At 60.6% G+C, this 56948-nt stretch carries 59 protein-coding genes and 2 riboswitches; of the genes, 9 read left to right on the forward strand and 50 right to left on the reverse strand.

All coding sequences use genetic code 11. The features are described from left to right. The 28 genes from F560_RS26625 to upp all read right to left on the reverse strand — a co-directional run. Positions 1-175 (reverse strand): transposase (locus tag F560_RS26625; RefSeq protein WP_019006818.1); only part of this gene is annotated, 175 nt, incomplete at its 3' end. A 340-nt stretch (positions 176-515) separates the two neighbouring features. Beyond that, the gene (murA, locus tag F560_RS0116270; protein WP_019006819.1) at positions 516-1892 is read right to left on the reverse strand and encodes a UDP-N-acetylglucosamine 1-carboxyvinyltransferase; all 1377 of its coding nucleotides are present in this window, start codon (positions 1890-1892) and stop codon (positions 516-518) included. A gap of 229 nt (positions 1893-2121) precedes the next feature. Beyond that, complete coding sequence (locus tag F560_RS0116275; RefSeq protein WP_019006820.1) at positions 2122-2376, reverse strand: DUF1146 domain-containing protein; 255 nt, start codon at positions 2374-2376, stop codon at positions 2122-2124. An 18-nt stretch (positions 2377-2394) separates the two neighbouring features. Then, a complete protein-coding gene (locus tag F560_RS23500; RefSeq protein ID WP_019006821.1) occupies positions 2395-5091 on the reverse strand; it encodes a S8 family serine peptidase in 2697 nt (898 codons plus the stop codon). A gap of 300 nt (positions 5092-5391) precedes the next feature. Further along, on the reverse strand, positions 5392-6933 hold the full coding sequence (locus F560_RS0116285) for an NADH-quinone oxidoreductase subunit N (RefSeq protein WP_019006822.1): 1542 nt from the start codon (positions 6931-6933) through the stop codon (positions 5392-5394). Positions 6934-6936: 3 nt separating this feature from the next. After that, on the reverse strand, positions 6937-8547 hold the full coding sequence (locus F560_RS0116290; RefSeq protein WP_019006823.1) for a complex I subunit 4 family protein: 1611 nt from the start codon (positions 8545-8547) through the stop codon (positions 6937-6939). 2 nt (positions 8548-8549) lie between these two features. Then, complete coding sequence (nuoL, locus tag F560_RS0116295; protein ID WP_019006824.1) at positions 8550-10436, reverse strand: NADH-quinone oxidoreductase subunit L; 1887 nt, start codon at positions 10434-10436, stop codon at positions 8550-8552. Between the two features lie 4 nt (positions 10437-10440). Then, a complete protein-coding gene (nuoK, locus tag F560_RS0116300; RefSeq protein WP_019006825.1) occupies positions 10441-10749 on the reverse strand; it encodes an NADH-quinone oxidoreductase subunit NuoK in 309 nt (102 codons plus the stop codon). Further along, on the reverse strand, positions 10746-11270 hold the full coding sequence (locus F560_RS0116305) for an NADH-quinone oxidoreductase subunit J (RefSeq protein ID WP_019006826.1): 525 nt from the start codon (positions 11268-11270) through the stop codon (positions 10746-10748). The genes nuoK and F560_RS0116305 overlap by 4 nt, the downstream gene beginning before the upstream one ends. Further along, entirely contained in the window at positions 11271-11726 is a 456-nt protein-coding gene (gene nuoI, locus F560_RS0116310; protein ID WP_019006827.1) for an NADH-quinone oxidoreductase subunit NuoI, read from the reverse strand. Positions 11727-11739: 13 nt separating this feature from the next. Continuing rightward, a complete protein-coding gene (gene nuoH, locus F560_RS0116315; RefSeq protein ID WP_019006828.1) occupies positions 11740-12747 on the reverse strand; it encodes an NADH-quinone oxidoreductase subunit NuoH in 1008 nt (335 codons plus the stop codon). Then, positions 12747-13847 carry an NADH-quinone oxidoreductase subunit D gene (locus F560_RS0116320; protein WP_026298338.1) on the reverse strand — a complete coding sequence of 367 codons (1101 nt, stop codon included), beginning with the start codon at positions 13845-13847 and terminating at the stop codon, positions 12747-12749. Before F560_RS0116320 ends, nuoH begins: the two co-directional genes overlap by 1 nt. Positions 13848-13852: 5 nt before the next feature. After that, positions 13853-14845 carry an NADH-quinone oxidoreductase subunit C gene (locus F560_RS0116325; protein ID WP_019006830.1) on the reverse strand — a complete coding sequence of 331 codons (993 nt, stop codon included), beginning with the start codon at positions 14843-14845 and terminating at the stop codon, positions 13853-13855. Further along, positions 14842-15360, reverse strand: coding sequence for a NuoB/complex I 20 kDa subunit family protein (locus tag F560_RS0116330; RefSeq protein ID WP_019006831.1), 519 nt, complete (start codon positions 15358-15360; stop codon positions 14842-14844). The genes F560_RS0116325 and F560_RS0116330 overlap by 4 nt, the downstream gene beginning before the upstream one ends. After that, positions 15345-15716, reverse strand: coding sequence for an NADH-quinone oxidoreductase subunit A (locus F560_RS0116335; protein ID WP_019006832.1), 372 nt, complete (start codon positions 15714-15716; stop codon positions 15345-15347). The genes F560_RS0116330 and F560_RS0116335 overlap by 16 nt, the downstream gene beginning before the upstream one ends. A gap of 987 nt (positions 15717-16703) precedes the next feature. After that, positions 16704-17705, reverse strand: coding sequence for a YpdA family putative bacillithiol disulfide reductase (locus F560_RS0116340; RefSeq protein ID WP_019006833.1), 1002 nt, complete (start codon positions 17703-17705; stop codon positions 16704-16706). A 99-nt stretch (positions 17706-17804) separates the two neighbouring features. Continuing rightward, positions 17805-18206, reverse strand: a complete 402-nt coding sequence (locus tag F560_RS0116345; protein WP_019006834.1) for a F0F1 ATP synthase subunit epsilon — start codon at positions 18204-18206, stop codon at positions 17805-17807. A 23-nt stretch (positions 18207-18229) separates the two neighbouring features. Then, complete coding sequence (gene atpD, locus F560_RS0116350) at positions 18230-19636, reverse strand: F0F1 ATP synthase subunit beta (RefSeq protein WP_019006835.1); 1407 nt, start codon at positions 19634-19636, stop codon at positions 18230-18232. Between the two features lie 38 nt (positions 19637-19674). Beyond that, positions 19675-20544 carry an ATP synthase F1 subunit gamma gene (gene atpG, locus F560_RS0116355; RefSeq protein WP_019006836.1) on the reverse strand — a complete coding sequence of 290 codons (870 nt, stop codon included), beginning with the start codon at positions 20542-20544 and terminating at the stop codon, positions 19675-19677. A 74-nt stretch (positions 20545-20618) separates the two neighbouring features. Beyond that, complete coding sequence (atpA, locus tag F560_RS0116360) at positions 20619-22133, reverse strand: F0F1 ATP synthase subunit alpha (RefSeq protein ID WP_019006837.1); 1515 nt, start codon at positions 22131-22133, stop codon at positions 20619-20621. Between the two features lie 15 nt (positions 22134-22148). After that, the gene (locus F560_RS0116365; protein WP_019006838.1) at positions 22149-22694 is read right to left on the reverse strand and encodes a F0F1 ATP synthase subunit delta; all 546 of its coding nucleotides are present in this window, start codon (positions 22692-22694) and stop codon (positions 22149-22151) included. After that, entirely contained in the window at positions 22691-23176 is a 486-nt protein-coding gene (gene atpF / locus F560_RS0116370) for a F0F1 ATP synthase subunit B (protein WP_019006839.1), read from the reverse strand. The genes F560_RS0116365 and atpF overlap by 4 nt, the downstream gene beginning before the upstream one ends. A 94-nt stretch (positions 23177-23270) precedes the next feature. Beyond that, the gene (atpE, locus tag F560_RS0116375) at positions 23271-23489 is read right to left on the reverse strand and encodes a F0F1 ATP synthase subunit C (protein ID WP_019006840.1); all 219 of its coding nucleotides are present in this window, start codon (positions 23487-23489) and stop codon (positions 23271-23273) included. A 67-nt stretch (positions 23490-23556) separates the two neighbouring features. Continuing rightward, a complete protein-coding gene (atpB, locus tag F560_RS0116380) occupies positions 23557-24324 on the reverse strand; it encodes a F0F1 ATP synthase subunit A (RefSeq protein ID WP_019006841.1) in 768 nt (255 codons plus the stop codon). A gap of 24 nt (positions 24325-24348) precedes the next feature. Continuing rightward, the gene (locus F560_RS0116385; RefSeq protein WP_019006842.1) at positions 24349-24723 is read right to left on the reverse strand and encodes an ATP synthase subunit I; all 375 of its coding nucleotides are present in this window, start codon (positions 24721-24723) and stop codon (positions 24349-24351) included. Then, a complete protein-coding gene (locus F560_RS0116390; protein WP_245554866.1) occupies positions 24716-24943 on the reverse strand; it encodes an AtpZ/AtpI family protein in 228 nt (75 codons plus the stop codon). Before F560_RS0116390 ends, F560_RS0116385 begins: the two co-directional genes overlap by 8 nt. A gap of 423 nt (positions 24944-25366) precedes the next feature. Further along, positions 25367-26512, reverse strand: coding sequence for a non-hydrolyzing UDP-N-acetylglucosamine 2-epimerase (wecB, locus tag F560_RS0116395; protein WP_026298339.1), 1146 nt, complete (start codon positions 26510-26512; stop codon positions 25367-25369). A 54-nt stretch (positions 26513-26566) separates the two neighbouring features. After that, positions 26567-27196 carry a uracil phosphoribosyltransferase gene (upp, locus tag F560_RS0116400; protein WP_019006845.1) on the reverse strand — a complete coding sequence of 210 codons (630 nt, stop codon included), beginning with the start codon at positions 27194-27196 and terminating at the stop codon, positions 26567-26569. Between the two features lie 187 nt (positions 27197-27383). On the opposite strand from upp, the gene F560_RS0116405 reads away from it, so the two are divergent. The 3 genes from F560_RS0116405 to F560_RS0116420 all read left to right on the forward strand — a co-directional run bounded on the left by F560_RS0116405 (position 27384) and on the right by F560_RS0116420 (position 30915). After that, positions 27384-27692 carry a hypothetical protein gene (locus F560_RS0116405; RefSeq protein ID WP_019006846.1) on the forward strand — a complete coding sequence of 103 codons (309 nt, stop codon included), beginning with the start codon at positions 27384-27386 and terminating at the stop codon, positions 27690-27692. 227 nt (positions 27693-27919) lie between these two features. Then, positions 27920-29212 carry an MFS transporter gene (locus F560_RS0116410; protein ID WP_019006847.1) on the forward strand — a complete coding sequence of 431 codons (1293 nt, stop codon included), beginning with the start codon at positions 27920-27922 and terminating at the stop codon, positions 29210-29212. A gap of 680 nt (positions 29213-29892) precedes the next feature. Beyond that, positions 29893-30915 (forward strand): NADH:flavin oxidoreductase/NADH oxidase, encoded by a 1023-nt coding sequence (locus F560_RS0116420; RefSeq protein WP_019006849.1) that lies wholly within the window; start codon positions 29893-29895, stop codon positions 30913-30915. Positions 30916-31099: 184 nt separating this feature from the next. Here the strand turns inward: F560_RS0116420 and F560_RS0116425 are convergent, their stop codons facing one another. From F560_RS0116425 to ychF, 16 genes are all read right to left on the reverse strand, one after another. Continuing rightward, positions 31100-31885, reverse strand: a complete 786-nt coding sequence (locus tag F560_RS0116425; RefSeq protein ID WP_019006850.1) for a DUF4247 domain-containing protein — start codon at positions 31883-31885, stop codon at positions 31100-31102. Beyond that, entirely contained in the window at positions 31885-32397 is a 513-nt protein-coding gene (locus F560_RS0116430) for a DUF4178 domain-containing protein (RefSeq protein WP_019006851.1), read from the reverse strand. Before F560_RS0116430 ends, F560_RS0116425 begins: the two co-directional genes overlap by 1 nt. A 25-nt stretch (positions 32398-32422) precedes the next feature. After that, positions 32423-32827 (reverse strand): DUF350 domain-containing protein, encoded by a 405-nt coding sequence (locus tag F560_RS0116435; RefSeq protein ID WP_019006852.1) that lies wholly within the window; start codon positions 32825-32827, stop codon positions 32423-32425. A 118-nt stretch (positions 32828-32945) separates the two neighbouring features. Continuing rightward, entirely contained in the window at positions 32946-33611 is a 666-nt protein-coding gene (locus tag F560_RS0116440; RefSeq protein ID WP_019006853.1) for a PspA/IM30 family protein, read from the reverse strand. Positions 33612-33719: 108 nt separating this feature from the next. Beyond that, complete coding sequence (locus F560_RS0116445) at positions 33720-34874, reverse strand: hypothetical protein (protein ID WP_019006854.1); 1155 nt, start codon at positions 34872-34874, stop codon at positions 33720-33722. A gap of 155 nt (positions 34875-35029) precedes the next feature. Continuing rightward, a riboswitch (cyclic di-AMP (ydaO/yuaA leader) is annotated at positions 35030-35173 on the reverse strand. Between the two features lie 128 nt (positions 35174-35301). After that, positions 35302-36549 (reverse strand): serine hydroxymethyltransferase, encoded by a 1248-nt coding sequence (locus F560_RS0116450; RefSeq protein WP_019006855.1) that lies wholly within the window; start codon positions 36547-36549, stop codon positions 35302-35304. 111 nt (positions 36550-36660) lie between these two features. Next, the gene (locus tag F560_RS0116455) at positions 36661-37263 is read right to left on the reverse strand and encodes a TIGR01440 family protein (RefSeq protein WP_019006856.1); all 603 of its coding nucleotides are present in this window, start codon (positions 37261-37263) and stop codon (positions 36661-36663) included. 37 nt (positions 37264-37300) lie between these two features. Further along, positions 37301-37759, reverse strand: a complete 459-nt coding sequence (gene rpiB / locus F560_RS0116460) for a ribose 5-phosphate isomerase B (protein WP_019006857.1) — start codon at positions 37757-37759, stop codon at positions 37301-37303. An 87-nt stretch (positions 37760-37846) separates the two neighbouring features. Continuing rightward, a riboswitch (ZMP/ZTP riboswitch) is annotated at positions 37847-37927 on the reverse strand. Positions 37928-37967: 40 nt separating this feature from the next. After that, complete coding sequence (locus tag F560_RS0116465; RefSeq protein ID WP_026298342.1) at positions 37968-38549, reverse strand: low molecular weight protein arginine phosphatase; 582 nt, start codon at positions 38547-38549, stop codon at positions 37968-37970. A 57-nt stretch (positions 38550-38606) separates the two neighbouring features. Then, the gene (locus tag F560_RS0116470) at positions 38607-39167 is read right to left on the reverse strand and encodes a manganese efflux pump MntP (protein ID WP_019006859.1); all 561 of its coding nucleotides are present in this window, start codon (positions 39165-39167) and stop codon (positions 38607-38609) included. A 129-nt stretch (positions 39168-39296) separates the two neighbouring features. After that, complete coding sequence (locus tag F560_RS0116475; RefSeq protein ID WP_019006860.1) at positions 39297-40379, reverse strand: L-threonylcarbamoyladenylate synthase; 1083 nt, start codon at positions 40377-40379, stop codon at positions 39297-39299. A gap of 49 nt (positions 40380-40428) precedes the next feature. After that, positions 40429-41097 carry a stage II sporulation protein R gene (spoIIR, locus tag F560_RS0116480; RefSeq protein WP_019006861.1) on the reverse strand — a complete coding sequence of 223 codons (669 nt, stop codon included), beginning with the start codon at positions 41095-41097 and terminating at the stop codon, positions 40429-40431. 145 nt (positions 41098-41242) lie between these two features. Next, positions 41243-42124: a peptide chain release factor N(5)-glutamine methyltransferase gene (prmC, locus tag F560_RS0116485; RefSeq protein WP_019006862.1), complete on the reverse strand. Its 882-nt coding sequence runs from the start codon at positions 42122-42124 to the stop codon at positions 41243-41245. A 47-nt stretch (positions 42125-42171) separates the two neighbouring features. Next, positions 42172-43245 (reverse strand): peptide chain release factor 1, encoded by a 1074-nt coding sequence (prfA, locus tag F560_RS0116490; RefSeq protein ID WP_019006863.1) that lies wholly within the window; start codon positions 43243-43245, stop codon positions 42172-42174. 299 nt (positions 43246-43544) lie between these two features. Continuing rightward, positions 43545-43781: a hypothetical protein gene (locus F560_RS0116495; RefSeq protein WP_019006864.1), complete on the reverse strand. Its 237-nt coding sequence runs from the start codon at positions 43779-43781 to the stop codon at positions 43545-43547. Between the two features lie 199 nt (positions 43782-43980). Next, positions 43981-45081: a redox-regulated ATPase YchF gene (gene ychF, locus F560_RS0116500; RefSeq protein WP_019006865.1), complete on the reverse strand. Its 1101-nt coding sequence runs from the start codon at positions 45079-45081 to the stop codon at positions 43981-43983. A 246-nt stretch (positions 45082-45327) separates the two neighbouring features. On the opposite strand from ychF, the gene F560_RS25980 reads away from it, so the two are divergent. After that, complete coding sequence (locus F560_RS25980) at positions 45328-45474, forward strand: hypothetical protein (RefSeq protein WP_019006866.1); 147 nt, start codon at positions 45328-45330, stop codon at positions 45472-45474. Positions 45475-45705: 231 nt separating this feature from the next. Here the strand turns inward: F560_RS25980 and F560_RS23505 are convergent, their stop codons facing one another. From F560_RS23505 to F560_RS0116530, 5 genes are read right to left on the reverse strand one after another with little or no spacing between them, the layout of a single operon-like run. Then, the gene (locus F560_RS23505; RefSeq protein WP_019006867.1) at positions 45706-47241 is read right to left on the reverse strand and encodes a sensor histidine kinase; all 1536 of its coding nucleotides are present in this window, start codon (positions 47239-47241) and stop codon (positions 45706-45708) included. Next, positions 47223-47918: a response regulator transcription factor gene (locus F560_RS0116515; protein WP_019006868.1), complete on the reverse strand. Its 696-nt coding sequence runs from the start codon at positions 47916-47918 to the stop codon at positions 47223-47225. The genes F560_RS23505 and F560_RS0116515 overlap by 19 nt, the downstream gene beginning before the upstream one ends. A gap of 19 nt (positions 47919-47937) precedes the next feature. Continuing rightward, positions 47938-48726, reverse strand: coding sequence for a lantibiotic immunity ABC transporter MutG family permease subunit (locus F560_RS0116520; RefSeq protein ID WP_019006869.1), 789 nt, complete (start codon positions 48724-48726; stop codon positions 47938-47940). A 1-nt stretch (position 48727) separates the two neighbouring features. Beyond that, on the reverse strand, positions 48728-49486 hold the full coding sequence (locus F560_RS0116525) for a lantibiotic immunity ABC transporter MutE/EpiE family permease subunit (RefSeq protein ID WP_019006870.1): 759 nt from the start codon (positions 49484-49486) through the stop codon (positions 48728-48730). 4 nt (positions 49487-49490) lie between these two features. Then, on the reverse strand, positions 49491-50207 hold the full coding sequence (locus tag F560_RS0116530; RefSeq protein WP_019006871.1) for a lantibiotic protection ABC transporter ATP-binding protein: 717 nt from the start codon (positions 50205-50207) through the stop codon (positions 49491-49493). Positions 50208-50394: 187 nt separating this feature from the next. On the opposite strand from F560_RS0116530, the gene F560_RS0116535 reads away from it, so the two are divergent. Continuing rightward, the gene (locus F560_RS0116535) at positions 50395-50898 is read left to right on the forward strand and encodes a hypothetical protein (protein ID WP_019006872.1); all 504 of its coding nucleotides are present in this window, start codon (positions 50395-50397) and stop codon (positions 50896-50898) included. Positions 50899-51150: 252 nt separating this feature from the next. Here F560_RS0116535 and F560_RS0116540 read toward each other — a convergent pair whose 3' ends face one another. After that, complete coding sequence (locus F560_RS0116540; protein WP_019006873.1) at positions 51151-52755, reverse strand: response regulator; 1605 nt, start codon at positions 52753-52755, stop codon at positions 51151-51153. Between the two features lie 121 nt (positions 52756-52876). Between F560_RS0116540 and F560_RS0116545 the strand changes: the two genes are divergently transcribed. From F560_RS0116545 to F560_RS23510, 4 genes are all read left to right on the forward strand, one after another. Further along, complete coding sequence (locus F560_RS0116545) at positions 52877-53569, forward strand: GntR family transcriptional regulator (protein WP_019006874.1); 693 nt, start codon at positions 52877-52879, stop codon at positions 53567-53569. Between the two features lie 49 nt (positions 53570-53618). After that, on the forward strand, positions 53619-54707 hold the full coding sequence (gene uxuA / locus F560_RS0116550; RefSeq protein WP_019006875.1) for a mannonate dehydratase: 1089 nt from the start codon (positions 53619-53621) through the stop codon (positions 54705-54707). Further along, positions 54704-55558 carry an SDR family oxidoreductase gene (locus F560_RS0116555; protein ID WP_019006876.1) on the forward strand — a complete coding sequence of 285 codons (855 nt, stop codon included), beginning with the start codon at positions 54704-54706 and terminating at the stop codon, positions 55556-55558. The genes uxuA and F560_RS0116555 overlap by 4 nt, the downstream gene beginning before the upstream one ends. Positions 55559-56010: 452 nt before the next feature. Beyond that, positions 56011-56706, forward strand: coding sequence for a hypothetical protein (locus tag F560_RS23510; protein WP_019006877.1), 696 nt, complete (start codon positions 56011-56013; stop codon positions 56704-56706). Positions 56707-56948 lie beyond the last annotated feature (242 nt).

Consider the following 56948-nt stretch of genomic DNA (forward strand, 5'->3'; position numbering starts at 1 on the left):
CAAACAATTGGGATTTCTCACCGGTGGGAGCAAACTGCCTTCTCCAAGCCCGAATACTTCTTACCGGGATGTCCAGCTCCTTGGATACTTCAGCCGGGGTTTTGCCGCTTTCTTGCATGTGCTTAACGGTTTGACGTTTAAACTCGTCGTCAAAATGTTGACGGATATCCCCCATGACACACCTCGACCTTTTGGTTGGTTATATTGTACGGGCCGCTACTACGGCGTGTCCACTTTTTAGTCTACATGCAATTTTGCTTGAATAACGGAATCAGTGTCCGGATTTCCTGGATTTCAGCCGTTTTTTGACCCTATAACGGAACTGGGGTCGGTCGGTCCCGGACGAACGCGCTTGCGTCCGAACCGGAAAACCAAAATGGCTCCTGCCGATACCGGCTCCCGTTCGGAGAGTCAAGGCATCGGCAAGAGCCGCAAAGATCGTTATCGAATGAATAAGGACGTTGCCGGACGCGAAGCAAGCGGTCAGACGGCAGGCCGACGCCATCCGACGCCGTTTAAGCCAACGTCGGCTGTACGTGAATCAACGGCACTTCCGCCGCGCGCTCTTCCTTGGCGTACACCGCAGCCGGGCGGCGCGACACTTGCTCCGCCGCTTGCTCCGCCACTTCTTTCGAGGATGGGGCCCGGTAAATATCCGCGCCCAGGGAAGCCAGCTTGCCGACGATGTCCATATAACCGCGATCGATATGATGGACGCCGCTCACTTCCGTGACGCCTTCCGCCGCAAGCCCCGCACAGATCAGCGCCGCGCCGGCGCGCAGGTCGGTTGCGCACACCTTTGCCCCTACGAGCTTCGCGCCGCCCTTCACGATCGCGGTGCGGCCTTCCACTTTGATATCGGCGCCCATTTTGACCAGTTCTTCGACATGCATGAAGCGGTTCTCGAACACCGTTTCGGTCACGATGCTCGTGCCTTCGGCCACCAACAGCAGCGCCATCATCTGCGCCTGCATGTCGGTGGGGAAGCCCGGGTAAGGCAGCGTTTTGACGTCAACCGCCCGCAGCGGATGCCTCGCCGCGACGCGAATGCCGTTCTCGTCGCTTTCGACGGTTGCGCCCATCTCTTCAAGCTTGGCGACGATCGGACCGAGGTGATCGCGAATCGCGCCCTCCACATAAACGTCTCCTCCCGTGATGGCCGCCGCAATCATGTACGTGCCGGCTTCCACCCGATCGGGAATGACGGAATATTCGACTCCAGTCAGCTTTTCAACGCCTTCGATGCGGATGACGCCGGTCCCGGCTCCGCGAACCTTGGCGCCCATCGCGTTCAGGAAATTCGCCAAGTCGACGATTTCCGGCTCCTTGGCGGCATTCTCGATGACCGTCGTGCCCGATGCGGTGGCCGCGGCCATCATGATGTTTTCCGTAGCGCCGACGCTTGGGATATCCAGATAAATTTTCGCGCCTTTCAGCTTGCCGTCCACCTTGGCCTCGATCGAGCCTTGACCGAAACCGATCTCGGCGCCCATCGCCTCGAATCCCTTCAGATGCTGGTCGATCGGCCGCGTGCCGATGGCGCAGCCGCCGGGCAACGAAATCCGGACGCGTCCGAGGCGGGCAAGCAGCGGGCCCATCACCAGGAAAGAGGCTCTCATTTTCCGAACCAGATCGTAAGGCGCATCGTAAGAGGACAGCCGTTCGGCGCGCAACTGCACGCTGCCGTTGTTTTGCTTCGCGTGAACCCCCAGAGCTCCGAGCACTTGCAGGATGTTGGCAACATCGTCCAAAACGGGCACGTCATGAATGACGCAAGAACCCTGTTCCGCAAGCAAGGAAGCGGCCAGGATCGGCAGGACAGAATTTTTAGCGCCGTGCACGCGAACCGTTCCCTTAAGGGGACGGCCGCCGCGGACGATGATTTTACTCATGGGTGGTCCCTCCGCGGGTTATAGAATCGTTCAGAATGGTTCATGTTGGTAGAAGTCCAAAAAACCCAATCTCCATAATACCATTGCCGATGCAAGCGGCACAAGCGGCAAATGATGCCAGGAAGTCCGCGGATTCGCCAGGGTTCTGCCCCGTTCGAATCCTATTTCGACGTATTATTCAGTGTGGTCATTCCAGATGGCCGTTATGCGGGCCAAAGGGTCGTTCGCTTCAAGACCGGAACAGCCACTTCAGCGATTCCGTCCAGCTCCAGTAATCCAAAACAAAACGGGCCAGCAGATGTCCGACGATGACGGCAACGATTAACTGCAGCACGCGCGCGCGAGGGCTTTGCGGATGCCGGAACCACTGCTCCCACCGCACCTCCCGCAGCAAAAACCACGATACCGCAATCAAGCCGAGCGTCACGAAAATCGAAAACAACCCGTTCCAGCCAATCGAATAAAATGCGTTGGTCGCGTCCATAACGGGTTAGCCTCCCTGTCACAGAAGTCTTGCCATCAAGGCTGCCCACTCCGCCCGGCTGACGGGCCGGTCGGGCCGGAACGTGCCGTCCGGGAACCCGGACAGCCAGCCTTTTTGCACAAGCGCTTCCGCGGCCGCAGCCGCAAAATGGTTCGGCGGCAAATCGGCGAACGGCCGTTTCGGGGACGAGGGTTCGGCAAGCCCTGCCGCCCGGGCGAACAGAACGACCGCTTCCGCGCGCGTAATGTACCGGTCGGGCTCGAACTTCCGGCCTGCGGCCCAGCCAAGCCAGCCCGCCGAATCCGCCTGCACGATGGCGCCATACGCCCAGTTGCCTTTGTTCAAATCGGCAAACCTGGAGGCCGCCTTCCGGCTTTCCTCAGGCTTGAACGCGCGAACCGCGATCGCCGTCGCTTCGGCACGGGTCAACTGGCGATTCGGCCGGAACGTGCCGTCGACGTAACCGGACATCCAGCCCGCTTTCGAGACCGCCGCGATCTGTTGCTCCGCCCAATGCCCCGCGGTATCCAGGTAAATCGAACTTGCGGGTTCGCTCTGCACAGCCAGCCGATAGAACGAATCGCGGTATGCGCCGTCGGCGGCAAGCGCCACGTAATACGTGCCGGGCTCCGTAACCCTTTCGGCGCGAATGGAGGAGGTCCCGTCGCGATTGCTCCACGTGCCGATCGGCGAAAGCTTTTTGTCCGTCAGCTTCATCGTCACCGATGCGGCATCGGGAAGTTGGTCAAGCTGCAGGCGCACGACGGAACGCTCGCGGACCTCGAATTTGTACCAGTCCACATCTCCCTTGGTTCCGAACAATCCTTTGCGCGCCTCCTTCGCATTCAGGACGAGCGGCGTTGCGGTAAGCGCGCTGTCGTTCGGTTCGTTGGGATCTTCGTTAGGGATAATATATTCCAGATCGACCGTATACGTCCCGATGACAGGTTCGGGCTTGCCTGAAATGGCGTTACGGATGTTTATGTAATATTTCCCTTCCGCATTCGGTATCGTTAGCTCTTCGCCGTCGCCGTTGCCGTTGACGTCCCTCTCTTGGGGCGATTTGCCGGCCTTTTGCACCGTGACGGCGAGATCGATCCGGGTTGTGTCCGTGCTCGCTTTAATCTTTAGAGTGCCCGGTTTGGGCAAATCCACTACGGTCCAATCTTCGTCGCCCTTCTCGTGAAACGTTCCCGTCCACCGCTGGCTGCGGGGCGGAAGCGTATAAGCCGTCAGCATCGAGCCGTTCGGCTCCATCGCATCCGGCGCCATGCGGAATCCCGACACCATGCGGTACCGCCGGAGGCTGTCCGCCGGATCGGACGGCGAAGCGAGCAGATAATACGTTCCTTTGGCGACGGGCCACTGCATGGCGGAAACGCCGGAAACGCCGGGAGCTACCGCCTTGGCCGAATCGGCCGGATACAGCCGCAGGCTGGAAGAAGCACGGGCCGCTTCGCTTTCGAACGCAATCTCGAGCGTTCCGCTGTAAGGAACGTCCACCGCGTACCAATCGTTGTCCGCACGGCCGGACCAGGCCGCCGAAATTTCCGAACCGACCGGAAAGACGGACGCCGTCCCTTTCGCGTCGTTCGGCTCGCGCCAGTCCTCCGCGTCGTCCGCGGCAAGCGCCGCATCCGCCCGCACAAGCCCGTATCCGGTTTCCCGGTCCCATCCTTTCGCCCCGATGTCCTGCGCCGTCCGCCGGAGCGTCTCCCGAATCCGGGCCGGCGTCCAGTCCGGATGGGCCGCGCGCAGCATGGCCGCGACACCCGCCACCTGGGGCGCCGCCATCGAGGTGCCCTCCATGACCGTCACGCCGCCGCCCGGCTGCAGCGCCTCCACGCGCCACACCGCCGACAGGTCGACCTCCGGCCCCGCGGTTGAAGCCGACTCGTGCCTTTTGCCGTCGGTTCCGGCTACGGCCAGCACGGTCGGATAAGCCGCCGGATAGGATACCGCCGCTTTCTCTCCGTATTGTTCGGCGTCGTTGCCGCTGGCGGCCACCAGAAGCACGCCCTTGGACTCGGCGTAGGCGGCCGCCTCTCTCATTTCGGGAATATCCCGCTGCAAGCCCAAAGAAAGCACGACAATGTCGGCCCCATGATCGACCGCATAGCGGATGCCGCGGATCAGCTTCGTCTCGTCGCCCGACCCGTTCCGGTCGAGCGCCTTGACGGGCATGATTTTCATATTCCAGGAGGCTTTGGCGGACTCGTTTCGGCCTGCTTCCGCAAACCTGGCAATAATGCCCGCCACCGCGGTCCCGTGCCCGTTGTCGTCCTGCGGCGGCTTGCGCTCGTTGACGAGGTTGACGCCCTCGGTCAAATACGGAGCCAGCTCGGGATTCTTCAGGTCCACGCCCGTATCGACAATCGCGATCGTGCCTTCGGCGTCGCGCTGAAGCAGTCGCCAGGCTTTCGGAACGCCGATCGTCTCCGCAAAATCGGACCCGGCGGCTTGAGCCGCTCCGGATTGAACCACTCTAAAAGATTCGGATCGAACATCCGCATTCGGTACGTCGGCGACCCCTTTTGCGGCAATGCCCGCTTGTTCGGTTCCGGGCGAGCCTGCCGAGGCCTCCGGGAACCCCGCTGCCGCGCCAAACAGCGCTCCGCCCGCCACCAGCGCGCAGCCAACCCATCCCGCAACCGTGCGCGTTGCGCTCCGTTCTTTTCGTTTATCTCTTGTCATTCGGAACATTCGAAAGATCATGGCCGTCCGCACCTTTGTCTTTAGATCTGGTTGTGCGCGGTTGTGCGCGGAATATCAAATTTCCGCATAGTCGCCGACAAGGCCGATCGGCCTCGCAACGCAAATCCTGCCAAATTACTATGTTCGATACCGCCCAACGTTTCCCTGCACGCATCGAAAAATCGGGACTTTTGTCGTGATTTGCGATCATCGGGCGTCCCCAAAACAAAAAAACCGGGCTAGCCGCAAGCCGCCCGATTCCTTGTCCGCACTTCCAAAACAGGTTCAATCCACGCACCGAAAAAACTTTACCCCGCCGCATCAGCCCGTCAGCATATCCGCCCCGATCGAGAATAGGCCGTCGATCCAATCCAGCACCGGCCTCGGCAGCACGCCGAGCGCAAGCGTCGCCGCCGCGCACAGCCAGATGACGATGCCCGCCGGCACCGGCACGCGCACGGCAGGCTCCTCTGCGCCCGCGCGCATGTACATCTGGCGGATGATTTTAAAGTAGACGTAGTAGGATACGGCGGTCGCGGCCAGCATGAAAGCGCCCAGCCAGTACGCTTTGGTCTGCACCGTCCCGAACAGGATGAACAGCTTGCCGAAAAATCCGCCCGTAACCGGCAGACCCGCCAGCGAGCACAGCAGCACCGTCATCGCCCCCGCCGTCCAGGGAGCGCGATGGTACAGCCCCGCGAAGGCGGACAGCTCTTCCTTCCCCGAAGCGCGGGAGACGACGGTCAGCACCGCGAACGCCCCGACGTTCATAAACGCGTAGGCCAGCAGGTAATACAGAAACTCCGGAAAAAAGGACGCGTGCAAAATCGTCGTGTCCAGCGCCAGCGGCACAAGCAGAATACCCGCGTTGGCGACGCCGGACAAGGCTAGCAGCCGCTTGGCGTTCCGCTGGCGCAGCGCCCCGGCCGTGCCGACCGCGATCGCCGCGGCCGCCAGCGCGGCCAGCGCCAGCGAGACGTCTTCGCGCAATGCGGCCGCTTCCGCATCCGCAAGAAAGACCGTTCTGACGAAAATCCGGTACAGCATGGCAAACGCCGCCCCTTTCGCCACGACGGCCAGAAATGACGTCACCGGCGTCGGGGCGCCCTCGTAAACGTCCGGAGCCCAGGCATGGAACGGCGCCAAAGCGAGCTTGAGCGCGAACCCGACGATCATCAGAAAGAAGGCGACGTAAACCAGCGCCCGGTAGTCCGCAACCGCTTGTTCCAATCCGCGGGAGATGCCGGCCAATCCCGTCGAGCCGGTCACGCCGTACAAGAACGACATGCCGTACAGGATAAAAGCCGAGGCGGTTCCGCCCGTCACGACGTATTTGAAGGCGGCTTCGCCCGCAAGCCCGCTCCTTTTGCGCGCGCCCACGAGCGCGTAGGAGGAGACGCCGAGCAGCTCCAAACCGACAAACAGCGTGATCAAATCGCCCGAGGAGGCCATCATCATTGCGCCGGTTACAGCCGGGAGCACAAGATAATAGAACTCCCCTTTGATCGGAATTTCGTCTTTGCGGATGGTGCCCAGCGAAGCCAGCACGATCAGAGCCGTCGCGCCGAGAAACGCAAGCTTCAGCAGATTGCCGAAGTCGTCGATCAGGTAACTGCCGTACAGCAAGTCGCGCACGGCAGGCTCCCCGGCCAGCTCCGACCGGCGAAGATCGCAAATGTGCCAGCTGACGAACAAAGCCGCGACCGCAAGCCCGAGCAGCGTCCCCCAACCGATCCAGTCCCGGTTCACCCGGTCGGGCAGCATGAGATCCAATACGGCCAGCGCCAGGGCAAAGCCGACAAGCGCAAGCTCAGGGGCAAGGTACCAGGCGTCGCTCCAGGTCAACGTGTGAAAAACGATCATCGGTCAGCCCCCCGCCCTCGTCTGAAGTTCCCTGAGCAGCCCGGCAAACCCATGCTCCATCAGATCGGTCAAAAGCGACGGATACACGCCGAGCAGGACGATCAGTCCGGTGAGCGCCACCATCGGCAGCGCCTCGGTAAACCGGGCTTCCTTCAAGCCGGCAAACCGCGCCGGCAGCGGACCATACGCGATCGCCAGCACGCTGCGCAGAACGTAGACGGCGGCAAGCAGCACGCCAAGCACGCCGAGAACGGTCGGCCAGCGCATCGTGGCGAACAGGCCGAGAAAAGCCAGAAGCTCGCCGACAAAGCCGGACAAGCCCGGCAATCCCAAAGCCGCCAGCCCCGCCGTCAGCAAAATGCCGGACGTGAACGGCAGGCTGCGCGCAAGCCCGCCAAGCTCCGTAAGCCGCGTCGTGCCCGTCCGCTCCTGCAGGCTGCCTACGACAAGGAACAGGAGCGCCGAGATCAGCCCGTGCGAAACCGATTGGAACAGCGCCCCGGCGAAGCCGATCTCGCTTAGCGAGGCGAGGCCGAGCAGGACGATGCCCATGTGGCTGATGCTGGAATAGGCCAGCACCAGCTTGAACTCCTTCTGCACGCAGGCGAGGATCGCTCCGTACAAGACGTTGATCACGCCGAGCGCGGCGATCGCGGGCGCCGCGGCTTCCAACTGCGCCGGCAGGAGAAAGCCCGCAAAGCGGATCAGCCCGTATACGCCCATTTTCAGCAGCACCCCGGCATGAATCATCACGACCGGCGGCGGGGCTTCCGCATGAACCCGCAGCATCCACGCATGAAGCGGAAAGATCGGCACTTTGATGCCGAACGCGACAAGCAGCAGCACAAAGACGCTCCACTTCAGGCCGCCGGTAAAAGACAGCGCGCCGCCGGCGTTTGCCGCCGCGTTCGGATCGGACAGATTGGCGAGCATGACGTCATAATTGCCGCTGTACGTCAGGATCGTGCCGTCCGCCGTCTCGTCGGCGCGAAAGCCCAGCGTGGCGACCAGCAGCAGAAAGGCCAGCAGCATAACCGCCGAGCCCAGCCCGTTGTAGACGAGGAAGCGGTTCGCCGCTTTTTCCCGGCCGTAATCCCCCCAAATGCCGATCAGAAAAAACATCGGAATCAGCGTCAGCTCGAAAAAAATAAAAAACAGTCCCGCATCGCGCGCGAGAAACACGCCGTACATGCCCGTTTGCAGCAGAAGAAGCAGCGCATAATACGCTTTGCGGCGCTTGCGGATGTGCACCGAGCCGAGCGCGGCCATAAGCGACACGGCGCCCGTCAGCAGCACGAGCGGCAGCGAGATGCCGTCGACGCCCAGATGGTAATCGAAGGCCAGCCGGTATGAGACGACGCCCTGATCCCTCAGGCCCGCTTCCAGGTTCAGCGGGATCGACAGCCAAGCGGCGCGCTCCTCGTATTTGGCCCCGCCGAACGCCGGCTGGTAGTCCGCGTACAGCCAAACGGCGAAGAGCAAGGACAGCCCCGTGAACACAATCGCCGAAATCCGGGCCAGCCGCCCCCTGTCTTTCGGCAGCAGAAGAAGCATCAGCGCGCCGGCGAGCGGGATCAGCACGATGAACGACAAAATCGGCACGTTGTCCGGCATCACTAGAACCTCCTTCCCGCGATCGCCAGCATCAGGACGACGGCGGCGATGACGGCGGCGAGACCGTAGGTTTGCAGCTGGCCGCTCAGCAGCCGGGAGTTAAGCCGGCCGAGCGCCTGAACGGCGCCGGCGGCGAGCCGGCCGGCTCCGCCGACGACGGCGCCGTCGAACAGCCGAAGCGCGCGGCCCAAGCCCTGCAGCGGCTTCACGAACAAATACCCGTACGCCTCGTTGAGGTAATATTCGCGCTCGATCAGGCGCACGAGCCAGGGCCAGGGCCTCGTCTGCCCGGCTCCGCCGCCTTTCGGCGCGCCTTTGCCGTACAGGAGCCAGCCCAAATAAAGCCCCAGCAAGCCGGCCGCCGCCGATGCGGCCATGACCGGAACGCTCTCCGCCTGCTCCGGAATCGCCTCGCCGCTCAGCCAGGCGCCGAGCCAGGAGCCGAAGGGCGTCTGCACGAATCCCGCGGCGACGGACAACGCGGCCAGTACGAGCAGCGGCGCCGTCATGACGGCCGGAGCTTCCTTCGCGCGCGCGGCCAAGGCGGCGTCGCCCCGCGGCCGGCCCCAGAACGCGAGGATAAACAATCGCGCCATATACAGCGCGGTGAAGCAGGCGGTGACGATCCCGGCCGCAAACAGCAAGGGATGGCGCTCGAACGCCGCCGCCAGCACGGCGTCTTTGGACCAGAAGCCCGCGAGCGGAGGGACGCCCGACAGCGCCAGAACGCCCGCCCCGAACGTCCAGGCGGTCGTTTTCATCCGCCGGCCCAGGCCCCCCATCTGCCGCAGGTCCTGCGTATGCAGCGCATGGATGACGTTGCCCGCCCCGAGAAACAGCAGCGCCTTGAAGAACGCGTGCGTAAACAGGTGGAACACCGCCGCCGTCCAGGAGCCGGAGCCGAGCGCGAGCATCATGTAGCCGAGCTGGCTGACCGTCGAGTAGGCGAGCACCCGTTTGATGTCGTTTTGCTTTAGCGCGGCGGTTGCCGCCAACAGGGCCGTAAACGCGCCGATATAGGCGACCGTGTCCAGGGCGACCGCCGACGCTTCGAAAATGTCGTACGTCCGCGCAACGAGAAAAACCCCCGCAGCCACCATCGTAGCCGCATGGATCAGGGCGCTGACCGGCGTCGGTCCTTCCATCGCGTCCGGGAGCCATACGTGCAGCGGAAACTGGCCGGATTTGCCGACCGCCCCGAGAAACAGGAGCAGCGCGATCGCCGTCGTGATGCTGGTGGAAATGACGCCGGCCTGGGAATCGAACACGTTGTGCAGGCTGACGAAATCGAGCGCATGGCCCGGCATGTACCGAAACAGCAGCAGAATCGCGATCAACAGGCCGAGGTCGCCGACGCGGGTGACGATGAACGCTTTTTTCGCCGCCGCTCTCGCTTCCGGCTTATGGAACCAGAAGCCGATCAGAAGAAACGAGCAGACGCCGACGAGCTCCCAGCCTATGTAAAGCAGCAGCAGATTGTCGGCCAGAACAAGCCCGAGCATGGAGCAGGCGAACAGCGACAGGTAGGCGTAAAACACCGATTTCCGCTCGTCGTCCCGCATGTAGCCGAGCGAGTAAAGATTCACGAGAAAAGCGACCAGCGACACGATCACGAGCATCAGCGCGGTCAGGTTCGTCACTTCGAAGCCTGCGGACAGCGTCACGGACCCGATCGTCAGCCAGGCGAACCCGCCGCTGTAATCCTCGGCGCCGGTTCCGATCCGCTCGAAGGCGATGAGAAGCGACAGCGCCAGCGAGGCGAGCGAGGCAACGATCGCGATGAAGGCTCCCGTCCGCTTCAGGCTACGGTTTAGCTCCGTCAACACGACGAACGCCGCCAGCGGGAACAACGGCGCCAGCCAGGCGTATTGCGAGAAAACCGTCCGCATCCCCTCACCTCCCCAGCCTGTCGTATTCGTCCACGTTCACCGTCGCCCGGCTCCGGTACAGCACGATCAGCACCGCGATGCCGACGGCGGCCTCCGCGGCGGCGACCGTGATGGCGAACAGGGAGAAAATCTGCCCGGCCAGCGAAGGAACGACGCCGTATTTGGCAAAGGCGATCAGGTTGAGGTTGACCGCGCCCAGCATCAGCTCGATGCACAGCAGGACGACGACGGCGTTGCGCTTGGTCAGCACGCCGTACAGTCCGATGCAGAACAGGACGGCGGCCAGCGTTAGATAGGACGCGAGCATGCTCATGCCGGTTCCTCCTCCCTTTTGGCCAGCGCCACGGCGCCGATGAAGGCGGCGGTCAGCAGCACCGAGACCAGTTCGAACGGAACGGCGTATTTCGTGAACAGCAGCGTACCGATCTCCGTCGTATTGTCCGCCGGCAGCGCCGTCTCGGGGACGGGAAAGCCCGCGCTGCGTATCGCAAAGAACAGAATGCCGAACAGGCACAGGCAGAAGACGGCCGCCAGCGTCTCAAGCAGCGGCCTTCCACGCTCCCGCTCCTCGTCCCGGTGCTTGGTCATCATGATTCCGAAAATCATCAAAATCGTCACCGCGCCGACGTAGATCAGCACCTGCACGAAGGCGACGAATTCCGCCCCCAGAAGAATGAACAGCCCTGCAAGCGAGACGAACGTGAAGGCCAGCGAAAGCGCCGTATGCACCACTTTGGCCAAGCTCAGCGCCATCACCGCGCCGGTGATCGCGCAGACGGCAAGCGCGAAAAACGCGAAAAACTCGCCGGTCGGGTTCAGGTTGAACGGGAACACCTACTTGCCGCCCCCTCTCTGCGGAGCGCCGATGTTGTTGTTGTCCTTGCGGATATTGCGGTTGTTTGCGTAAAGCCAGTCGCGGTCCTTGAACAGCTCGTCGCGGCTATACGCCGCCAGCTCGAAATTGTTCGTCATGACGATCGCTTCCGTCGGGCATACCTCGGTACAGAGATCGCACAGAATGCAGATTTCGAAATTGATGTCGAACGTGTCGATGACCTTGCCTTTTTTCTCCGGGTCCGGATTCGGCTTGCCCGTCAGCGTAATGCAGTCCGTCGGGCAAATCCGGGCGCACTGGTTGCACACGATGCACAGGTCCGGCTCGAAGTACTGGATGCCGCGGAACCGGTCCGGCATTTCGATCGGAACGTCCGGATAGGGGTATGTCACTTTGGGGGTTCCGAGCGTCTTCAGCGTCACGCCGAGCCCTTTGACGATGCCTTTGCCTTTCATGTCGCCAGCCTCCTCAGCCCAACCATTCGATTCCAAGCGCCGTCAGCAAAATGTTCGCAAGCGCCAGCGGGAGCAGCGCCTTCCAGGCGAGGCCCATCAGCTGGTCGACCCTGAGCCGCGGCAGCGTGGCGCGGATCCAGAACAGGGAAAACACAATCAACGCAAACTTGAACGCAAACCAGACCAGTCCGGGGATAAAATCAAGCTGCGGAAAAGGCGCATTCCAGCCGCCGAGAAACAAAATCGTGGTCAGGCAGGCAATGGCATAGATGTAAACGTACTCCGCCAGCATGAAGAAGGCGAACCGGAAGCCGCTGTACTCGACATGATAGCCGGCGACCAGCTCCGATTCCGCCTCCGGCAGATCGAAGGGCGTTCGGTTCAGCTCGGACACGGCCGCCACGACGAACACGGCGAAGCCGATGATTTGCGGAAACACGTTCCAGTGCCAGAAGTACCCTTCCTGGCGCAGGACGATATCCCGCAGATTCAGGCTCTCCGTCAGCATGGCCACGCCGACGACCGAGAGGACGAGCGGCACCTCGTAGCTGATCATTTGGGCGGCCGAGCGCATGCCGCCAAGCAGCGCGTATTTGTTGTTGGAGGCCCAGCCTGCGATGACGATGGCGATCGTCGTCACGCCGGACAGCGCGACGTAGTACAGGAAGCCGACGTTCAGGTCGGCGAATGGAAGGTTCAGTCCGTAGGGAATGACCGCCAGCACCGTAAACGAAGGAATGAAGGCGAGCGCGGGCGCGAGCACGAACAGCGCTTTGTCGGCTTTGGCGGGGATGGTGTCTTCCTTGACGAGCAGCTTCGCAACGTCCGCGACCGTTTGCAGCAGGCCCAGCGGGCCGGTGCGGTTCGGCCCTTGCCTGAATTGCATCCAGCCGATGACCTTGCGTTCGAAATAGATGGCGTACGTGACGAACACGATGACGACGGCCAAAAGCGCCAGCGCCACTAGCGCATACCTTCCCGCCGCTTCCCAGGAGACCGGATCGTCCCAAAAGCGCTGCATCAGCAGTCCACCTCCCCGAGCACGATGTCGATGCCCCCCAGTATCGTCACCAGATTCGTCATGCTCTCGCCGACGAGCAGTTTGGGCAAAATTTGCAGATTGACGAAAGAGGGCCGGCGGAACTTGAGCCGGTACGGCTCCGCCTTGCCGGTCGAGACGATATAGCAGCCGATTTCGCCGCGCGGCGATTCGATCCGGACGTAGATTTCGCCCGCCGGCGGCCGAATGACCCGCGGCACCTTGCCCATCGTCTCCCCTTCGGGCGGAAACTGCTCCAGCGCCTGCTCCAGAATGCGCAGGCTTTGCCGAATTTCCTCCATCCGGACAACGTAACGGTCGTAGCAGTCCCCGTTGCGGCCGACCGGCACGTCGAATTCGAACCGATCGTACAGGCTGTACGGCTCATTTTTGCGCAAATCCCATTTGACGCCGGTCGATCTTAAATTCGCCCCCGACAAGCCGTAAGCGATGGCCGTCTCCGCATCGTAAGCGCCGACCCCCTTGATCCGGGACAGAAAAATCTCGTTGCCGCTGACCAGCGCGTGGTAGTCGTCCAACTTGCCGTACATGGATTTGACAAAATCCTTGACCTTGTCAATCCAGCCTTCCGGCGCATCCCATTTCACGCCGCCCACCCGCATGTAGTTGTACGTCAGCCTTGCGCCGCACAGCTCGTTGAACAATTGGAGGATTCGTTCCCGGTCGTTGAAGGCGTACAAAAACGGGCTCAGCGCCCCGATGTCGAGCAGATAGGTTCCCCACCAGACGAGGTGGCTGGCGATCCGCTGCAGCTCCATGACGATGAGGCGGAGAAATTCCGCCCGCTCCGGCACCGTCAGGCCCATCATTTTTTCGACGGCATGCACGAGCACGTAATTGTTGGTCATCGCGGACACATAGTCCATCCGGTCGGTGTAAGGGATGATTTGCGTATAATTCAGGCTTTCGGCCAGCTTCTCCGTCCCTCGGTGCAGATAGCCCATGACCGGCGTCGCTTCCGTAATGATCTCCCCGTCGAGCTTCACGATAATCCGAAACACGCCGTGCGTGCTGGGATGCTGGGGACCGACGTTGAGCAGCAGTTCTTCGGTACGAATCACGCCCATCACACCTCCGGATCGAGCGGAACGTAGTCTTTGCGAAGCGGATGGCCTTCCCAGTCGTCGGGCATCATGATGCGGCGAAGGTCCGGATGGCCGGGAAAATCGATGCCGAGCAGATCGTAAATCTCGCGTTCGTTCCAATTGGCCGTTTCCCAGACCGGCGTCACCGACGGAACGGACGGCCGGTCGCGATCGGTGCGCACCTTGATCGCGTAGTTGTGGCCGCTGTCCAGGCTGAGCAGGTGGTAGACGACCTCCATATGCGTCTCGTAATCGACGCCCGTCACGTTGCGAAGATAGTTGGCGTTCAGCTCCTCGTGGCTGCGGAACAGCCTAGCCGCCTGCAGCCACCGCTCCTTCCGGACGACGATGGTCGGCAGGTGGTCGTTCGCCTCGTTGATCGAGGCGGATTCGACCGCGTCGTCCGCCACCAGCTCGCGCAAAAGCTGCACGGCCCGGTCCAGGCGGGGCTGGTTCGGCGACGGCGGCTTCGGCGGCGGCTCATTCGTTTCGGCCGCCGCGCCTGCCGGACCAGCGGATGCGGCCCCAGGCGAGGCCGCTTGCGGACCGGCTTGCGCCGCTCCGGGCGAGCCGGCTTGAGCGGCCGCGTCTTGCGCTGCGGCGGCGGCTTTCGCGGCTTTGGCGGCTTCCCTCGCCTCCAGCGCCGCTTTGCGGCGGGCCGCCTTCTCCTCCTCCGTTTCCTTGCGGCGGGCGGGAGCGGCCGGTTCCGTACGTGCGCCGTCAGCCGCCGTCTCCGCCGCTTTCGGGCGCGGCGTCCCGGCGCCGGTTGCAGCCGCGCCTGCTTCCGGCGCTTCCGTTCGCTTTTCCCCGGCGCTCACCGCAGAACCCCCGTCTTCCGGCGCTCCTGATCGCCTTTCTCCGATGTTCGCCGCGGAAACGCCGTCTTCTAGCGTCCCCGTTCGCTGCTCCCCGGCGCTAGCCGCGGAAACATCATCTTCCGGCTCGCCCGGGCGTTTCCGCTCCTCTTCGCTCATCCGCTTGTCACCCGCTTTCCGGTCCGGGCTTCGTAGCGGATTTTTTCCTGGAGCTTGTTAATGCCGTAGATGAGCGCCGCCGGATTCGGCGGACAGCCCGGAATGTAGACGTCGACGGGAACGATCTGATCCACGCCCTTGATGACGGAGTAAGACTTCACATAAGGGCCGCCCGCCGTCGCGCACGAGCCCATCGCGATGACCCACTTCGGTTCCGGCATCTGGTCGTACAGACGCCGCAGCAGCGGACCCATCTTTTTCGTCACCGTGCCCGAGACGATCATGACGTCGGCCTGCCGCGGCGACGTGCGGAACATCACGCCGAACCGGTCCAAATCGTAGTGGGGCGCCCCGGCCGCCATCATCTCGATGGCGCAGCAGGCCAGGCCGAAGGTCAGCGGCCAAAGCGAGTTGCTGCGCACCCAGCCTTTAAGCGTTTCCAGGCTGCCGATGAAGACGTTCCGTTCCAGCTCCCGAATATCCTCCGGGGATACGCTCGCTAAATCGAATTCCACTGCAGCACCTTCTTCCTCCAGGCATAAATCAGGCCGATCAGCAGCATCCCGATGAAGATCATCATTTCCGCCAACGCAAAAAGACCGAGCTTCTTATACGCTACGGCCCAAGGGTACAGGAAGACGGTCTCCACATCGAATACGACAAACATCAAGGCATACAGATAATAGCGGACGTTGAAGCGGATCTGGCCGTCGCCCTGCGGATCGTTGCCGCTTTCGTAAGCGATTTCCTTCTCCGGCGTCGGGCTTCTGGGCCGAAGCCGCTTGCCCACCCACAGCACGACGACCGGGAACGCGATGCCCACAAGCAGGAAAACGGTAACCATGACGTACTGATTGGCGTAATGCTCCACATCATCGCCTCCGTACGGGCGGAGCGGACCTGGCGTCCGTCTTCCGGCCTATTCGTATCCTTTAGCAATTATAACAAAGGCTTCCAAATGCGTCCATGGTAAAAGCGTTTTCATATTTCGGGGCCATACGGCCGCAATCCGGCGCAAAAAACGACAACCGCCGCCCGTGAACCTCCCTGTTTGTTTTCCGTTTTTAAGGGCCGTGTTCGGTTGGCTTCTGAAGCGTCTTCGTTGGGCGGCCCCTTCCGGCGAGCGGGCAAACCCATGTTCAGACGTGCAGACCCGCCTTCAAAACGGGCGAACACGCGTTGCCTTTCGACTTGAAAAGACAGGAAATCCGCGCTTTGAAGCCGGTTGGAAGACCGCCCCGGGCGATTGGGTTACGTGCGGTAGTGCTCAGCCGTCAAGTACTCTCTTGCCCGTCACCACCGCCGCCTACCCGTCAAGTAGCCCGTCCAGTACCTCTCTCTTGCCCGCCACTACCAACGCTAACCCGCCTTGTAGTCCGTCAGTACCCTTCTTGGTCCCGAACGGCTTTATTGGATTTTTTGCAGGATGCAGGCGCCTTTCGCCTCTTTTCGGAACGTATGTTGGATTTTGTCCACTGAAATGGCCCGAGAGCCGTGCGGATTCGGCTTCTGCGTTCCAAATGAGTGGATATATCCAATATAGACCGGCTTCCGGCGCCCGAACGGCGTATTGGATTGGAGTTTTTCCAATATAGCTGCGTATAGACGAGCGAAGGCAAGTTGCTTAAAGAGTCATGATGGGGATATAGACGCACAGCCGCGGTTGCGATTATAGCCGAACTAGCGATTATAGCCACGGTTGCTCAGCATTACGGTTGCGATTACAGACGCCGGTTGCGATTCATAAACGAACAGCCGCCGCGTCATCCTGAGACACTTCGGCCTCCTGCCGGCGTATCGCAAAAAAAACATGCCGAACAGCCTGAGAAAGGCCGTGTCGGCATGCATGCGAATAGGTTTATTTGCCGTTTTTTCTCCGCTCGGCCAAAGCCAAAGCGATTTTGCGCCCGTGCAGCCGGCCGGTTTCGATAAAAATCTCGTTGGCGTCCCGCCCGGTCGACACCACGCCGGCCAGGAACAGACCGGGCACGTTCGTTTCCATCGTCTCTTCGTTGTGCGCGGGAGGCGTGGTCCCATCCGGCGCGTCGACGCCCATCGACCGCAGGAAAGCGCGATCCGGCCGGAATCCGGTCATCGCCAGCACGAAATCGGCGGGCCTGACGAAGCGTCCTGCCCCGGAGCCGCCCGCCGCATTCGACTCGATCTCCACCTCCGCCGGTCCGATGCGCGTCACCCGGCTTTCCAGCAGCAGCTCGATTTTCCCTTTGGCCACCTTGCTGTCGAAGACCGGCCGCACCCAAGGCTTGATATTGGCCGACACCGACGGTCCGCGGTACACGACGGTCACCTCGGCGCCAACCCGCTCCAGCTCCAGCGCGGCGTCGACTGCCGAGTTGCTGCCCCCGACGACGACGACGCGGGTGCCTGCATACGGATGCGCCTCGCGAAAGAAATGGCTCACATGGGGCAGATCCTCCCCCGGGATGCCAATCCGGTTCGGGTGATCGAAATATCCCGTCGCTACAACGACCGCGCGCGCCATGGTCTCCGACCGGACGCCGACTTTGTTCACCGATACGACCCGAAATGCGTCGCCTTCCTTGACGACCTCCGTTACTTTCTCATACCGTCTGATCCGAAAGTTGCGGCGTTCGGCAACCGTCCGGTAGTAGTGCAGCGCTTCGAGACGCGTCGGCTTTTCGTGCGGCGTATTGAACGGAATCCCCGCAATTTCCAGCAGCTCGGGCGTGCTGAAAAACTGCATGTTGATCGGGTAGCACGAAATCGAATGGACGATGTTCTCCTTTTCGAACACAAGCGGATCGAACCCTACGTCCTGCAGCTCCGCCGCCGCCGACAACCCGCACGGCCCTGCTCCGATGATGACGACTTCTTCCACGGGCTCTCCCTCCTCTGCGGAATGAAATGGAAAAATCGCCGAGAAGCGTTTCCTCCCGCAGAGTTCCGCTTCCCGGCGATTTCGATATGGCCGTTCAAATCATGACTTGGACGCAGCCTGCAGACGGGTCATCGCCCGCTGCAGCGCCAGTTCCGCCCGCTTCACATCATATTGCTCTTGCTTGTTGGCCAAACGGCGCTCGGCCCGTTCTTTCGCCTGCAGCGCCCGGGATTGGTCGATATCCGAGCCAACCTCGGCCGCTTCCGCCAGAATAACCACTTTATCTTTACGAACTTCGACGAAGCCGCCGTGAACGGCAATCCATTCTTCCTGGTTGCCCTTCTTGACTCTGGCTACCGCAATTTTCAGAGGCGATACGAGCGGAATGTGATTCGGCAAAATGCCCAGCTCGCCTTCTACCCCTTGAACGATAACCATGTCGACGTCCTGCTCGTAAATTTTGCGTTCCGGCGTCACAATATCAAGCCGTAAGGTGCTCAATGGTATTCCTCCTTAGCGGCGGATTAGAGCCCTTGTGCGAGCCTTTTCGCCTTCTCGACGGCTTCTTCGATCGTACCGACATTGTGGAACGCCGGCTCCGGAAGATCGTCATGCTTTCCTTCGAGAATTTCTTTGAAGCTGCGGACCGTTTCTTTAACCGGCACGTAAACGCCCGGAATGCCGTTGAACGCTTCGGCAACGTGCAGCGGCTGGGACAGGAACAGCTCTACGCGGCGGGCGCGGTGCACGACCAGCTTGTCTTCGTCGGACAGTTCGTCCATACCGAGGATCGCGATGATATCAAGCAGTTCCTTGTAGCGCTGCAGCAGCTTTTTGACCCCTTGCGCCACGTTGTAGTGCTCTTCGCCGACAATTTCCGGCGTCAGAATCCGGGAAGAGGAAGCGAGCGGGTCGACCGCCGGGAAAATCCCCTTCGCCGCAATGCTCCGTTCCAGGTTCGTCGTCGAGTCCAGGTGCGCGAACGCGGTTGCCGGAGCCGGGTCGGTGTAGTCGTCCGCCGGAACGTAAATCGCCTGAATGGACGTAACCGAACCTTTCTTGGTCGACGTAATCCGTTCTTGCAATTGACCCATTTCGGTCGCCAGCGTCGGTTGGTAACCGACCGCGGACGGCATCCGTCCGAGCAGCGCGGATACTTCCGAACCGGCCTGGGTGAAGCGGAAAATATTGTCGATAAACAGAAGCACGTCGCGGCCTTCCACGTCGCGGAAATATTCCGCCATCGTCAGGCCCGTCAGCGCAACGCGCAGGCGCGCGCCCGGGGGCTCGTTCATCTGGCCGAAAACCATCGCGGTTTTCGAGATGACGCCGGACTCGCTCATTTCGTGGTACAGGTCGTTCCCTTCGCGGGTCCGTTCGCCGACGCCGGCGAAAACCGAGATCCCGCCGTGCTCTTGCGCGATGTTGTGGATCAGCTCCTGCATCGTAACGGTTTTGCCGACGCCGGCGCCGCCGAACAGGCCGACTTTACCGCCCTTTGCGTAAGGCGCGATCAGGTCGATGACTTTGATCCCCGTTTCCAGCATTTCCTGCTGGGTCGACAGGTTTTCGAACGTCGGAGCCGAACGGTGAATCGGATTGGAGATCGAACGGTCCACTTCGCCGTTGCCGTCGATCGGCTCGCCGAGAACGTTAAATACGCGGCCGAGCGTTGCCGGCCCTACCGGAACCGTAATCGGCTTGCCGGTATCGATCGCTTCCATCCCCCGGACGAGCCCGTCCGTGGAGGACATGGCGATCGTGCGAACGAGATTGTCCCCGAGATGTCTTGCAACTTCAACCGTCAGGTTGATTTCGCGTTCGCCGGAGTGCTGAATTTTGATTGCGTTAAGGATGTCCGGCAGGTGGCCGTTCTCGAACTCGATGTCGACGACAGGCCCCAATACCTGGACTACGCGCCCCTTGCTCATTCGTGTCCCTCCTAGAACTTCATGGTTATGCCCATTCGTTATGCCAAAGCGTTCGCGCCGCCGACAATTTCCGCAATTTCTTGCGTAATCGCCGCCTGACGGGCACGGTTATAATTCAGCGTCAATTCGTTGATTCTCTTCGTCGCGTTCTTCGTCGCGTTGCCCATCGCGGTCATACGCGCGCCGAATTCGCTCGCCTTGTTCTCGAGCAGGGCGTTGTAGATGAGCGTTTCCGCGTATTTGGGCAGAAGAACGTTGAGCACGGCCTCGGGCGAAGGCTCGTATTCGTAGCTTGCCGAAGCTCCGGATTTGGCCGCGAATTGCGAGGAATCAAGCGGCAGCAGCTGCTTGATCGTCGGAACTTGCACGAGCGGGTTGACGAACTTGTTGTAGACCAGATACAGCTCGTCGTACGTTCCGTCCTCGAACCCTTGAACCGCCGCGGCCGCGATAGGCTTCACGTCGTAGAATTTCGGGGAATCCGGGATTCCCGTCACTTCCTGAACGATCGGATAATCCCGTTTCGCCAGGAAATCGCGGCCTTTGCGTCCAAGGACGAAAATGGCGTATTCCGACTTCGATTTGTGGTTCTCTTGGATCTGCGTCGTCAGCTTCCGCAGCAAGTTGCTGTTCAACCCGCCGGCCAGCCCGCGGTCGGAAGTAATGACCAGGTAAGCGGTCTTCTTGATCGGCCGCTTCTCCAGCATCGGATGCGAGATGCCGCTTGCGCCGGTCGCGATGCTCGAGACGACATCCCTCAGCGTGTCCGCGTACGGACGTCCGGCGAGCGCCGCGTTTTGGGCGCGTCTCAAGTTGGAGGCGGCGACCAATTCCATCGCTTTCGTAATCTGCTTTGTATTTTGAGTGCTCTTGATCTGTCGCTTGATCTCGCGCATTCCTTTAGCCATTCATGTCACCACCTTGTTGCCGGGACCGGCCCGGTGCGGCCGGTCCGGCATGTATGGGCGCTGGCGCCAGCGCATTAGGACGAAACGGAGAAGCTTTTCTTGAAGGCGCCGATCGCGTCAACCAGCGCTTTGACGTTGTCGTCGGTCAAATCGTTCGTATCGCGAATGGATGCGAAAATTTCCGGACGGTTCGCATCCAGATAGGACAGGAATTCGGACTCGAAGCGGCGTACGTCCTGCACCGGAATGTCGTCGAGGTGGCCTTTGGTAACCAGGAACAGGGAAACGACCTGGCGTTCGACGGGCATCGGCTGGTTGACGCCTTGCTTCAGAATTTCGAGCGTGCGGATCCCGCGGTCCAGACGGGCTTGCGTCACCTTGTCCACATCGGAGCCGAACGCGGCGAACGCGGCAAGATCGCGGTATTGGGCCAGGTCGGTCTTGAGCGTGCCCGCAACCTTCTTCATCGCCTTGATTTGCGCCGCGCTGCCGACCCGGGATACCGAGATCCCGACGTTGACGGCAGGACGCTGACCCGAATAGAACAGGTCGGACTCCAGGAAGATCTGGCCGTCGGTAATGGAAATGACGTTCGTCGGAATGTAAGCCGACACGTCGCCCGCTTGCGTTTCGATAAACGGCAAAGCGGTAAGCGAACCGCCGCCCAGCTCGTCGTTCAGCTTGGCCGCGCGTTCGAGCAAACGGGAGTGGAGATAGAAGACGTCGCCCGGATAGGCTTCGCGGCCCGGAGGACGGCGGAGCAGCAAGCTCAGCTCGCGGTATGCGGCCGCTTGCTTGGACAGGTCGTCATAGATAATCAGAACGTGTTTGCCTTTGTACATGAAGTATTCGCCCATCGCGCAGCCTGCGTACGGAGCGATGTACAGAAGCGGCGCAGGCTCGGATGCGCTTGCGCTGACGACAATCGTGTAGTCGAGCGCGCCGTGCTTGCGGAGCGATTCGACGACGCCGCGCACCGTCGATTGCTTTTGGCCGATGGCGACATAGATACAAATGACGCCGTTGCCCTTTTGGTTGACGATCGTGTCGATCGCAATCGTCGTTTTACCCGTTTGGCGGTCGCCGATGATCAACTCCCGCTGACCGCGGCCGATCGGGATCATCGAGTCGATCGCCTTGATGCCGGTCTGCATCGGTTCGAAGACCGATCTGCGGTCCATGACGCCCGGAGCCGGAGATTCGATCGGGCGCGTAGCCGTCGTGTTGATCGGACCGCCGCCGTCAATCGGCTGTCCGAGCGCATTGACGACGCGGCCGAGCAGCGCTTCGCCGACCGGCACTTCCATAATGCGGCCGGTCCGTTTGACTTGGTCGCCTTCGCGGATGCCGGCGGTCGAGCCCAAGATGACGACGCCGACGTTGTCTTCCTCAAGGTTGAGGGCCATGCCGACGACTCCGCCCTCGAATTCGAGCAGCTCGCCCGCCATGCATTTTTCCAAACCGTGTACGCGCGCGATACCGTCGCCGACTTCGATAACCGTACCGACGTCCACGACTTGAATATCGGATTGATATTGTTGAATCTGCTGCTTGATCAGCGTGCTGATCTCTTCAGGCCGGATACTCAATTCGTTCACCCCTGTCTAATTTGCCGAAGTTTGGAGAGTCTTCTCCAACCGTTCCAGTTTGCCGCGCAGACTGCCGTCGTAGAGCGTATCGCCGATGCGAACCGTCAGTCCGCCGAGCAAGGACGGATCTACCGTTTCGTTAAGCCGAACCGTTTTGCCCAGCAAGGAGCCGAACGTTGCGGCGAGCTGTTCCTTTTCGCTATCCGTAAGCGGCTTCGCGGACACGACGTGGGCTTCCGCCCGGCCGAGCGCTTCGCCCGCCACCTTGATATAAGCTTCCAAAACTGCAGGCAATTCCCCTTGGCGCCCGCGCTCGATCAGCAGTTTGACCGTGTTGAGAACGACAGGGGATACCGAGTTGCCGAAAATGGCTTGAACCGCTTCGATTTTCTTCGCGGCGTCGATATTCGGAAACGTCAGGAAGGAGCGGAAATCCGCATTCCCCCGGAACGTCTCGGCAATCGCCTTCAGCTGCTCTTCCGTTTCGGATACCAGCCCCTGCTCGGAAGCAAGCTCGAACAGCGCCTTGGCATACCTTCTCGCAACCGTGCTGCCGCTCATGATTTCGTCCCTACTTCTTTCAGGTAATGATCAACAAGCTCCTGCTGCGTTTTTTCGTCAACCTGCTTTTCGATAATCTTCGAAGCGATCAAAACGGAAAGGCCGCTGACTTGGGCTTTGAGCGCGGATACGGCTTTGTTCTTCTCCGTCTCGATGTCTTTCAGCGCCTCTTCCTTCAGGCGGTTCGCCTCGTTGCGGGCCTGCAGAAGGATTTCTTCCGCTTGCTTGGCGCCCGTCGTTTTGGCTTGGCCGATAATTTCGGCCGCTTCCTGGCGAACCTGCTGCAGCGCTTGCTTTTGCTCCTCGAGCAACCGCTCGGCTTCCTCGCGGTTTTTCGCCGCGCTTTCCATCTGCTCGGCCACGAGCTGACGGCGTTTTTCCATAATGCCGAATAGCGGCCCGAAAGCGTACTTATTCAGCAACCAGTACAAGATCAAAAACGCCGCGATTGCAAATACAGTGGATTCCCAATGGAACTCCATGGTTGCACTCCTTTCCGGATGCTGATCTTATCGCACAAAAAACGATGGCGTGGAGGGCTTTGGCCTTCCCCGCCATAATCCGTTTGCTATCCGATTAGCTGAAGAACGCCAGGAAGCCGATAACGACGCCGATGATCGGAACGACTTCGACGATACCTACGCCGATAAACATCGTCGTTTGAAGCTTGCTTGCACTTTCAGGCTGGCGAGCGATACCTTCGACCGTCTTGCTGACGATAAGACCGTTACCTACGCCTGCGCCGATCGCGCCGAGACCTACCGCTATTGCTGCTGCCAAAACGTTGAAATCCATGTGTTAGATCCTCCTAAAATTTAGGTTGTTTTTAGATGAAACCGTCAATCTGCTGGAGATCGCGGCATTAATGCTCGTTCTCATGCTCGTCGTGAATGGCGGCCTGGGAAATATACACCATCGTCAAAATGGTAAACAGGAACGCCTGAATGGCGCCGACGAAAATACTGAAGCCCTGCCAAACGATCAGGAACGGGATGCCGACCACGCCCAACATCAGAATGGTCGCAATCAACACTTCGCCCGCAAAGATGTTGGCGTAAAGCCGGAGCGCCAGCGTTACCGGTTTGGCGATGGTCTCAATGAGATTGAGCGGGAAAAAGAACCAGTAAGGCTGGAAGTAGTGTTTGATATAATGCTTGCGGTTCAGCTTCAGACCCAGGAAGTGGACCAGGATGAATACGACGAGCGCCAGTCCCGCCGTGACGCTGATATCCGCCGTCGGGGACTTCCACCAAGCAAGCTCTACGTGTCCTCCGTGTTCCTCAAGTATTGCTTCCGTTATGCCCAGCCAGTCGATGGCGTGATGCGCTTCGGTTACAATGCCGAACGGCAATCCCAGAAGGTTGGAGACGAAAATAAACATGATGAGCGTCAATCCCAGCCCCACATAAGGCTTGACGCGATGAAGCGGCATCGTGCTGGCGATGGTCGACTGAACGAATTCGACGACCCATTCCATGAAGTTTTGCAGCTTGGAAGGATTGTCGACCGACAAGTTGCGCACCGCGAGCCTCGCAATCACGAACGTGATAACCGCAGAGACGAAGATCGCAATGAAAGCGGAGATGTCGATGTGCAGACCCGCTACTTCCACCACGGGGAACAAGTGCATAGGTGTGATGTTTCCTCCTTTCCGTCAGGATTGACGTTTGTTGCCCAGGTAAGCGAACAGCAACACAACGACGGGCATAAAGAAACAAGAGAACAGGACGGAAGGCAGATGAAAGCGATCGGGGAAACGGTACGCGACCATCGCGGCGAGCAGAACCGTCGCCAACCGGCCGGCCAAGCCCAGGCCCATTCTGCGCGGCGGATTGGGATTGTTTTTGTAAACGTTTCCGATCAGATCCACCCTTCTGCGCAACAGGAACGAATTGACCAGGCTCGCCACCACGCCGAGCACTGCGCCCGCGGCGTAAACGCGCCACTCCGGAACGGCCGCCCATACAAGAAAGCAAACCGCCAGAAAAAGAAACGCGGCCCGCGTCGCTTTTTGCAAAAGTTCATCCATTTTTGTTCTCCAGAGCTTTCTTGACAAGTAAAATCGCAATCAGGAGCCCCGCTGCGAGGCCCATGAAAACGCCCGCAATCTTCCAGCCGGAAGAATGGGGCCCGATCCAACTGCCAATCAAGTAACCCGCCACCGTGCTCAGACCGACTTCGAAGCCGAGCGCCCCGAAAAGCGCGAGCGCGCGCCACGGATTGTCCTCATTGCCCTTTTTATTCATCATTTGTACCTCTGTCGATCCTCAATCATTTTATCGAAGTCGCAGAAGGTTTGTCAATTCAAAGAAATCAAAATTTATGTGAACGGAAGCTCGGGAAATTCGCGCCGTGACGCGATTTGCCGGCGGCTAAAACCATACAGTTTAACTGTAAGCTGTACGCAGCCGCCAGCGGGTTGTCCGCTCGTTCGCACGAATTTTGTCGCTTTGTCCGCCGAAGCGGCTAACCCTCGTCCCGACTTCTTCTTCCATTATTCCCCGGTTTCGGATAAGGCATCCGTCCGCCGTCTTTTTTCCGGCCGAAGGAGCGGATGGATGCCGTCCGGAGCCCGAAGGCGGGGAACGTCCCGGGATTCGGCCGTGCGCCCCCGAAGCGTCAGGCGCGCATGACGGCGGGACCGCGGGATTCCCGAAACGCCCTAGACGCGGTCAGCGGCCCGCTCCGAAAGGTTCGGGTCTTTTGCCGCGCCCGAAATGATGCAGGATCGCCTGGACGATGCGCTGCGACGCGCGTCCGTCCCCGTAGGGATTGGCGGCTTTGCTCATGCGTTCGTAGGCGGCGGAGTCGGTCAGAAGCGTCTTCGCCCGCTCGAACACCCGCTCTTCCTCCGTGCCGACCAGTTCGAGCGTTCCCGCCTCGATGCCTTCCGGCCGCTCCGTCGTATCGCGAAGAACGAGCACCGGCACGCCGAACGAAGGCGCCTCTTCCTGCAGCCCGCCCGAATCGGTAAGGATCAGGTGCGTATGCGGATAGAAATTGTGGAGCTCCACGACATCAAGCGGCTCGATCAGCTTGATCCGGGGATGCCCGCCCAGCAATTCCTGCGCCGGTTCCCGCACGGCCGGGCTCGGATGAACGGGATAGACGACGGCGATATCGTCGAACTCGTCGGCCAGCCTGCGGACCGCGCGGAAGATGCGGCGGTGCGGCTCACCCTGCGCCTCGCGGCGGTGCGCGGTCATCAGCACAAGCCGGCGGCCGGCGGCCCATTCGAGCACCGGATGGGTAAAATCCGGCTTCACCGTATATTGGAACACGTCCGTAACCGTATTGCCGGTTATATAGATGTTATCCTCCGGCTTGTTCTCCTTGCGGAGGTTGCCCGCCGACCAGCCGGTCGGGGCGAAATGCAAATCGGCCAGCACGCCGGTGAGCTGGCGGTTCATTTCTTCCGGATACGGAGAAAGCTTGTTCCAGGTCCGAAGGCCCGCCTCCACATGCCCGACCTTGATCTGCTGCAGGAACGACGCGTAGCTGGCGAGAAAAGTCGTCAGCGTATCGCCGTGGACGAGCACGAGATCGGGTTTCGCTTCCCGAAGCACCGGTTCCAGCCCTTGCAGCACGCGGATGGAAATGTCGTTCAGCGTCTGCTTGGCCTGCATGATGTCCAGATCGTAATCCGGCTTGATCCGGAACACTTCCAGCACCTGGTCGAGCATTTGGCGGTGCTGCGCCGTGACGCAGACGATCGGCTCGATTTGTTCCGGATGCTTTTGCAGCTCGAGAATGAGCGGGGCCATCTTGATCGCTTCGGGACGGACCCCGAAAATAGTCATTACTTTAATTGCGCTCACAACGCAAGTTCCCCCTCGATTGTCCGAATGCCGACAACGTTCCCATGATTCGCTTTATTTGGTTCCAAACATCCGGTCTCCCGCATCGCCGAGTCCGGGCACGATATATCCGTGTTCGTTCAGACGCTCGTCCAGCGCGGCAACGTAAATGTCGATGTCCGGGTGCTCGGCGCGCACCGCCTCGACGCCTTCGGGCGCCGCAATGAGGCACACCAGCTTCGTCGGCCGGCAATTCCGCTTCTTCAAAATGTCGATCGCGGCATTCGCCGATCCGCCCGTGGCGAGCATCGGATCCAGCACGATCAGTTCGCGTTCCGTCACATCGGAAGGAAGGCTCACGTAATACTCCGTCGGCTTCAGCGTTTCGGGATCGCGTTGCAGCCCGATATGCCCGACTTTAGCGGACGGCAGCAGCTTCAGCATTCCGTCCACCATTCCCAGTCCCGCGCGCAAAATCGGCACAAGACCGAGCATTCTGCCGGCTATAACGCGTCCCTCCGCTATGGCCACCGGCGTTTCCACCGTCACCGTCTCAAGCGGAATATCCCGGGTAATCTCGTAGGCCAGCAAGGTCGACAATTCCTCGACCAATTCCCGGAATTGCTTCGTGTCCGTATTTTTGTCACGAAGAAAAGTTACTTTATGTTGAATCAACGGATGATCGCATATAACGAGACGACCCAAATATACCTCTCCTTCCTCCGTTCATTCTGCCCGTACATTATATCATTGTCTCTCGCCGCGCGCACTCTATCCTCGTTCCGAAATTTGCGGATTTCGCGGGGAAATTTTTCCCTCCTCGGCACCGGGGCACGCACCCATCCCGGGACATTCGCATAGCATACAGCAAAACCAACCGGGAGGATTGTTCATGCGCGTCAGCTCGCCTGAAAGCGGCAGTACGATCGTGTATAAAGCCGATCAAGTTTGGTGCGACCATGTCAGAAAAACGAGGAAGCGGCTTAGCGGAATATGCGCCCAATGCATGCATCGGCCCGTCCGCGTCCAGACCATCGACGGACACACATACGAAGGAACCGTCATCGGCTCCGACGCAGGGCATCTTTATCTTCAAGTCAATCCCGCGGCGGGCGATTACCGGTTCCTGGGCCCCTTTGCCGCCGGCTCGATTCTCCCGCTCGTTCTGTACGAACTGCTGGTCATCACCTTGCTGATTTGACCCGGGCAACTTATAACGGCCGCTGTCGGACCGTTATTTTTTTTGCGCCGCCGTTTTGCCGCCCCCGCCGGTCTTGAAGGCAACCAGATTTTATCTGCCCCGCAGGTTCATGATTCGGCCCGTTCTGGAAATCTTATGAGAGTTGCCGCTTCTGTGCGCCGGCCTGCCGGCCGCCCGCGCGGTAACCGGCATCCGCCCGGCAACTCTCGGCAAAGGAGGGAACGGATATGGCCGAACGAACCGAGCGTCTCGACCGCGGACGCGACGCGCGCCAGGAATGGCTGCTGCTTGGGGTAAACGGCCTGTTTGTGGGAGCGAACGCTCTGTCGTCCACTTTCGTCAACGTATACTTGTGGAAACTGAAAAACGACTTGACGATGATCGGCTGGTTTGCCGTCGTCCATCAGATCGTGATGGCGCTCACCTTTTGGCTGGCGGGGAAATGGGTAAAGGAAGGGAACAAGCTGGGCGCGCTCAGGCTGGGCATCGCCGTCGCCGCCGTTTTTTACGCGCTGGTGCTGCTGCTCGGCCCCCAGGCCGTCCGCTACATTCCGCTACTCGGCTGCGTGCAGGGAATTTCGTCCGGCTTGTTTTGGCTGGCCTTCAACATTTTCTATTTCGAAGCGACCGCTCCCGATTCGCGGGACCGTTTCAACGGACGGGCCGGACTGCTCGGTTCCGGATCGAACATGATCGCGCCCTGGCTGTCCGGCATCGTTATCGCGCGCCTTGGCGGAACGGTCGGTTACCGGCTTATTTTCGCGATTTCGCTCGGCATTTTTGTCGCGGGAGTGCTGCTTTCCTTTTTCCTGAAAAGGCGCCCGAAGCTTGGACGGTACGACTGGTCGCTCGGCCTGCGGAAGCTGCGGGAGAAAAACAACCCGTGGAGAACCGTCAGCCTCGCCATGATCGCCCAAGGCCTGCGCGAAGGCATCTTCGGCTTTATGGTCATGCTGCTCGTCTACATCGCGACAGGCAGCGAGCTGCGGCTGGGCAATTTTTCGCTGATCACCTCGGCCGTGGGGCTCGTCAGCTTCTGGTTCATCGGCCGCATGTACAAGCCGGTATACCGGAAGTGGGGCATGTTTGCCGGCGCGCTGATGATCAGCCTGGCGGTCGTCCCGCTTTTCTGGAAAGTGGACTACTTCACGCTGCTTGTTTTCGGCATCGCGACCTCGATGTTTATGCCCCTTTATTCGATCCCCGTCGTTTCGTTCGTGTTCGACATGATCGGCCGGGACAAGGCCAGCGCCGAGCGGCGGGTCGAATCGGTCATTTTCCGGGAGCTGGGGCTTAATTTGGGCCGTTTTGCGGGAACGATCGTTTTTATTGCAGTCGTCTCCTACCGCCCGTCGCCGCTTGCGGTCAACCTGCTGCTGCTCGGCTTCGGCAGCTCTCCCCTGCTCGTCTGGTGGCTGCTCCGGGACAAGCTGGAAGCGCCGGCCGGCCCTTCTCCGCTCCGCAGGAGCGAACGCGCCGGCCTTCTGTCTCGCCGCTCCAGGCTGCCAAGCCCCAGTTGAGTCCTGGGTGGGCCGGCATGGCGCGGCGCGGACCAGGTGCGGAGGGCTCGCCTGCCGCTTCCGCGGCGGGAACGGGGCGCTCGCTTTGTTGCCGGACGAGACAGAGGTCAATTCCCTTTGCAGAGCGGGATAGAGGCACACTCTCTTTGCGGGGCGGGACGGGGGAGGCTTGCTTACCCCTGCAGTGTGGAACCGCAAAAGGCTTCAACCGAGGATCGACCGGACCGTAGGGACGTTATTTTGTCAAAAAGCGGCTGAAATCCGGGTGATGCGGACACAGATTCCGCTATTCCATTCAACCAGGGTTATTTTTGACGTGTCTGACGGGCATTAACGGATCTTCGGTCCGTCAGGAAAACGATTTTAAGCCATAGCGGCAACATAGCGGATGGACGGTCCGTTTCAACCGCAAAGCCGCGTCATGGTCAGCGCCTGACAGGCAGAATACCGGCTACCCTTCCATGGCGGAAGAAAGCCGTCCTTTCAGCTGCGAACGGAACGCCGCCTCCGTCTTATGGCGTAAACAAAGCTTCACGGCTCCGGCAACGGGACGGCGCACCGCTTCCCCCAGTGGCTCCGGCAACGGGACAGCGCACTCCTTTCCCTGTAGCGAAACTGTGCATCTTTCGGTTACAATATAATCGAAAAAACAAAGACCTATTCGGAGGAGGAGGAAATCGATGAGCCATTTGGGTTCGCCTTTTACGCTCAAAGGCCTGACCCTGCGCAACCGCATCGTCATGAGTCCGATGTGCCAATACTCCGTGGACGCGGAGGACGGGAAGCCGAACGACTGGCATTTTGTCCACTATACTTCGCGCGCCATAGGGGGAACGGGACTTATCATCATCGAGATGACCGACGTCGAACCGGACGGCCGGATTTCCAACCGCGACCTGGGCTTATGGTCGGACGAACACGTTCCGGCTTTCCGCCGCGTGATCGACGAAATTCATAAGTACGGCGCCAAAGCGGCGATTCAGGTGGCGCATGCGGGACGGAAGGCGCTGGACGCCGAGGTGCCGGTCGGCCCGTGGAACGAGCCGTTCGAAGCCAATGCCAAAAAACCCCGCGCCCTATCCACCGAAGAAGTCTGGCAGCTGGTCGCCAAGTTCGCCGACGCCGCAAGGCGCGCGGTGGAAGCCGGCGTCGACACGATCGAACTGCACGGCGCGCACGGGTATTTGATTCACCAGTTCCATTCTCCTCTCATCAACAAGCGCGACGACGAGTTCGGCCGCGATTACGCCAAGTTCGGCGTCGAGGTGATCCGCGCCGTCAAGAAGGTCCTTCCGCCCGACATGCCGCTGATGATGCGGATCTCCGCCGTCGAATACGCGGAGGGCGGATATGACCTTGATCACAGCATCAAGCTGTGCCAAGCTTACCGCGATGCGGGCGTCGACCTGTTCGACGTTTCCAGCGGCGGCGAAGGCGGACCGGCCGGCCCCCGCAAACCCGGCAACTTCCCCGGCTACCAGGTGCCGTTCGCCAGGGCGATCCGCGAGGCGACGGGCGTGCCGGTCATGGCCGTCGGCATGCTTGACGATCCGCGGCTTGCGGAAAGCGTCGTCGGCAACGGCGACGCCGATCTGGTCGCCATCGGCCGCGCCATGCTGCGCAACCCGTACTGGGCGGTCGATGCGCTGCGGCTGCTGGACGGCAAAGCGAACGTCGTCAAAGCCTACGAACGGGGATACTGAGCCCCGGAACGGCAAACAACCCGCGACCGGGCGCGTCAGCGCCTGCCGCGGGTTGTTTGCCGTATGGAGCGCGCGGTTCGTCCGTGCAACGGCGCGGTCCGTCCGTCCGTGCGCGTCTCCGCCGGCGCCGCTTCGTGCGCCCGCTGGCGGCGCCGCCCCCGTGCCTGTGCGTCCGTTGGCGGCGTCACCTTCGTTTGATCCGGCCGAAGCCGCCGACCCGGGTTTTCGGTACGCCCGACTTCCGCGGCTTCAGCCACCCGGACGACTTCTTCGAACCGCTCTTGTCGCTGTCGTCGTTGCGGATGATCGATCCTTTGGAGCCGGAGGATGAGGACGAGCCGCTCTTTTTGCCGAACAGCCCTCCCGAGCCGACGCCGCCGGTATCCGCGGACGAACTCCGCTTGATGATCGACCCTTTCTTCTGCACGGTGATCGGCGGCGCGTCCTTCGTATCGCTCGCCGTCGGCGCCCGGTACGAGCCGGATGCCGGCGGGTAATACGTTTTGCTGCCGTAGCCGCGATAGTCCCCGTAGCCGCCCGATCGGCCAACCGAATCGAAAAGGCTGCCGATCACGCTCGCAAGCAGGTAGCCTTCCAGAAACGACGGACTGTAGTTTTGCCGGACGTACTCGGTGCTGTCCACCTCGATCAGCGTATCTTCCGCATGTTCCGGGTCCTTCTGCACATGGATCAGCTGATCGGAGTAGACGAGGAACATATGGTCCGGATCTTCCTCGGACATCTGCTCGGGCTTCTTCTTCTCCGCAAGGGCCTTGGCCACTTCCGGAACGGTCTCCCCTTCCGCCCGGTACACATAAGACGTCTGATCGCCGTTGCGGCTGACGGATTCAAGGGGATACGTCTCTTCGACGTTGACGCTGCCGCACGCGGACAGCAGCCCGCCGACAAGGGCGAAAATGACGATAAGGTTCACCAAACGAATCCACGGACGGAAACGGCTTTCGACCATCACGCATTCCCCCGCAGCCATTCAACATCTGCCGGGAGCACGCTTTCCCCCTCGTAGAGCATGAACCTGCCGTCCTGCCACTCGATGCGCAGCAGCTTCCGATTGTCGGACTGATATTGCCAAACGTACAGTTCTCCGCCGGTCTCGGCAAACGGCGTATTGCCGGTTGCGGAGATGCGCGTCGAATACCGTTCCTCCAAAAAATAATGGATGCCGTCGAGCTCGATCTCGGTCGGCACCTCGTCCACCGAATCCAGCCGGCCGTCAATGACGGAGTAAAGGCCGAACTGCCGGGTCGCCCGCTCCTCCACGGACAGGTAGCGGATCGAGGCTCCGTCCCGGAGCGTCAGCCAAACGGAGTTGCGGCTGAGCGGCTTCGTCCGGCCGACGACCTGGTACGTGACCAGCGAAACTTCGCATACATCCCCGGGACCGAGCGTCATCACGCTCTTCTCCGCCTTTAACGGCTCCGGCTTGCGAAGCAGGTTTTTTACGCGTTTCAACAAGCTCATGGCCCGCTTCCTCCTTTCCGCGGCTTTACAGGCAGGCGCCGATAATCAGCGCGCCGACCAGATGCAGCGTTCCGGCGATCAGCCCGTGGCCGACAACGCCGTTCTTGACGCCCTCGGCCAGGCGCAGATCGCCGATTGCCGCCAGCACCCATTCGACCAGCCGTTCCAGAACGAGCAAAATCGCAAACGAAACAAGAGACACGAAGAGGGCCTCCAACAGATGATTGGAGGTAAAAATCGACCGGGACAAAATATAGCCCTGCGCCCCCAGCTTCATGACAAAGCGGACAATGACGGCGTTGTTCCCCTTCTTGATCTCTTCCATATCTTTATACTTCGTAAGCTGGGCGTCGATCCACATAAGCGCGAACAGCAGCACGCCGCCGGTCGCCGTCCAGATGAGCGTCCCCGCGATCTGGTTGAACGTCAACGCATTCGTCTCCCCTTCCGGTTTCCAATCCGTGCCTATGTCTTCCCGGCCGTCCGCCTATCCGTTCAGGCGAAACGCCGGCAAAAAAGAAGGACCCCCGCGAGGGGGGCTTTTGCCGTCATTCGTACTTTTTCAGCAGCGCCGCCAGCTCGTCTTCGATCTCTTTGTCTTTGCCGAGCGCCGCAATCTCTTCGTCCAGCGACTTGCCCTTCGCGCCTCCGAGCTCTTCGGTCGCTTCGGCATGGGCTTCCATTTGCAGAACCTTCTCTTCCATCCGCTTCAGGCCGGACAAAGCCGTATCGGAACCGAAGCCGGCCATCGCCTTGTTGATCTCGGCCTGGGCTTTGGCTGCGTTCGCGCGGGCAACCAGCGTTTCGCGCCGGTTTTTCAATTCGGTAAACTGCTTGCGCATCTCCTCCAGCTTCTCGCGCAACCGGTCCGCCGCGGCTTTGTTCTGCTCGTAGCTCGCCTTGTACTCCGCGGCTTTCTGGGCGGCCGCTTTCTTTTCCTCCAGCGCGCGCCGGGCAAGCTCGATATTTTTCGCCTGAGCGGCGATATTGGCCTGCTCGTCGCGCTTCTGCACGAGCGCTTCCTGCTCCTCGTACAGCTGTTTGAATTTCTTCTCCAAGGCGATTTGGGCGGCGACCGCCTTTTCGGCGTCCTCCAGATCGTCCTGCATGTCGCGCAAATACTGGTCCGTCATTTTCACCGGGTCTTCCGCTTTCTCGATCAAAGCGTAAACATTGGACAACGTAAGGTCGCGCAGCCGTTTGAAGATGGACATGAACACGTTTCCTCCTTTGGGGTTTGCCCTTTCCTTATACCCGATAATACGCGCAAATGCGTTTGGGGTTTCATCGCTGCCGAAAGACGGGGAGAGGATTGTGCGCGGTCAGTCCACGATTTCGTAACCGGCTTGCCGCTTGACCGCGTCGCCCGGGCTGTCGTCGAACGGCTTCGGCGATTTGGCCCCGGGGCCATCTTGCCAGTGGCGGCTGCTGCCGGGAAGATCGTCGAACCAGACCGCGGACGGGGGACATTCCAGCAGCATAAACATGCCGTGCTGGTGGTGACGGGACTGCTGGTACTTCAAATAGGCTTTGCGGTTTTCGACGGCGAGAATTTCGATCTTTCCGGAAACGTGGCTCATCGTAAGGCGCGCGTTTTTGCCCGGACCGGACGTTCTGGCTTTGGCGCCTTCCACCAGATGATAGGCCCGCTCCAGCGGCATGGAATACCGCTCGTTCGAATGGGTGGGGCGGTTGATGAAAAATTCGTGCGAGGCGACGCCCGCCCAGGACAGTTGGTCGAGCAGCGCGCCGAGAACGGCGGAATCGTCGTTTACGCCTTTGAGAAGCGGCGTCCGGCTCATGATGACCGCCCCCGCCTCGTGAAGCGCTTCAAAGGCCCGGATCGCCTCGGACGTCATCTCGCGCGGATGGTGAACATGCGCCATCACGTATATGCGCCTGTCCGGCTTGGAATATTCGCCGATCAGCTTCAACAGCTCCGTGTTCTTGTATATCCGTTTCGGGTTGAACACCGGCATTTTCGAATGAAGGCGAATGATGCGCACGTGATCGAGAAGACGCAGCCGCCCGATCACCTTGCGCAGCGCCGCCGCTCCGACCGCCAGGCTGTCGCCGCCGACCAGAAGAACCTGGTCGATCTCTTCATGCCCGGCGATGTAATCGATGCCGGCCATTACGGCGGAGAGCGCTTCGTCCGGGTCGCCGCGCAGCGCCCGGCTGCGCACGGCGTCCGGCATGTGCAGCAGCGCCGTGTTCGCGTACACGTGCTGGCAGGCCGGAGCGGCATACTCGAATTCGTCGTTCGAGCAATCCCAGCCCCCGTCCTTCGGCAGCCCCGTGGCGGGCACGACCAGTTCCCGGAGCGGGTCGGACGGATCGTTCCAATCAATCAGCTTGAGATAATACTCGTTCATACGAACGGCCGATTTGCCGAACGCTTGCGTGAGCATTTGCATTTCCGGCTCGGGAATGGCCGCGGCACGCTCGGCATTGGACAGAAAACCCGACGACGTCATACCCATTCCTCCTTCTCCCAATATGATGCGCCGCGGGCAAGGGGAAGCGCAAAAACCCCTTGCGGCAAGGCAGAGGTACGCTTAGCCTGCGAGGGGCCGAAAAAAACAGAAAAGACCCTCAAGAAGGGTCAATAGGATGCGATGTATACTAGTAGCATTGACCCATCCACTGCAAACGAGGTTAGCTGACGGACTCGGGCAAGATGGTACCCTATGGCGCTCTCCGGCGCCAATTCGCCCCACTTGATTGGTTCCCCCGCTTCCCGGCGCGCGGCTCGGGAATTAAGCGTACAATTAGTATACACGGCATAACGGAAAACGGTCAAAAATTTTTTCTGGAAAAAGCTGAAAAATCAGGATTCGACACGCAGCGGCAAAGGCGGCCCCAGGGGCCGCCTCCGTCCGCCCGGCGCGAGCGGATTTTCGCTTAGTATTCGAGTTTCGGATAAAGCGGATATTGCTCCGTCAGCTCGCGCACCATGGCCCGCGCTTTGTCCAGCACGGCCGCGTTGTCCTTGTTCTTCAGCGTAAGCGCGATGACCTGGCCGATCGATTTCATCGCTTCCGCATCCATGCCGCGGGAGGTGACGGCCGGAGTGCCGATGCGGATGCCGCTCGTCACGAACGGGCTGGTCGGATCGAACGGAATCGCGTTTTTGTTAACCGTAATGCCGACGGAATCCAGCACGTGCTCGGCTTCCTTGCCGGTAATGTTCAGGTTGCGCGTATCCACCAGCATCAGGTGGTTGTCGGTGCCGCCGGACACGAGATTCAGCCCTTGAGACAGCAGCTCGTCGGCAAGCGCCTTGGCGTTGGCCACGACATTGGCCGCATACTCTTTGAACGAAGGCTGCAGCGCTTCGCCGAGCGCCACCGCTTTGGCCGCGATGATGTGCATGAGCGGGCCGCCCTGCGAGCCCGGGAACACCGCTTTGTCGATCGCGGCCGCCCAGGCCTTGGTGGTCAGGATCAAGCCGCCGCGCGGACCGCGCAGCGTCTTGTGCGTCGTCGTGGTGACGAAGTGGGCGTGCGGCACCGGGCTCGGATGCTGTCCGCCCGCGACAAGGCCGGCGATATGCGCCATGTCGACCATGAACAGCGCGCCCACGTCCCGGGCGATTTGGCCGAGCGCTTCGAAGTCGATGATGCGCGGATAAGCGCTGGCGCCGGCGACGATCAGGCGCGGACGATGCTTGAACGCCGCTTTGCGCACTTCGTCGTAGTCGATCGTGAACGTCTTCTCGTTGACGCCGTAAGCGACGAAGTTATACAGCAGGCCGGAAGCGTTCACCGGGCTTCCGTGCGTCAGGTGGCCGCCGTGCGCGAGGTCCATCCCGAGCACGGTGTCTCCCGGCTTCAACGCCGCCAGATACACCGCCATGTTGGCTTGAGCGCCGGAATGCGGCTGAACGTTGGCATGCTCGGCGCCGAACAGCTCTTTCGCGCGGTTGCGCGCGATTTCTTCCGGAATGTCCACGTATTCGCAGCCGCCGTAATAGCGTTTGCCCGGATAGCCTTCCGCGTACTTGTTGGTCAGCACCGTACCCATCGCTTCCAGCACGGCTTCGCTGACGATGTTTTCGGAAGCGATCAGTTCCAGGTTGTTCCGCTGGCGGTTAAGCTCCAGATTCAACGCTTTGACGATTTCCGGGTCTTGATTGCGCAATTGGGACATAGAAGCATCCTCCTTATTCATGTAGGCCGTTTCCATGCAGTTTCGCGTCCGAAATGCAAAGGAGCCGGATTCACGGGATTTATCGGGGTTTATCTATGGAAAAAAGGCAAATCAATCGCAAGTGCGGGAATCAGGATCGTCGGGCGGCAATTTGTACACCGCGCGTTCCCCTCCGATCAGCTTCGGCCGGGTATACGCCATCGTCACTCTCGCCTCCCCGATCCAGGGAACGGACGGGCGGACCGGCACCGCCACCGGCCGCAGATGCATGCCGATCAGCGTTTCGCCGATGTCGATGCCCGCGTCCGCTTGCGCGGCTTCGACCAGGCAGGGATCGGACATCCGGCGGTAAGCGTAGGCCGCCATCGAGCCGCCCGCTTTCGGGACGGGCACCGCCGAAACGATCGTCCACCCCTGCGATTCGGCCAGCGCGCGCTCGGCCACCAGAGCCCGGTTCAGATGCTCGCAGCACTGCCAGAGCGGATGAAGACCCGCCCGGCCGCAGACCCGAAGAACCCCTTCGTAAATCTGCTCGGCCACTTCCATGGCGCCCGCGGTGCCGATGCGCTGTCCGCGCACCTCGCTTGTGCTGACGCCCGCCACCAGTTTTTGCCCGGGGCGAAGCTTGCCGGCCGCGACCAGCTCGTTCAGCGCCCGCTCCACTTGGTCCGCCAAAGATCGGATATCCGCCGGGTTGCGCCCTGCTTCCGTCATGTCTTGTCCCTCCCTGCCTTGATGCCGCAAGCGTCCGTCAACGATGAAGGGAATATTGCGCTTCGATCGCCTTGACCTTGTTCAGGCGGCCTTGATGGCGTTCACCCTGCGAAAAAGGCGTCTCCAGCCATACGCGCACGATCTCCTCCGCCAGCCCGGGCCCGATGATGCGTTCGCCCATCGCCAGCACGTTCGTGTCGTTGTGCTCCCGGGTCGCTTTGGCCGAGAACAGGTCGTGCACAAGCGCGCAGCGGATGCCCGGAATCTTGTTGGCGGCGATCGACATGCCGATGCCGGTGCCGCAGATCAGGATGCCGCGGTCGACTTCCCCGCTGACGACCTTGTCGCATACCGGGACGGAATAGTCCGGATAGTCGACGGAATCCGCACAGTTGCATCCGACATCGATGACTTCATGGCCTTGCGCTTTCAAAAACGGTACGATGACGTCCTTCAGCCGGTATCCGGCATGATCGGCTCCAATGGCGATTTTCATGTCTGCATCCTCCTCTTCGTCCAAATGTATTATACCTAAAACCTCTAAAAAAGACGAAAAAGAGCAAGACGCGCTTCTCACACGTCTGCTCTTTGCCCAGGCGACCGGCCGTTATTCCGATGCTCCACCGTGGTTAATCCCACTACGTCGCCAGTCACATCGGAACTTGCATGTTGTATATTTATCATACTGGAGACGCCGCCAAAAATCAATCCGTTTCGAGTCTGCGGATCGTCTTGCCAAGGGCGTCCCAAATTTCGTCCGCGCTGCGCTCGTACACTTCCAGAGGTCCGCCGAACGGATCGGCGATGTCCAGGTCGGGCAGCTTTCGCTCCAGCTCGGCCAGGCGCTCCCGGTCCGCTTCCGGCAGCGTTTCGCCAAGCGCCAATTTGACCTGCCAGTCGGCATAAATCCGCTGCGCCTCCGCCAGGTCTTCCGCCGCCCCCGGTTCCCCGCCCGCGGCGAACTCCTTCAGCGTGTAGACTTTGTCCGATACGTGCGGGTAACGTCCGATGATCGTCCGCTTGTGCCCGACGGTCATCGTCAAAATCAGGTCGGCCCACTCCACGGCCTCGTCAGTGAGCGCAGTCGAACCGCCCGGCAAAGGCAGGTTCCGGTTGGTCAACGTCTGCGCGGCGTTGGGCGAAATCGGCGTTCCGTCGATGGCGGACAGGCCCGCGGAACGGACTTCCAGCGGGATGCCGCGCTGCCCGGCCAGCTCCTTCAGCATCGCCTCGGCCATCGGACTGCGGCAGGTATTGCCCGTGCACACTAGCAGTATTCGTCTCATGTCCATCCCTCCTGCGCATTCGCGGTGATCCGGCGAACGGCCAGCGTTTATATTTGTTTATAGCAGAAAAATGACGCCGAACGCAAACAGAATGACGCCGCCGAACGCCTCGCCGTAGCCGCCGAGAGAGCGGCTGAACCGCCGCCCGACCAGAAGCCCGAACACGCTCATGACCCCCCCGAAAAAGCCGAAAGTCAGGACAGTGAACAGCCGGTGGGCCGCGAACATCCCGAGCGACACGCCGACCGAAAACGAATCGATGCTGACGCTGAACGCAAACAGCAGCACTCCCCATAAGGTGCGGTGATTAATCGATTCCGCCGTTTCGCCCCGCAGCGAGCTGTATACCATATGCCCGCCGAGCAGAAGCAGCAGCGCGCCCGCCGCCGACGTCGCCACGCCGCCCAGCAGCTCGCTGACGTAGCGTCCCGCCCACATGCCTCCGAGCGGCATGACAACATGGAAAAAGGCGATCGCGGTGCTGATCTTCGCCACATCGAGCAGGCGCACCCCTTTGAGGCCGATGCCGACTCCAAGGGAGAAGGCGTCCATTCCCAAGGCGACCGCCATAATAAGCACCGTCAAAACCTGTCCGACGGATACGGCTTCCATCTCCATCCCATGTCCCCCTTGCCGACCTTATCCGCGATTGCCGATAGTTCAGCATATGCGGACAAGGCGGCGAACATGTCCGGGGGCGGCCTGCGTATCTTTTCCGAACGGGATCGCGGTATGCCGCGACGCGAATCAAGCCCGAACGATGCGGCCTCCCGCGGCCTTCGCCATCCGGTTCATGAGCGCGGCGCCGATGCCCCGCTCGGGGAAGCTTTCGGCGACGATGTAATCGAGGCCGCGCTCGTCGCATTCCCGCAGCGCGGCGTACAGCGCCTGCGCCGCCTGCCGGGGCTCGTCGCGGGGACCGAGCGCCAGCACGGCGTCCGCGCGGTAAGCTCCGGCATGCTCGTCGCAGGCGAGGATGCCGACGCGGCCGCCGGATTGGCGCGCGGCATCGGCCTGCGCCTGCACGGCCGCGCGCAGCCGGCCGGGATCGTCCGCGGCCACCAGCGTCATGACGCCCTTCGGCGCGTAATGGGTGTATTTGACGCCGGGGGAGCGCGGCGCCTCCGCGTCTTCCGCTTCCGGGGAGGAATGCCGCTCCCCGGTCGGGCCGCCGCCCGAGACGACCGGAACGTCCGCTCCCGCGGCCTCCTGCAGCTGCTCCGCCGTGACGCCGCCCGGCCGCAGCACATGGATAACGCCGTCCACGACGCGGACGACGGTCGACTCCAGCCCGACGCCGGTCGGACCGCCGTCCAGCACGCCGTCGATGCGCCCGTCCAAGTCCTCGAGAACATGGCGGGCGAGCGTCGGGCTCGGACGGCCCGAACGGTTGGCGCTCGGTGCGGCGATCGGGCAGCCCGCGGCGGCGATCAACCGCTGCGCGAGCGCATGCGCGGGCACGCGGACCGCCACGGTGTCGAGCCCGGCGGTCACGCGCTCCGACACCGCGCCCGGGCGCACCGGAAGCACGAGCGTAAGCGGGCCCGGCCAGAAGGCGGCCATCAGCCGCCGCTCAAGCGGGCCGATCGAAGAAGCGAGCGCGTCCGCTTCCGCCGCATCGGCCAAGTGCACGATCAGCGGATTGTCGGACGGGCGCCCCTTCGCGGCAAAAATCCGCGCCACGGCCTCCCCGCTGCGCGCGTCCCCTCCCAGACCGTACACCGTCTCGGTGGGGAAAGCGACGACGCCGCCTGCGGCAATCGCCGCGGCGGCTTCGCGTACGCCGGAGTCCTGACGCTCCGGCGGCCAATATATCGTTTGCTTTGTCATAAGCGGTTTCGACCATCCTTGCAGCTTAATACCGCCATTATAGCACAGGTTAAGAGAACAGCGACGCAATAAAGGCAAGCAGCTTCTCCAGCAAAACCAGAAGGAAAAACCCGGCCTTCGGCTCGTCCTGTCCGCCCGCCGCCTTGGCCGTCTTGCCGTCCGTGCCGCCGGCAGCGCCTGCGGCCGGGGCCGACGCCGCTTTCGCATCGGCCGGATCGTCCGCCGTCGCCGCGGTCAGGCACAGCGGCGGGAACAACACGCACCACCAATTCGCGCCCCCGCCTTGGCCGAGCGTAATCCGCAGCGCTTCGTACCGGCCCGCCGGGTACGGCACGCCCGCGAACGTTTTGGCCGGAAAGGGGACCTTCGCAAGCTCGGCGACGGCGCCGTAACCGGCTCCTTCTTCCTCCAGCACGCGTTCGGCCGCAGCCTGAATCTCCCGCATATGCGAGCGCAGGAGCGCTCTCGATTCCTCTATCGTTTCCGGCATCGCGCCCCACGACTCGATCAGCGCGGCGACGCGGTCGCGCACCTTGCGCTTGACGGCCTGGTCCGCGTCCGAATCGGAATTGGCGATAATGCGGATGCGAATCGCTTCGTCCGGAATGACTTGTCCGGCATTCGGGCTCCGGCTTGCGGATGCCGTATGGCCGGACCAAACGGAAACTCCAACGGATAAGGACAGAAAAAGAAATAAAAGAGGGCTAAGACCACGCATCGTGTTTCGCTCCTTGACGCGCCCGTCGGCGCTCTCGATGCGTTCCGGAACGTCTTAGCCACAGTATGCCCGTATGGAGAATCTATAAACCTAGCAAACCGGAGAAAATCGAAAGTTCCGCGAAAATCTTGCGGGGCTTAACGGGTTACCCGCGAACGGCGAGCACGTGGCGGTCGATGCCGGCGTAGTCCCGCACGAAGCGGATCTCGCGCCACGCCGCCGCCTGCCGGAGCAAGCCGGCGACGTCGGACGCCTGCCCGGCCCCCACTTCCCAGGCGACAAGCCGCGGCAGCGCGGGCAGCAGGCGCAGTTGCTCCGCCATGCGGCGGTAGGGCGCCAGCCCGTCGGCGCCGCCGTCCAGCGCGAGGCGCGGCTCAAAGTCCCGCACCTCGCGCTGCAAGCCCGCGATGTCGGCGGACGGGATGTACGGCGGGTTGGATACCAGCACGTCCGCCGCCGCGCCCGCCGCGACAAACGGCTCCAGCAGGTCGCCGAGCACGAACGCCATGCGACCTGCGACTCCGTGGCGCTCGGCGTTGCCGCGCGCCACCGCAAGGGCGTCCGGCGACAGATCGGACGCCGTGACGCGCCACCCCGGCCGCTCCGCCGCCAGCGTGACGGCCAGCGCCCCGCTGCCCGTGCCGACGTCCAGCACGGCAAGCGACGAGGCGTCCTCCCAGCGGGAGGCCTCGTCCAGCACCGCTTCCGCGAGCAGCTCCGTCTCGGGCCGCGGGATGAGCACGGCGGGCGTCACCTCGAACCAACGCCCGAAAAAATGCTGGCCGCCGACGATATACTGCACCGGCTCGCCCGCCGCCTTGCGCGCCAGCAGGCGCTCCCACCGTTCGAGTCGCTCCGCCGGGAACGGCTCGCGCAAGTCGCGCAGCAGTTCGGCCTTGCTTAGGCCCAGCGCATGCAGGAGCAAAAGCTCCGCATTCGCCTCCGCCTCGCCAACGCCCGCCTTGCGCAAAAGCTCCGCGCCCCGGCGCCACGCGTCTCCGATCGTTGCGGGCTTTATCTGATCCATGCGCCGCCTCCTTGCGTTGAAGTTCGCTCAACCGCGGGACCGCCCGATTACGACCGGTTTTCCTTCTGCAGCAGTTCGGTCTGCTCCGCCAGCGTCAACGCTTGAATGATTTCTTCCATATCGCCGTTCAGCACCGCGTCGAGGCGATGCAGAGTCAGCCCGATCCGATGGTCGGTCACCCGGCTTTGCGGGAAGTTGTACGTGCGAATCCGCTCGCTGCGGTCGCCCGTGCCGATCTTCTCCCTCCGCTCGCCGGAGATTTTCGCTTCTTCTTCCTGACGCTTCATGTCCACGATCCGAGCGCGCAGCACCTGGAGCGCCTTTGCCTTGTTGTCGTTCTGCGATTTGCCGTCCTGGCACGTCGCCACGATGCCCGTCGGGATATGCGTCACGCGCACGGCGGATTTGGTCGTGTTGACCGACTGCCCGCCCGCTCCGCTGGAGCAGAACGTATCGACGCGAATGTCTTTATCCAAAATTTCGACTTCCACTTCCTCGGCCTCCGGCATGACGACGACGGTGGAGGTCGACGTGTGGATGCGGCCGCCGGATTCGGTCTCCGGCACGCGCTGCACGCGATGGGCTCCGCTCTCGTATTTCAGCTTGCGGTAGACGTCCTTGCCCTCCACGCTGAAGATCACTTCCTTGAAGCCGCCGAGATCGCTGACGGTCGCTTCGAGCAGCTCGGTGCGCCAGCCTTGGCTGTCCGCGTACTTCACGTACATGCGGTACAGATCGGCCGCGAACAGGTTCGCTTCCTCGCCTCCGGCCGCGCCGCGGATTTCGACGATGACGTTTTTGCCGTCGTTCGGATCCTTGGGCAGCATCAAAATGCGAATCCGCTCCTCCAGCTCTTTCTGCCGGGCGGTCAGCTCGTCGATCTCAAGCTTGACCATCTCCCGCATTTCGTCGTCCAGCTTCTCCTCCAGCATGGCTTTCGCCTCGCGAAGCTGTTCGACGACTTTTTTATATTCCACATAAGCCCGATAGGCTTCTTCCAGATCCGATTGTTCCTTGGCGTAGGAACGAAGCCTCGAAGGGTCGCTTACGACATCGGGATCGCACAGCAATTCGTTCAGCTTCTCATATCGGTCCGCCAAAGCTTGAAGACGGTCCAACACCGTGTTCATCCTCCTAACGTTGTGATGAAGCCGCAGTACGGGAAAGCGCATGCTTTGCTTTAAACACCGTACCTTTCAGTATATCATATCCTTGCAGCTTTTTGGGGGCTTCGGCCGGCCGGAAAAGCTCGCTTTTCCGCTTTCAGCGGAGCGTTGAGCGTTTTTTCGAAGAGAGTTGTTTGCGTCATCGATACACCCTGCGGGGATCGCTCGCGTCTGTTTAAAGGGGGCTCCAGCAGCGTGAAGGGTATATTGGAAATGATCCAACGAAACGAGGCATCCCCCTTCTACAAGCCTTGCTAAATTGGATTTTTCCAATGAAATTGCGGGCTTGAGCGGAAAAGGCCCTTCATTCGGTGCTGCAGATTGGACAAAATCCAGGATAGGTACGGAATGCATCGAAATCGAACGAGGATATTGGAAAAAATCCAGGATAGACACGGGCGGCGGTGCCGCAGCAGCGGCGAAGCGCCAAACGCAGCCGCCAGCAACGCGGCCATACCGGCTCGCAAACCGAACTTGAACGACATGTCCATTTTCCCCTTCCCTCCTTATGGTTTTGTATCGCTTTCACGCCCATAAGTTTCTCCGATGCCGAATTCAGGAAATTTGGGGTACATCCGCGCGGCTTCTTCGGCACGATTGCCCCCGAGACGATCCAACGTATCGCCCCTCTTCGCGGCCTAAACGCAAAAGGCCCTCCGCCGGAAAAGCGGAGGGCCGCAGCGTATTCGGTTATACGTTAAAACGGAAATGCATGACGTCTCCGTCGGCGACGACGTAATCCTTGCCTTCCAGGCGAAGCAGCCCTTTCTCGCGCGCCGCGGCCATCGAGCCTGCCGCGATCAGATCTTCGTAAGAGACCACCTCGGCACGAATGAAGCCCCGCTCGAAGTCGCTGTGAATGACGCCCGCCGCTTGCGGCGCCTTCGTGCCTTTGCGGATCGTCCAAGCGCGGACTTCCTGCACGCCCGCCGTAAAGTACGTATACAGCCCGAGCAGCTTGTAGGCGGCGCGGATCAGGCGGTCCAGCCCGGATTCGGAAAGGCCCAGCTCCTGCAGAAACAGCTCGCGGTCTTCGCCCTCGAGCTCGGCGATTTCGGCTTCCACCTTGGCGCTGATCGGCACCACTTCCGAGCCTTCGGCCGCCGCGAATTCGCGTACGCGCTTAAGGTACGGGTTGCTCTCGGGGTTGCCCGCTTCGCTTTCGCTGACGTTGGCCGCATACAGCACCGGCTTGATCGTCAACAGGTGCAAATCGCGGATGAGCAGCTTCTCCTCGTCGGACAGCTCGACGCTCCGCGCGGGTTTTTCGGCGGTGAGCGCCGCGTGCACCCGCTCCAGCACTTCCAGCTCCTGCGCGTACTTCTTGTCGCCGCTCTTCATGTTTTTGCGCGTGCGCTCCATGCGCCGTTCGACGGTATCCAAATCCGCCAAAATCAGCTCGAGATTGATGACCTCAATGTCCCCGATCGGGTCGATCTTACCGGCGACGTGCGTAATGTTCTCGTCCGCGAAGCAGCGGACCACATGCACGATCGCGTCGACTTCGCGAATGTTGGCGAGGAACTTGTTGCCGAGGCCTTCGCCCCGGCTGGCGCCCTTGACCAGACCCGCAATGTCGACGAATTCGAAAGCGGTCGGGACGATCCGGTTCGGATGGACGATTTCGGCAAGCTTCTGCAGGCGCTCGTCCGGCACCTCCACGACGCCCACGTTCGGGTCGATCGTGCAAAACGGGTAGTTCGCCGATTCGGCACCCGCCTGGGTAATCGCGTTAAATAACGTCGACTTGCCCACGTTGGGCAGACCGACGATTCCACAAGACAGCGGCATGCGTGAACACTCCTGACTCGAGGCGACCGCCGCCGGTAGGCTTTCCTCCGCGCGATCGCCATCCTGTTCAATTCTTTGGTCATTATACCGGAATCGCGGCAATCCCGTCTACTCGCCCGGGCCGCCACCGCGGATAACAACCGCCCCGCCTGCGCACAATGACATCAGCGCCGCGGCGCGTCGGGCAGGCAGGCGAATCAAGGGTTTGCGCCCGCAGCGGCAACAACCGGCAAAGGAGAGGTCCGCATGGAAAACAACCGTCACAAAGGCAATTACAAGGGCACGACCCATATGAAAGCGAAAAATCAGGATATGGCTTTCGTCAACGATACGATCGAGCGCACGAAATCGGTCGCCCCCGCTCCCGGATCGGACAAGGAGACGGACCGCTAGCCGGCGCCGTTGGACCGTCGCTTCGGACCGGCCGTACCGAACCGTCTGGGGGCTGTCCCAAAGTGATGGATGACCGAAGGAAGGCCCCGCACCTTTAAGCAAACAAAAAGAAACCGCTCCTTGGCAAAATGGAAGTGACAAGCAGCCATTTCCGAAAGGAGAGGTTTCTTTGTCTATTCAACAAACCTGAACCAATGGATTTGAAGGAGCCTTCGTGAAATACGGCACGGATCACAAGTCCGGGGATTCCGGCGTGTTCCGATTCGGATTTTCTTCCCGGACAGCCCCATGGGGAATTTCGCAGTCAAAAGCGATGCACGCTTCGCCGTCCGGCGTATTGAACGCTTGAACCTTGCCGCCGAGTTTTTCCACCAGCCGCTTCACAATGTAGAGCCCGAGACCGGCATGCCCGTCCTGGCGTTTCCGGGATTCGCCGCCCCGGTAAAATTTCGTGAACGCGTATTCCAGATCTTTCTTGCTGAAAGGCGGACCGGAGTTGGCGATTTCGCATTCGAGCCTGTCGGGCCTCACGCGCACGGTTATGCGGATTCGACCGCCTTCGGGCGTGTACCGCAAGCTGTTCGAAATCAGATTGTCCCATATCCGCTCCAGCTTCTCCGCATCGATATCCGCGACCCAATCGCTCGGCCCTTGGTAATCTATTGTCAACCGAATGTTTTTCCGCTTCATTTGCAGTTCATACGGTTGAACGACCTGCCGGACGAAGGCCGCGACGGGCGTCGGCACGGGGCGCGGCTCGTCGTTTGACGTTTCGAGATCGGTGATGTACTGCAATCGCTTGACAAGCGCGGCGCCTTTCTCGGCGTTTTCCTTGATGACGGCCAGATACCGCGTTTGCTTCTTCGGGTCGGCCCCGGCGGAGCCGAGAAGCGCTTCGGAGTAGCCTTGAATGACGGACAGCGGCGTTTTTAAATCATGCGCCAACGTCTCCACCAGCTCGGTCCGCTCCTGTTCAAGCCTCCATTGGTTGGAAAGCGAACGCCGCAATTCGTCCTTCATGTCTTGAAACGCGCGGATCAGCTTGCCGAGCTCGTTCTCCGAACGGTAGTCCAAATCAAAATCGAGATCCTTCGCCTGAATCTTCTTCGCGGCTTCCATCAACAATCGCAGCGGGATGTTCATGCGGTTGGCGAACATTTTGGAATATAGCCATATAAACAAAACGACATAGAGAAACGGCGCGCCGAATATCCCTAAAGCCAGAAGAGCGATCCAGAAGCGTCCCGTGCGGTCTGCCGGCGCCACCCGAATCTGATAAGCTAACTGCACGAAGCCCGAAAGATCGCCATTTGCATCGAATATCGGCACCGTCTTGACATATCGCCCCCGATGTCCAACCGTTTTGTTCAAATTCTCGAACAGCCGGTGGCTGTCGCTGAAGACGGGATCGTTCATCGTTCCGTACAAATATCGGCCTCGCGCGTCCAGCACTTGATAGTCCATTCCCTCCAGCGGGATAACGCGTTCGAGTTTTTCTTTGTTCGCCGGCCGAAGCAGGGAAGCCTGCTCCCGACGAATCGCCGCTTCGACGTTGGGCAACTGCCGCTCATAATGGTTGGCCGGATAAACGCTTTTATTTTCAAGATGGACGAATAGAAGAATACAAACTCCATACGTAACAAGGGTCGCCAACAGGCTGGAGACGATGATCAGGACGATCATGATTTGGAACTGGCTTTTGAGCGGCCGGTTTTTCATGTACCGATCATAAAGCCTTCCGGTTTGGCTTACGGCCGTTTGTTCCATTTGTATCCAATCCCCCAGACCGTCGCGATGTATTCGGCCGACGGATCCGCAGCCGCCAATTTGGCGCGGATGTTTTTCACGTGCTCGACAATGGTCGACGAATCCCCTTCGGCGTCAATCCCCCATATCTTCTCATAAATTTGCTCCCGCGAAAAAACCTGCCCGCCGTGCATCGCGAGCAGCTCGACGATCTCGTATTCCCTTCTTGTCAGGGCGATCGGCTTGCCGTTCACGCTGACCGACCGCGCTTTCAAATCCAGGGCGAGCGCCCCGAAATATACGCAGCTTCGCGTTTCGTCCGCCCGGGCGTCCCGATTCCGCCGTTCCCGCCGCAAGTGGGCTTCGATTCTCGCCAGCAGTTCCCGGAGTCCGATCGGCTTTACGACATAATCGTCGCCGCCCAGGGTCAACCCCCGAATCCGGTCGGTTTCCGCTTGCTTCGCGCTCAGGAACATGATGGGACAGCGCACCTCGTCCCGCAATCTGCGGCATACCTCGAACCCGTCCATATTCGGCATCATTACGTCGAGAAGAATCAAATCCGGCTGTTTGCGCGCAAGCAAGACCCCTTCGGCTCCGTCGCTTGCGACGAGCGCTTCATGTCCGGCCGCTTCCAATTCGTCCTTCAGCAATTGGGCAAGCTCGCGTTCATCGTCGATGATCAAAATCCGGCTCACGATCGCACCTCACTATCGGCTATTCCTGATGCTTTCGTCCTTCCCATTTATGAAACCATATTACGCCGATCGCGACCACTGCCGCAAAGGACACCAGGGCGGGAAGCAGGCCTGCGGCGGCTTGCCGCGCCGCCGTCCATTCGAAAGCGGAGGTATCGGACGCCTGAAATCCGGGCAAATGGACGGCGGGAATAACGGACAACCGGACCGGCCACGCCCACGGCACGAACGGCCAGATCGCGTCTCCGACGTTCGTGGCGCCGATGATGCCCGCCATGAGAAAGCCGGCGCCTCCCGCGCCGACGGAGGCTCCAAGGCCCAACGCCAACCCCAGCATCAGATGAAGTCCGATGAGAAAGAGGGCCCCCGCAAAGGTCAGCAAGGCGCCGCTAAAAAACAGACCGGCCTGGATATTCGGTATTTGCAGTCCGAACCGCATGCCGAGGACGAGCAGGGCCGTGGAAGCGAAGGTGCCGAACGCGACCGCAAGCAGCAACAGCAACAGTTTGCCCAGATAAATGTGCGGCCGAGGCAGGGGAACGCTCAAAATGCCGCAGAACTGGCCGGCATGCTCCTCTTGCAGGCTCAGAAACCCGCTGATGACGGCAATCCATAACGGCAGAAGCACCGCCGTCAATTCGAAGAAAACGTTGTAGATGCGAAGCTGCAGCTCCTCGCCCGGACGGAAGGACGAAAAATACCACAGCAGGAACGACGCATAGAGGACGGGCACCGCGAGAATCAGCCACCGGACGGCCGTCCGTTTCGTTTTTAACCAGTCCGAAGCCAAAAGACGCAGAATCGGCACGTCAGCGCACCTCTCTTTGGGCAAACCAAACGGCGGTCAGAGCGGCGGTCGCTGCGAAGAACAGCAGGGAAACGGCGATACCGGCGGGAATGACCGAAGCGCTCAGCAGAGGATCTCCCGGCTGCAAGTGCACGCCGTTCGGATGAACGCCGATGACGGGGCACATCAGCCGCAAAGGCCAGCTCCACGGAACCGCGAGCCAGTACGGCTCGGGGGCGGCAAGCACGCCGACGAACAGTCCGGCAAGTCCCAGGGCGACGGTCGCAAGCGCTCCGAAGCGGGCCGCCGCGAAGAGATGGACGGGTATGAGAGCGGTCGCGACCAGCCAAATCAAAAGACCGGCCCGGACGATTTTCCAGAAAGGAGCCGGACCGTCGGCCGCAACGATTCCCGCAATCAAAGCGGCGAAAATCAGAACGACGGTGGAAAGAAACGTATAATAGGCGATGACGGCGATTTTTCCGATCCAGAGCCGGTGCGCGCCAATCGGGTGCGCCCGCAAAACGCGGTATCCGCCCGCTTTTTTCTCCCGGTTTTCCGACAGCGCCGCAAGCAGGGCCGTTCCCGTCGGGACGAACAACAGCGGCCACCAGTTGAAGATCATGCCCAGCAGCAAATCCCAAGGCATGACGGCATTTTCCGGAATGTAGAATTGGATGACGATTCCGTAAAGGGTGAAGAAACAGGGCCCCGCGAAAACCATCTTCTGCGCAAAGCTTCGCTTGTATTTGAGATGTTCGGACCAAATGGCGTTGAGCATCCGTTTACACCGCCTTTCCGCGGCCGTCGCGAACGACGGCAAAGAACAGGGATTCGAGATCTTCGTCTTTGCCCAACCGGCCTTCGTATTTCAGCCTTCCGCCGTCGATGATCCCGATGTCGTCCACGATTTGCTCGACTTCTCCGAGCGCATGGCTTGATAAAATCACCGTTATGCCTTGCGCGGGGAACGAACGGACGAGATTGCGCATTTCCTGAATGCCCGACGGGTCCAGCCCGTTGGTCGGTTCGTCCAGGATCAGGAGACGGGGCTGTTTCAGCAGCGCGATCGCGATCCCCAATCTTTGCTTCATCCCGAGCGAAAACTGGGATGCGCGTTTTTTCCCCGTCGAGGCGAGGCCGACCGTTTTCAGCACGCGGTCGATTCGTTCTTCGGGCAGGCCCAGCAATCTGGTATGAACCTGCAAATTTTCTCTGGCGGTCAAATTGCCGTAAAGGGCCGGGGATTCGATCAGCACCCCGATATGATCGAGGCACGTCCGGCTCCACGGCCGGCCGTCGAACCGAATTTCGCCGCCGGAGGGGCGGATCAGGCCGGCGATCATTTTCAGCAGCGTCGATTTGCCCGCGCCGTTCGGGCCGAGCAAGCCGTACACGGAACCCGCCCGAACGTTTAAGGACACTTGATCGACAGCCGTTTGTTTTTTGAACTTCTTGCTTAAGGATCGGGTTTGCAGCAGATAATCGGATGCGCCGCTCACGGAAAATCCCTCCGAAACGTATGGATGTTGACCTGTCAACGCCATCTTAAAGAAGGATTCTAAAGAATTTATAAAGCACGACAGGAAACGACTGTGTTCGGACAAATGAAGAGTCACCGGGGATAGAGGGAATCCGGAATATAAGGTAAAATATGGTTTATCGACCTTATGACAAGGGGAATATGCCGTGAAAACTATCCAAAAGGTTCTGATCTCCTCGCTTGCCGTTTTGCTCGCCTTAGCAGCTTTTTTAACGTTTTACCGCTTCCCGAAATCCATTGACCTCCAGTATCCGGCCGTCGAATTTCGCAACGGCGACGCGTCATCCGCGGAACAAACGACGATTGCGATCAAAGGAACGTTATACCGCCCTTTGTTTCGAAACGCCGAATTCAGCGGAACGATCGCAGTCGAAAAGTACGATTTTACCAAGCGGTATGAATTGATCGACGTACGCTTTTATAGAGAAATTCGAAACGGATGGGGCCCATTGGTCTACTCCTACGTCGACGACGGCAAGCCGATTCTGAAATCGTTCGGTTCCATCTGGAAGTCCGGCGATTTCGAGCGGATCGGGATCGAGGTGAACGAACCGCTTCCGTCGGCCGCGACGCTGATGATCGCCGCCCCGGCCCGTACCTTCGAAGAAGCGAGGTCCGTCGTTGCGCAAATGGAAACGGGCGGCAAGTGACGGCTAAGTAAAGTTCTCTTTTCCCCTATCTGCAGCCGCAAGCCGCTTAGGATCTTACACGGGATCAGCCCCGCCCTTTTTCGCATCCGGCGAAGCTGATCCCGGATCTCCACCAATGTAAAACTTCGCTTTTCGTTCACCATTAACCTCAGATTGCCGAACCGACGCCGCCGCGAAATTCCTTTAAAGCCGCTACGCACCGCAAACAAGATCGGAATGAAGACGCACAAAAAACAATGCAATCATGGGGCCTCATCGGTTCGTCCCGTCGGACGCTCCCTCCTTCAAGAGCCGGCTCCGGTATTCGCCGGGCGTCACGCGTTCCAGCTTTTCAAACTGGGTGACGAAATAATCGGGATTGCTGAATCCGACCCGCTCGGCCACTTCGTACACGCGCAAATCGGTCTGGCGCAGCAGCCGCTTCGCCTCGTTCACCCGGAGCTGGAGCAAAAATTCGTTAAAATATATACCGTACGTTCTCTTGAAAAGCTGTCCCAAATACACCGGGTTGATGTAAAACTTGGCGGCGATGGATTTCAGGCTGAGGTTCTCGCGGTAATGCTCCTCGATATAAGCCCGGATCTTCTGAATACCGCCCTTTTGCCGGTCCTTGCGGAGCTCGGCGATATAGCGCCCGCACTCCGTAGCGAACGCCGTGAACAGCCGCTTCAGTCCGCCCAGGGACAAATTCGAGTCGTGCCAGCTCATCATCGGTTCAAGACAGGACAGCGCCCTTTCATCCCCGTCCATGCCGCGGATAATCCGGATCATCCCGAGCACGCACTGGTCGATATTCATTTTGACCGCTTCCGGGGCGCAGCGCTTGTCCCGAAAATCGCGGAACAAGGCGTCCACGGTCGCCTGAAGCCGGTCGAACCGCAGCTCCTCCATATGTTCGAGCAGCTCGCCGCAGAGGCTCTGGTCGGCGCCCAAATAACGGACCGGCTGCCCGCCGAGCTCGCCGTAAATCACGATGCCGCTATCGTCATAAACGTATTTGTACGGCAGCGTCTCCTTTGCGGTTTCGTATGCTTCCCGCAGCGCGGACAGCCGGGAAACGGGCCTTCCGACATAAACGAACAGGCGGCCGTCGCCGGCCTGAAACGACTGAACGAGCGCTTCGGCAAACGGGCGGATTTTCCCGCCGAAAGGACGCAAAGCCCGCTCCGGAACGATGACGCCGATGCGGTTGCGGTGTTCGTACACGTAGAACGGCCTGCTTTCGCCCGTCAGGCGCCGGAGCGTCTCGCGGACAAGCTCCCCCAGCCGGGAGAACGGCCCGTTGTCTTTGGAAGACGGCCAGCCCGGGCCGTCGTTTAATTCGGCGAGCAAATAATACAGGTTTTCTCCCGGCGCGAGCTGCAGCCGTTTTTCCCATTCCGCCACGAAAGCCTCGTCCGCCGCTCCCGTTACGATCGCTTCGATCATCGCCCCGGATTGCAGCCGCTCCTCCCGCTCCTTCGCCTCCCGCTCCTGCCGAAGCCGGCGGCCGAGCCGTCGCAGCGTGTCCGAAAACTCGCCCTCGTCGATCGGCTTCAGAATGAAATCGTGCACGCCGTAGCGGACGGCCTGCTGCGCGTACTTGAAATCGTCGTATCCGCTGATGAGGATAAACGCAGGCGACGCCCCTGGATCGCGGACGGTCTGCCGGATGAGCTCGAGTCCGTCAAGGATCGGCATCCGGATATCCGTAATGACGAGGTCGGGCCGGATGCTCCGGATCAGTTCAAGCGCATCTTCTCCGTTATCGCCCTCCGCGACGATCCGAAAACCGCAGGCCTCCCAATCGATCAGCTTGATCAATCCTTTGCGCGTAAACACTTCGTCATCCACCAGAATGGCATTAAGCAGGTCCATCACGGCGCTTGTCCTCCTTTCCGATCGGGTTGAATGTCGCCCAACCGGGAAGCTTTGGATGTTTATCTTCTTTAAGTTCCATGCTACCATACAAGTATGGTAGTATGGAACATGATGGGAGGTGATAGAGATCAAGACGATAGAATTTGCGCGCCCCCTTGCGGGATCGGCCGGGAACGCCGTCTATGCCGAGCTGAAGCGGCAGATCGTCAACCTCGAACTGCCTCCGGGCACGCCGCTTTCCGAGAAGGAAGTGTCCGTCGCGTTCAACGTGAGCCGCACGCCGGTCCGGGAAAGCTTCGTCAGGCTCGCGCAGGAAGATCTCGTGCTGGTGCTGCCCCAACGGGGCACGCGGGTGTCGCTGATCGATCCGGAGATGGTCCTCGAAGCCCAATTTATGCGGGAGCAGCTTGAAAGGGCCGTCGTTCGGCTTGCGTGCCGGGATTTTCCGGAAGATCTGCTAGCGGAACTGAACCGAAATCTGGCTTTGCAGAAGGAATGCGTGCAGCGCCATGACACCCGGAGGATGTTCGAACTGGACGAAGCGTTCCACCGCATCCTGTTCGAAGGCTGCCGGAAGCTGGGCACCTGGTCCGTTATTCAGCAGATGAACGCCAACCTGAACCGGAGCCGGATCTTGTGGCTGTCGACCGACCCGCAGTGGACTCCTTTGTACGAACAGCATCGGGACATGTACGAGGCGATCGTTCGGCGGGACGAAGCGAAGGCCGACCGGATCATGCAGGAGCATCTGAGCCTGAGCATTGCCAATCTGCCCGTGCTGCAGAAGAAATTCCCGAATTATTTTAAATAGGACGACCTTAGGGTCGGTTGGATATCCAGAAAAAAGACGGTGATAGGTCATGCGCATGGTATTCCGATGGTTCGGCGAGAACAACGATACGGTTTCGCTGGACCAGATCAGGCAAATCCCGGGGGTAGAAGGCATCGTATGGGCGCTGCACGACGTGCCGGTCGGCGAAGAGTGGCCGACGGATCGGATCGAGGCGATTTGCCGGTCGGCCGAACGGTACGGCCTGCACACGGAAGTCGTGGAAAGCGTAAACGTGCATGAAGACATCAAGCTGGGCCTTCCCTCCCGGGACCGGTATATTGAAAATTATATCCGCACGATCGAAAAGCTGGCCAAGGTCGGCGTAAAGGTGATCTGCTACAATTTTATGCCCGTGTTCGATTGGGTGCGGACCGATCTGTACCGTCCCTTGGCGGACGGCTCCACCGCGATGTTTTTCGAGCAGGACAAAATCCGGGACATCGACCCGTTCGAATTGGTGCGCCTGATCAATCAGAACGAGGGACTGACAATGCCGGGCTGGGAGCCGGAGCGCCTCGCCCATCTGACCTCCTTGTTCGAAGCGTACCGCCAGGTGTCGGAAGAAGATCTGTGGCGAAACCTGGGCTATTTTCTGGACGCCGTCATCCCCGTCGCCGAACGAAACGGCATCCGGATGGCGATTCACCCGGACGATCCGCCGTGGCCGGTGTTCGGGCTGCCCCGGATTTTGACCGGGCGCGAAAGCCTGCGCAGGCTGCTTTCCCTGAACGACAGTCCGGCCAACGGCATCACGCTGTGCAGCGGATCGCTCGGCGCGAACCCGGACAACGACATCGTCGCCATGATTCATGAGTTCCACGACCGGATTCCGTTCGCCCATATCCGCAACGTCCGCGTTTTCGACAACGGCGACTTTATCGAGACGTCGCACCGCGCCTCCGACGGCACCGTCGATATAACCGGCATCGTGAAGGCTTATCACGACACCGGCTTTACCGGCTATTGCCGGCCGGATCACGGACGGCATATTTGGGGCGAGCAGTGCAGGCCCGGATACGGCTTGTACGACCGGGCGCTCGGCATTATGTACTTATGGGGATTGTGGGATGCGTACGCCGCATCGACAAATGCAAAGACGGAGGGTGTTCGCATATGAGCGATTTGCCGATTCATGCCGCGCTGGCAGGGAAAACCGCGGTCATCACCGGCGGCGCGGGCGTGCTTTGCCGGGCGATGGCGTTGGAGCTGGCCCGGCAGGGCGTCCGGATCGCCGTTTTGAACCGCACGGCGGAAAAAGGCGAAAAGGTCGTCCAGGAGATCCGGAGCGCCGGGGGCGAAGCCATTGCAGTCGCCTGCGATGTGACCGATGCGGACAGCGTCCGCAAGGCGGAAGCCGTCGTCAGCGCAGCGTTCGGCCCCTGCGACATTCTGATCAACGGAGCGGGAGGCAATCAGCCGAGCGCGAACACGACGCGCGAAACGCTGCGGGTCGAAGACCTGGACGATCCGGCGGTCACGACCTTCTTCGATCTGAGCCTTTCCGGGGTGCGCACGGTGCTGGATCTGAATTTTGTCGGGACGCTGATTCCGACGCAAATTTTCGCCAAAGGGATGATCGGACGGCCGGGGGCGACGGTGCTCAACATCTCCTCGATGAGCGCCCCCTGTCCGATGACCAAAGTGCCCGCCTACAGCGCCGCCAAAGCGGCAATCAACAATTTTACCCAATGGCTGGCCGTTCATCTGGCCGACTCCGGCATCCGGGTCAACGCGATCGCCCCCGGCTTTTTCCTGACCGAGCAGAACCGCAGCTTGTTGACCAATCCGGACGGCTCCCTGACCGAGCGCTCCAACAAGATTATCGCACATACGCCCATGCGGCGTTTCGGCGTGCCGGAAGACCTGCTCGGCACCCTGCTCTGGCTGGCGGACGCGACGACGTCCGGCTTTGTAACCGGCGCCGTCATTCCCGTGGACGGCGGCTTCATGGCCTATTCCGGCGTGTAACCCCGGCAGCCGCGGCCTCTTTGGCCGTGGTCCCTTTGCGGGCGCGCAAATCCCCGGAATGCGGGACAACAGCTCGCCCGCAGCGCCGCTTCAGCCGCCCCATCGCCGCCGCGTCGGGGCGGTTGCAGGTCGGGGCGGTTGCCGTTTCATACGCCGATCCGATTCGGATAAAGTCTCGACAAACTCCCACCCCGCTGCATCCGCACCCCTTCCATTCCCCCCGATGTTTGTTCCGCGCCGCTTCGTTTTGTGCCCGTCAAACGCTCATGCTGATCCCGATCCCGGCGGCCTCGCCATTTCCACATTTTCGCATTTCCGGCTGTCGCTGCGGATGCGCTTCGGGCTTTCCGGACACATGAAAATATCTGGTTACATTTTCCAGAAAAACGGAACATCTGAAGCGTTTTTGCGTCTAACCAGTACAACATCATGACAAACTGGAGGAATGGATAATGATGCGCAGAATGTTCCCGCTGTTCGCCGCGGCCCTTCTTGCGCTTCAGTTGGCCGGATGCGGCTCAGCCGGCAACAGCGGCGCCTCGTCCGCCAATCCCGAAGCAACGCCCACACCCCCGCACGACGTAGCCCAGGTCTCCGGCTCCGCTGCCGCCTCTTCGCCGGGAGAGCCGGTCTTGCAGCGGCAAAACGCCGACGGCTTCGAAACCCAAATCACGGAGGCCGCAGAAGAAGTGGTCGGCGCGCTGCGCGACCGGGATTTGGAACGGCTTGCGGAATGGATCGATCCAAAGGAGGGGCTGCGGTTTTCGCCTTACCCTCATTTGAATAGCAGCGACCGGATTTTCCATGCGAACGAGCTGCCGTCGTTCAACGACACGTCCAAGCTCGAATGGGGAACGTACGACGGATCGGGGGAACCGATCAGGCTGACGTTCAAGGAGTACTTCGAGCAATTCGTTTACGACCAGGATTTCGCCAGCGCTCCCCATGTCTCCACGGACGAGCGGATCGGAAGCGGCGACGTTCCGTTTAATGGAACCGACTTCTATCCGAACGCTTCGCTGGTCGAATACCACTTCCCGCGGGAAGAAGACGCCGATTTGGATTGGAAAAGCCTTATTCTGATGTTTGTCCCCTCCGGGGACGAATGGCGCTTGTGCGCGATCGTTCACGCCCAATGGACGATTTGATCCGGATTCGGTTGGCCGCGGCTGGCTTCCGCCGGGCTATGTGCCGGATTTAATTGCCGCTATAGCACAACACTTCGATAAAACTTAACATGAGGTGATGGAAACGGAGGATGAGGCAGTAGTAAGAGAGGTGCCAACTGTGTTTACAGCCATCTGGACAAGGAATGTTGAGGACAGAATATTCTAAAAATGACTTCGAGATTCGAAGACCCAAAAAGGTTCACGGTCTCTTATGAACGACC

The organism is Cohnella laeviribosi DSM 21336, from assembly GCF_000378425.1.
Taxonomy (GTDB): domain Bacteria; phylum Bacillota; class Bacilli; order Paenibacillales; family Paenibacillaceae; genus Cohnella; species Cohnella laeviribosi.

Bases quoted from the DNA above. Each gene is read 5' to 3' on its own strand.
- murA (WP_019006819.1), bottom strand. From the start codon at position 1,892: ATGAGTAAAATCATCGTCCGCGGCGGCCGTCCCCTTAAGGGAACGGTT.
- F560_RS0116275 (WP_019006820.1), bottom strand. From the start codon at position 2,376: ATGGACGCGACCAACGCATTTTATTCGATTGGCTGGAACGGGTTGTTT.
- F560_RS23500 (WP_019006821.1), bottom strand. From the start codon at position 5,091: ATGATCTTTCGAATGTTCCGAATGACAAGAGATAAACGAAAAGAACGG.
- F560_RS0116285 (WP_019006822.1), bottom strand. From the start codon at position 6,933: ATGATCGTTTTTCACACGTTGACCTGGAGCGACGCCTGGTACCTTGCC.
- F560_RS0116290 (WP_019006823.1), bottom strand. From the start codon at position 8,547: ATGCCGGACAACGTGCCGATTTTGTCGTTCATCGTGCTGATCCCGCTC.
- nuoL (WP_019006824.1), bottom strand. From the start codon at position 10,436: ATGCGGACGGTTTTCTCGCAATACGCCTGGCTGGCGCCGTTGTTCCCG.
- nuoK (WP_019006825.1), bottom strand. From the start codon at position 10,749: ATGAGCATGCTCGCGTCCTATCTAACGCTGGCCGCCGTCCTGTTCTGC.
- nuoI (WP_019006827.1), bottom strand. From the start codon at position 11,726: ATGAAAGGCAAAGGCATCGTCAAAGGGCTCGGCGTGACGCTGAAGACG.
- nuoH (WP_019006828.1), bottom strand. From the start codon at position 12,747: ATGCAGCGCTTTTGGGACGATCCGGTCTCCTGGGAAGCGGCGGGAAGG.
- F560_RS0116325 (WP_019006830.1), bottom strand. From the start codon at position 14,845: ATGAGCGAAGAGGAGCGGAAACGCCCGGGCGAGCCGGAAGATGATGTT.
- atpD (WP_019006835.1), bottom strand. From the start codon at position 19,636: ATGAGCAAGGGGCGCGTAGTCCAGGTATTGGGGCCTGTCGTCGACATC.
- atpG (WP_019006836.1), bottom strand. From the start codon at position 20,544: ATGGCTAAAGGAATGCGCGAGATCAAGCGACAGATCAAGAGCACTCAA.
- F560_RS0116365 (WP_019006838.1), bottom strand. From the start codon at position 22,694: ATGAGCGGCAGCACGGTTGCGAGAAGGTATGCCAAGGCGCTGTTCGAG.
- atpF (WP_019006839.1), bottom strand. From the start codon at position 23,176: ATGGAGTTCCATTGGGAATCCACTGTATTTGCAATCGCGGCGTTTTTG.
- atpE (WP_019006840.1), bottom strand. From the start codon at position 23,489: ATGGATTTCAACGTTTTGGCAGCAGCAATAGCGGTAGGTCTCGGCGCG.
- atpB (WP_019006841.1), bottom strand. From the start codon at position 24,324: ATGCACTTGTTCCCCGTGGTGGAAGTAGCGGGTCTGCACATCGACATC.
- F560_RS0116385 (WP_019006842.1), bottom strand. From the start codon at position 24,723: ATGGATGAACTTTTGCAAAAAGCGACGCGGGCCGCGTTTCTTTTTCTG.
- F560_RS0116390 (WP_245554866.1), bottom strand. From the start codon at position 24,943: ATGATGAATAAAAAGGGCAATGAGGACAATCCGTGGCGCGCGCTCGCG.
- F560_RS0116405 (WP_019006846.1), top strand. From the start codon at position 27,384: ATGCGCGTCAGCTCGCCTGAAAGCGGCAGTACGATCGTGTATAAAGCC.
- F560_RS0116410 (WP_019006847.1), top strand. From the start codon at position 27,920: ATGGCCGAACGAACCGAGCGTCTCGACCGCGGACGCGACGCGCGCCAG.
- F560_RS0116420 (WP_019006849.1), top strand. From the start codon at position 29,893: ATGAGCCATTTGGGTTCGCCTTTTACGCTCAAAGGCCTGACCCTGCGC.
- F560_RS0116425 (WP_019006850.1), bottom strand. From the start codon at position 31,885: ATGGTCGAAAGCCGTTTCCGTCCGTGGATTCGTTTGGTGAACCTTATC.
- F560_RS0116430 (WP_019006851.1), bottom strand. From the start codon at position 32,397: ATGAGCTTGTTGAAACGCGTAAAAAACCTGCTTCGCAAGCCGGAGCCG.
- F560_RS0116440 (WP_019006853.1), bottom strand. From the start codon at position 33,611: ATGTCCATCTTCAAACGGCTGCGCGACCTTACGTTGTCCAATGTTTAC.
- F560_RS0116445 (WP_019006854.1), bottom strand. From the start codon at position 34,874: ATGACGTCGTCGGGTTTTCTGTCCAATGCCGAGCGTGCCGCGGCCATT.
- F560_RS0116450 (WP_019006855.1), bottom strand. From the start codon at position 36,549: ATGTCCCAATTGCGCAATCAAGACCCGGAAATCGTCAAAGCGTTGAAT.
- F560_RS0116455 (WP_019006856.1), bottom strand. From the start codon at position 37,263: ATGACGGAAGCAGGGCGCAACCCGGCGGATATCCGATCTTTGGCGGAC.
- rpiB (WP_019006857.1), bottom strand. From the start codon at position 37,759: ATGAAAATCGCCATTGGAGCCGATCATGCCGGATACCGGCTGAAGGAC.
- F560_RS0116465 (WP_026298342.1), bottom strand. From the start codon at position 38,549: ATGAGACGAATACTGCTAGTGTGCACGGGCAATACCTGCCGCAGTCCG.
- F560_RS0116470 (WP_019006859.1), bottom strand. From the start codon at position 39,167: ATGGAGATGGAAGCCGTATCCGTCGGACAGGTTTTGACGGTGCTTATT.
- F560_RS0116475 (WP_019006860.1), bottom strand. From the start codon at position 40,379: ATGACAAAGCAAACGATATATTGGCCGCCGGAGCGTCAGGACTCCGGC.
- spoIIR (WP_019006861.1), bottom strand. From the start codon at position 41,097: ATGCGTGGTCTTAGCCCTCTTTTATTTCTTTTTCTGTCCTTATCCGTT.
- prmC (WP_019006862.1), bottom strand. From the start codon at position 42,124: ATGGATCAGATAAAGCCCGCAACGATCGGAGACGCGTGGCGCCGGGGC.
- F560_RS0116495 (WP_019006864.1), bottom strand. From the start codon at position 43,781: ATGGACATGTCGTTCAAGTTCGGTTTGCGAGCCGGTATGGCCGCGTTG.
- ychF (WP_019006865.1), bottom strand. From the start codon at position 45,081: ATGCCGCTGTCTTGTGGAATCGTCGGTCTGCCCAACGTGGGCAAGTCG.
- F560_RS25980 (WP_019006866.1), top strand. From the start codon at position 45,328: ATGGAAAACAACCGTCACAAAGGCAATTACAAGGGCACGACCCATATG.
- F560_RS23505 (WP_019006867.1), bottom strand. From the start codon at position 47,241: ATGGAACAAACGGCCGTAAGCCAAACCGGAAGGCTTTATGATCGGTAC.
- F560_RS0116525 (WP_019006870.1), bottom strand. From the start codon at position 49,486: ATGCTCAACGCCATTTGGTCCGAACATCTCAAATACAAGCGAAGCTTT.
- F560_RS0116540 (WP_019006873.1), bottom strand. From the start codon at position 52,755: ATGGACCTGCTTAATGCCATTCTGGTGGATGACGAAGTGTTTACGCGC.
- uxuA (WP_019006875.1), top strand. From the start codon at position 53,619: ATGCGCATGGTATTCCGATGGTTCGGCGAGAACAACGATACGGTTTCG.
- F560_RS0116555 (WP_019006876.1), top strand. From the start codon at position 54,704: ATGAGCGATTTGCCGATTCATGCCGCGCTGGCAGGGAAAACCGCGGTC.
- F560_RS23510 (WP_019006877.1), top strand. From the start codon at position 56,011: ATGATGCGCAGAATGTTCCCGCTGTTCGCCGCGGCCCTTCTTGCGCTT.